Genomic DNA, 52,783 nt, shown 5'->3' with positions numbered 1-52,783 from the left:
CGGGGTCGGAATGGGCGACGAGATCATCACCGGCATCGATGATGTAGGCGCGTGCCCGCGGGGAAATCTGGCGCGCGTCCAGCAGGCGGCTGATAGTCTGCAGGTGAATGTTGACGCCGACGACCACCTGGCCATTGTCCCGCATCGGTGCTGCGATCGTCAGCGTCGGCACACCAAGCGTTCCGGCGATATAGGGGCCGACAGAGACCGTTGCGCCATCCTGAACGACGGCCTGATACCAGGGGCGCTGGCGCGGATCGAAGGATGCGTATTCGACATCCCGCTCGCCGATCGGTCTTGCCTCGATATCGAGAAACTGCAACGTCGAGATGATGTTGGCGCTCTGCCTGTCAGCGATCGTCCGGATCGCGAAAGCCGTTCCGTCGGGCGCTGCGAGCGTCTGGGAGATATCGCGCCTTCCGGTGTTGATGACCTGCAGATAGGAGCCGTCAGGATAGCCGGTGTAGATGCTCGTCGCATTGGGGACGTTTCGCAGGACCTCCAGAAAGAATTCCTGCTTCGCCTTGATATCCTGCGGCGGCGGGGAGGCAAGTTGGGGCAGGGTCGAGGCGAGCGCCACCGCCTCCATGCCGCCCTGCAGCGTATTGCGGTATCCCTCGATCAGCCGCAGGCTCATCCCGCGCATCTGCTGCACGCCGGCGCTGACCGCAGCATCGCTTCCGCGGCTGAAGGCTAGCCAGATGATCGGCATCGACGTGAACAGCAGCGATGCGACGACCAGGACGCCGAGATGCAGCCTTAAGGGTTTGGACCAGCGCACGAGACTTTCCTCGAAATGCGGGCGCGTTCGGCACAGGTTTCATCTCAAACTTGTTTGGTTGTGCAGGAATGAGCGTACCCAACTGTCGCAGCTAACCGCTTTTTGAGGGGTTATACAAGCCGGATGCGGCTGTCACACATGCCACGTTCTGGCCGATCGTTGGGGCGCGAATGAAAAGCCCGCGATTGAATGGCCCCCAAGCCTCTCGAAAATCGCCGACACTCTTCTATCTGCGCCATGGCCGGTATTTCTACCGGTTCGCCATTGAGGGCGAGGAGCGATGATTTTCGAATGGAGGCGTTTCATTGATGCCGCAGGCCGCATAGACCGGCGGGCATCGATCGGACAAGCACGCCCATGGGGCCGCGAAAAAGAGCGCCTGATGGGAACGATATTGCGCGGCGAGCCGTGTCACACACTTTTCACGCGACTCTTGCGTCCATCCATGATTATTTCACGCGCTTAACGCGTTTTGGCGGACTGAGCAGGTATAGAGGCTCGCGGACGTATTGCGTGGCGAGCCCTATAACCGGCCTCAAATTCCCTGGAGGTTTCGGCCTCTTTTTCCCGGATTTCTCGCTGGACCAGCCCGCTGCCATCTCGAGATTGCGTTGGCGAGAGCCCGTCGGGCCGTCGCCCGGACTTATCGCTTCGGAGGCTACTCGCCGCGACAGCTACTGCTCCTGCAGCCCACAGATCTCTATCTGCCTTCCCTAGACGAAGGGCGGTTCTCCATGCGGACTGCGCCTCCTTCGTTTTCCCATGATGCCAGAGCTTTCTGGTCGGGGTTCAGCTTGCGCCGCCGGGAAACCGGATAGCCAGGGGAAGGGGTCGTCGCGTCTTTCATGTACCGGATCGACAGCGCCTCTTCATGATCTTCGCCGCTTTCGGAGGCCCGGAGATTGGACGACGCATAGTCCGCGCGCTTGAGCCCACCCAGCAGGCGCCAGCGCTGCCGGCTCGCTGCAGCAGTTCCGTCTGGAAAGGTAATTTTTACCATGGCCAACCGTTCTCGCATGTTGCGATTGAGTGTTTGAAGGTGGAAGACTTTCGCCCTCCCTGTCACTGCCAGTCAAACCGCTCCCGCCGTTTGCCGAAGATCAGAATGCACGGCCGGCTGGGCTCGTGTCGGCCGGGCTCAGGTGGGTCGGGTCGTATTGGCTGGGACTTCACGTCGAGGAGGTCTTCGATCCGCTTCAAACGGTAGAGAACCTGCCGCTGGCGATCGTAAAGCCTGCCAAGCAACGCATGTTCGAGATCCAGCGGCGCCCCGATCATGCGCAGCCTTCTAAGAACGATTTCCTGGGTGGTGATATGCCGCGCCGCCTTTGCGGCGTGGAGCTGCGCGAACTTCAGATCTTTTTTCTTGTATCGCACCGATTGCATCTGTCCCGCCAATCGTTCCGTTATCCGCGCCGGGCCAGGACGCTATTCTCTAAGGCTCTCAGCTCTTGTCGCGGAGGTTTCGACGGCACGGCCGCTATGACCACGAGTCCGCAATTCCTGCGGATGCCGGCTGCAAATCAAATTCATCGTTTGCAAAATAACCAGTAGCATTCTCACCTGAGGCTTTCAAAATAATAAAATATTTTTTGCCAAGAAAAATGAAAAGTATGATTTTTGTCGTTTTTAAGATTAATAAATCCGGATAAATACAACTTTATTTTGAAATATTACTCGAAGTTTCCAATGTTTTTATTTGAAAATATTTCGATAGTAATTTAGAAGATGCTATCTGTCTGCGTGAACGTAGGATGAATTTTCAGGCATTTATGAAGTAGAACCTTCTAAATAACTGATAGATGAGCAGGGACACGGAACGAAGGCAGATCAAAGCCGGCTCACCATCGATCGTGACATTCCTGTCGTCTCTTCGCCGGTGATACGTGCGGCCGCGGGGCCGTGGCAATGCGGGGTGGGGCGCTGCTCACCGCAACGAAAGACAGCGAACAGGATATGACCACGGCATGGAACAATAAGGCTGCCGGATGGTTATATGAGGTTAGGCGACGGACATTCCCGTTGGTCGTTCAATTCCCCGGAGCCTGCATCTTCATTCTGGAGCGGCTGCCTCTTAACGCAGAAAGCAGGAGGCGGTTATGTTGAAGGTCAACCCTGGGAATATGCCCACGACAAGGTGGCGCACAGGCATCAGGTCCAGTGCGGGATTCAAGATCTGCCTATGGATACTCATTGCGGCTTGTTTTGCGATGCTCGCCTGGAGCATCATTCTTGCATGACTGCACTGACCCCGGGTTTTTCCGCCCGTCTGCCAAGTCCAATCAGTCTTCAAGGAAAGGCCCTACATGTCACCTCAAGATGAGGAACGTGCTCTCTTCGATCGTGTCTGGGCCACAGGCGCTTTAGCCGCAACAACTGATCGAGGCTCGGCGCTGGCCGACATCGCCAGCAGCAAGCCGACACTCGAACAATATCGCAAGACCTATGGCTCTCGAAAAACCGATCTCATCCGGATCATAAAACTCGGTATCCTCAAGCTCCACGCTTCCGGTGAACTGCAGGAACCGTAACTACTTCCTTTGGATGATGATATCAGGACAAGCGCCTGGCCGCAGGGGGAGCCCATGGCTGCTGCCATGTACCAGTTCGCATCCCCCGCTAAAACGGGATCATCGAGGGGCTTCCACTCAATACTCGGCAAGCCCCCCACATTGGGTTCGGTCCTAGTAATCCTACTACCGCCGCATGGCTACTTTCGTCGCGTCGCGTTTGATTCGCAATTCATCCAAAAGGGTTAGGCAGATCCGGTCAGTCATGTTGACGGGACCCTCACGATAGCCTTCCTGTCAAAGGGCGACAGGTGCAATACCCTGCCGGCCCAAAGCCGACACTCTCCCTCCACCAAATGGCTTAGAAGGCCGTCCCCGCCAGTACCAGGGCCACCGGCCGCGCCTAAGAATTCTTCTGTGGTTGTTCTTGCGCGTTACTCGCGCCAGGCTAACCGGGGTTACGTCATGAAAAGATTCATTCTCGCCGCGGCCTTTGCCGCAGCGCTCACCGCTTGCGCGAAAAGACCTGACGCCATCGTGCAGGCCGACATCCCGATGCAGGCTTATACCAATCTCAGCTGCCCGCAGCTTGCTCAGCTCCACACCACGGAAAAGAAGAAGCTCGACGACCTGTCGAAACAGCAGATCTCGGCGACCAATGGGGATGCTTTCGGGGTGTTTCTCGTGGGTGTGCCGATCGGCAGCGTGGCGGGCGGGGACAAGGAAGGCGAGGTTGCAGTGTCGAAGGGCAAGGTTTCGGCGATGGAGAGCGCGGCGCTTTCGAAGGGTGTAAGTTGTAGGTGAGGGGTAAGGAGTGGGAAGTCGGCGGCAAGGGCAGCGGGTGGCCACCTCTCCATCGTCATCTCTGTGTCTTGGTGCTAGCGCCAGGGACGTCACAGAGATCCAGTCACTGCGTGTCTGCGCGGTGAATGACACATCTGAGGTGAGGGGTGTTCGCTAGCCCAAAAGTCGCCGCCAGATGCCGGACAGGACCCGAGGCCTTTATGATGTGGAGTACCCATCAGATGATGAGCGGGTGGTGGGCACTAGGCAGGGGCCGTTCTGGTACCCCCAATCATTCCTGAACTTCTTCTGGCTCTGGCAGCTTAAAGTTCGCTGCGTCGTAATCGTAGGTTTCCACGATTATATCGGACGAAAACTCCCACCGCTGGTATTTTCGGATTATCTTGAGGATTCTTCCATCAGCATTTGAAATCCATATGTCGGAGCGAGCCTCATTCGGGAAACGATGCCATAGTGCCCTATAATGCTTCGCCGATATTGAGTTCAGCATGACCTTTCTGACGAAGCGGCACTCAGTGTACTTCGGCCCTCGTCCCATGTCATCGATCGGATAGACTTCCGGGTTGAATGAGGTCCACTTACCGCCGCGAATCTGTCGTTCATAACCGTATGGCTTATCGACAACCGTTTCCATGAACGGTTTCTCATCCTCTCGTCGGTACATAAGCACATGAAAGGCAGCCGAGCCGTGTGTTTTGAGATAGGCGCCGTTCACATCCCTGCAGGAAGGGTCCTGCACCACCGCGGAACTACTTGAGTCACCTGAGGCCAGCATGACCTCTGCTGAAGCGAACAACGCGAACGCAGCAAGGAAAAGCACTTTCAAAGACATGTTTCTAATCCCCCGATCATATCAATTTGCGTGCTGCAATCTTGAAGTCAATCACCGTTTGATGATGGGGTGGCGGTGGGGTTATTGCTCCATTGCAACAGCCTGGATACACCTCGACAATTCACCGGTTGCCGAGGGAGCATCCATGATTCTTTTCAAATGCGTTCTAGCGACACTGATAACGCTTGGTCATGCGATGGGACCGCGGGATGAAGATCCGCTGGTCAGTTGCAAAAGGCTTCAACTCTCGTTCTGCAGCGATGAGGCTGAGAAACCGCAGCCGCCATCGACCGCGAATTGAGGTCGATCGATAATCGGGTGGTGGAGAGTTGCGGACAGAGGCCCTTGACGATTAGAGGTCCGTCCGGGTTAGGCTCACGTCAGGCGCGTATACCCCGAGATGCGTTCCCCAGCCGCGTACGACGATGCCAATGCCCGGTCTCAAACTTGATCTGATGCTCTGAGGAACGTTGCACACTCGGCCGATAAGAAAAGGCATGTCTTCCAAGTGGACGGGAGCGCGGCAGATCCCTCCACCGTAAGCGGTTGCATTCTGTACAGTAAAAGGAAGCGCAACTTCATGGCCTGCGAATAGTGGGAGCAGCATCGGCCAAATTAACAGGATATTGCCTCCCACAAAGTAACCGACAAACGGACTGGTTATGATGGTGACGAGGCGCTTCAGTTTGCTCACCCCAAGCTGTTTGCCGCCTTTCCAAAAAAACCAAACAAAAAGCGCCGCAGACAGGGAGCCCGCGATAGTTCGCAGAAGATTTGTCTCTGCCACCCACTCGGCAGATGGAACGAAATTGAAAACGCCCACCACAACCGATGACGAAAAGCCGAGCAGAAACCAGGAACAAACAAAAATAAAGAAGGACAGAGGGACCAGCAATTTCCGTGGCTTGATAGAACCGTTCACAAGTGCCTCGCAGAATTGATCGGCCGATTATCTTAAGCAATTCATAGCCGGTCACCGGTTTACGAAGCAAACTATGATGGTGCGATGGGGCGACGACGCCGTTGATCTTGTCCTCCACACGTGTACGCTGTAGGTTCAACGTTTAACAATCGGCGTGATACGGCTGGCTTTCTCTATGATCAATCCTGAACTGGCAGCTTTGATATTCTTCTTAAGCAACCTATTCGCACCTCTGTTGGCAATTCGTGCTGGGCGGGCTTGGCCACGCGTCAGGATCGCGTTTCATCTTCTGGCTATCGCTTGGGTGATTTTGTCGGTTTACATGTATGATAAAGCTACCTTTGTGGCGCACCCGGAGCGGCCAGACGACTCCTATGAACCTGACGAGATGGAGCAGTTTATGTTTATCATTCCTATCTTCTTCCAGCAGGTGATCATTGTTCTTGCCTATGTAATTCGGTGGGTAAGGTTCGGGTGGAGAACCACCTGACCGTTCCACAAGATGATGGGGCGGTGGTGACTCGTTAGGCGTGGAAGTGTACGATGCTCCCCTCAAGATAGGACCAAGTGACTTGCCGGCACCAGATCAAAAACGTGAGAACTTCCTGGCAAAAGGTGACAAGCAGTCCCTTGACGACTTCATGATCCGGCGATTTCCCTCCATCCTCCTTGTCCGCACTGTGCACGAGGGTTGGAGGCTTGTCATGAATGACTTCAAAGCGTGGCGCGCCTCGACCAAAAATAAGGGGTAGCCCCTCAATCGATGTTGGGGCGGTGGGCATTTCCTGCCGATTTCACAACTCATAGATTGTCTTTTGTGGTACTGCTTCGCCGCCAACCTAAAGGAGGTCGCATGACCAGAGATGAATATGTTGAAGCGGTAAAGCAGGCTCACCTTTCATTCGGTGTACAGCTCGGTTCCGACGTCGAGAGCGCTCATGCCATGAGCGACGAAGCGCTTAAGCAGGCAATCAAGGGCCAGAAGCTGACTAACATTGAGCAGTTCGCCGATTACCAACGCTCTTGGGCTGACAAGTGGGCTGCGGATCACACGCCCGCAGACCGGGCGGGGCAGGAAAACGTTTGGCTCGGCCTCGCGCGGGACTTCGCTCAGCTTCGATTGCAGATGCAACTAGAGAAGCTGCACAGGGAATACACCGGCTCTTAATGGTAGAGTGGGTCGTGGACGTCGCTCTTGAGGTGGCGGCCCGATGTTTTTAACCTTACCGGTTGACCTTTTTCGGACTTTTTACAACCTCTGCCGCGTCGCACCATAATCACAGCTACATTTTCGGCGCTGGCGAAGAGCAAGGATTTCGGCAAGTGTGTTAGAGGCTAATTGAATTCGTGATTGATTGCGCTCTCGGCAATGACCCAGATAACAAAGGCCTATTGATGCGGTGGTATTTATTAATTTTAGTAAAATTGTTGATGAAGAAAGAGCAGAAATATGGACTTCCTTCTATAGTTTTCGGGCTATTACTGTCCGTTTTGGCTTGGATTCCATTTATATTTGTTGAAGCAACATTATATTCGGAGCTTTCGATAGGGGAAGCGCTGGCAACCTTCTGTACTTTATTGTTGTTTTCTCCCGCGGTTATTTTGTTTTATGTTTCATTTGCTTTGTTGGCTGACGAGGTTTTTGGGTATTTAACGGGACGAGCCGCGTTTGGAATGCAATCTGGTTCTCTCAAGGGCAAAATACGGCAGATAGTGGGATCTGAAGATGATGGGGCGGTGGGGTTTTAGGTGCTATTTCAATCTCGTTGTCACTGGGGCACCGATGGGCACGCTGAAGTCCGCGGATGTTACCTTAGGTGTATAGGTTTCATGGGTCCGATTGCCGCCAGACCAGAATGAATCCACACCCTCCTGCGAGCTATAGAACGCGGCGGGCTCAAACGGATGCTTCATCATCAAATCTACAAACTTTCCATCGCGACCAAGCGTTTTAAAGAATAATTCAGACAACTCTTTGTGCTCAGCTTCTCCAACTTCTTCTACGCGCGCGAGCGCATTTTCGGAAAGTTCATCCAAATCAAAGACCAGGCGTGCGATGTAGTTGCTACGCTGCCAAACCTCCATGATATTGGCGACATTATTGACCCCTCGCATCACAACGAGTTCGGTAATCCAGGCCTCGCCGTACGCACCTTCGCCGATACCGTAGTGCGCCATGCTTTTGTGCCGCAACTTCACAACGTCCTGGTGCTTCTTGATTTGCTCAGCTGAGAAGTTTTTAGCTGCTCCGATTTTAAAGCGGCCGTTTCCGTCCTCTACTGTCGCTCGATAATATAGAATAACCGCATGCAACATCAGTGGCTGGCCTAGCCCCATGCGATCACTTGCCGATGCGTCATTGAGTTTAGCGAGTTCAGCTAGTGATGAACGCACGCCCAAGAGGTCCATCCTGCACGAACGAGCGGCCAAAAACCTACCAATGCGCTTTTGAATATCCTTGTACTCGGGATGCTTTTTGAGTTCTTCCTGCAAAGCCGACAGGTTAAATGCTTCACGCGTCATGAGTAGCGGTTCCCTCGGAAGTTGAAACCGCCACATTACGCGACGGCTTCACTCAATCAAGCCGCTTCCGCCTCTCGCGCCGCCATCCATAGCCTCGTCCTTGCCGCCATGTCGTTCGCAGCAGTAGGCGCAGGGTGCGTGCCGTCAGTCGTCCGTGACGGCGCTTTCCACCTGTAATAGTCAGGCGTGTCCTTGACCGTCCCAAGGCGCCAATCAGGATCGAAGTTGATGAGCGTCTGCGGCGAGTTGGCAGTGCCGATCAGAGCCTCCAGCGACTCCATGAGCGATTCAACGTCGCCGTTCGATTCCCATTGTGGGCCGTAGCTGCCCTGATCCGAACCGTCAGCGTTCGCCCATGCAGTAGTCGTGCGCGGGCCGAGCCGCGTTCTGCCAAGCCTGATAGGCTGACCACCTGCCACAGGGGCGTTGGTCAAAATCTGCAGCCACAGTGCAGTGATGGCGTTCCGTTGGAACGTGACTGTGCCGGAATTTGCCTGCCCAACCGTCGGGAAGTTGTTCGTTCCGTACTCTTCGATAAACGTATTGCAGAGCTTGAGGTACTGGTTAAGCGTCGCCGCACCAGACGACCAAACGCCCGGCAAACCGCCATTGAGGCCGAAGTTGATACCACCACGAGCGCCCGAGACGCGAATAACGTCGAATAGGGCTTTCGAGAAGAAGCCTGCAACAACGTCCTGGATCGCCGAGCCGACACGGTCGCCGACGTTTTCCATGATGCTATCGCCGACACCGCCGTAGGTAAGCGGATCGCCAGAAACGAACTTTCCGCACAGCTTGAATGACATGAAGCGGTCGTTGGTCGGCGCAGTGCCGGTGAACGTGAAGTCGCCCGAACCGTTCATGTTGGTTATCGTGGTGACAGCCGGGTCGTAGATCTTGGAGTACATGCCGAACTGAGCATACGGCGGGCTGAAGTTGTGCTTGCACCACTTCAGGGCGTTCGCCGCAACATGGCAGTGATATCGGATGAAGTACGCCGTATCACGGATGAACCGCGACAGCCCGAACGCGGCGGGGAGAACAGTGTCGAACTTGACGAACGCTTCACCGCTCACCATCGTATAGCTCGTGAGCCCTCCGATCGTGAGCTGCACAGACTGGTTCGTCAGCGCATTGACGAGATAGACTTCGTCTATCGTCACGTCATTGCCGGGGAGCTGCAAGGCCGCAGAGCCCATCGCGAAGTTCTCTGTGACAACATTCAGTTCGTCAGCGTCGCCTGAACCGATCCACACAGGGTAGTTGCCGATAGTGTGCGTGCGGCCCGATGCAGCAGCGAGCACGGCACCGGCCATTTCGTTAGTCGGACTGATGGCGCGCAGGATGCCTGTACGAGGTGCGCCACCCCCACCGCCCTGTTATGGGGCGATGAGAGCTTCAATCCCAAGCCGACTTCCGCTTCGCTAGCCGCAAATTACCCATCTACAACCGCGCCACCCGCCTCAAATGTTCCGCAGTCGTCGTCTGAAACCCAAAAAACTCCAGATAAGCCGGTATCTGCTCAAACAGCATATCCGTCCCCACCTGATATCGGCATCCTCGCTCCCGCGCCGCCGCCAGAAACGGCGTGATCTCCTCCTTCATCACCACTTCGCCGACGAAGGTATCAGCCGAAAGCCGCGTCACATCCAGCGGCAACGGGTCGTCCTTGCGCATGCCGAGCGGCGTGGCGTTGATGACGATGTCGAATCCATCGGGGTCGTTGCCGCCGGTCGTGACCTGCATTTGCGGATAGTAGGTGTTGAGGCGGGCCTTCAGGCCGTCCAGCGCCGCCGTGTTGTCGTCGTGGAGGGCGAGGTGGGTGAGGCCGGCGCTGGCGAGTGAGGCTGCGATGGCCGAGCCGACGCCGCCGGCGCCGATCATCAGGGCGCTGGCGCCTGCGATTGCCTGGCCCTTGCGCTTGAGGCCGCGCACGAAACCTTCGCCGTCGAACATGTCGCCGATCAGTCTGCCGTCCTTGCCGAGCTTGATGGCGTTGCAGGAGCCGGCCACGCGGGCGTTGGTGGAGATTTCGTCGAGCAGATCCAAGGTCGGGATCTTGTGCGGCATGGTGATGAGGGCGCCGTGGATGTTGGACAGGCGGAAGAGCAGTTTCAGGAAGGCGGGGTAATCTTCCGGCCGGCAGCCCATGGGAACGACGACGGCGTCTATGCCCTGTTCCTCGAAATAGGGATTGTAGATCAGCGGCGCCTTGAAGCTTTCCGTCGGGTAGCCGAGATGGGCGATCAGCCGTGTGGTGCCGCTAATCATGGGGTTTTGCCTTTTAGGAATATAGTCCTTTCCGTGCTCGCCGAGGCCTTGATCGCCTCGATGACCTCAAGTGTCGCGAGCCCTTCACGGCCGCTGACGAGGGGCGTGGCCGCACCTTCGATGACATCGCAGAAATGCTGGAGCTGCAGGGTGAGCGGATCGGCCGGTGTGACGGGCAGGCGTTCCTCGGTCAGCTTCTCGCGCCAGTCGGGGCGGCCCTCGTTGGTCCAGAGGGTGAGGTCGGGGATCGTCAGCGCGCCCTCAGTGCCGCCGATCTGGTAGCAGAACTGGTCCTCCCTGGGAAAGCCGGGGTTTTCGCCCGATGTCCGCTCCCAGCTCCAGGGCGAGGGCACGGCATCGGAGGCGCTGAGGGTGGCAAGCGCGCCGCTTTCGAAACGCAGGAGCACGACGGCGGTATCTTCGACAGCATGGCCGCGGGCGGCATTGGATTCCATCGCATGCACGCTTTCGATTTCGCCGAAGAGATGGCGGAAGAGATCGACATCATGGATGAGGTTGATGAAGATCGGCCCGGCGCCCGGTTCGCGGCGCCAGGTCACCTCGAAATACTCATCGGGCTTGGCGACCCAGAAACTGCCGTTGATAGAGCGGATGCGGCCGAGCCGGCCGCTTTCCATCAGGCGTTTTGCTTCGCGGATAATGGGGTTGTGGCGGCGGTGGTGGCCGACGAGGATGGGCACGCCTGATGCTTCGGCACGGCGCACGAGGCCTGCCGCGGCCTCGGCATCATCGGCAACGGGCTTTTCGATGAGGACGGGGATGCCGGCGGCGACCACATCCAGCGCGTTTGCCACATGCAGCTGGTTGGGTGTGGCGACGATCACGCCATCGGGCCGAGTGTTTGCCAGCGCCTCGGCGAGGCTGGCAAACCAGGGCAGGCCATTGGCGCGGGCCTCGTCGCGAGCGGCGAGCGAGGGGTCGATGATGGCGGCAAGCCGGGTACGCGGCTCGGCCAATACGCCTTCGATGTGGCGCTTGCCGATCAGCCCGGCGCCCATGACGGCTATGTCGAGGGGGCGTGTGCGCGAAAGATCCGACATGAGATTTTCCTTCAGATCCTAATTGCGCAGGATTTCGCCGAGGAATTTGCGGGTCCGCTCATGGCGGGGATTGGTGAAGAATTCGGCCGGTGCCGCCTCCTCGACGATTGCGCCGCTTGCCATGAAGATCACCCGGTTGGCGACCTGGCGGGCAAAGCCCATTTCATGGGTCACGCAGATCATCGTCATGCCTTCCTCGGCAAGGCTGATCATCGTATCCAGCACTTCCTTGACCATCTCGGGGTCGAGCGCCGAGGTCGGTTCGTCGAAGAGCATCACCTTGGGGCGCATGCAGAGCGCACGCGCGATCGCCACGCGCTGCTGCTGGCCGCCCGAGAGCTGCACCGGATATTTATCGGCCTGTTCGGAGATTTTTACACGCGCAAGCAGAGTGCGGGCGCGGTCTTCGGCCTCGGCTTTCGTCACGCCAAGGGCGCGCATCGGCGCCAGCATGCAGTTCTGCAGCACGGTCAGGTGCGGGAAGAGGTTGAACTGCTGGAAGACCATGCCGACCTCGCGCCTGATCGCGTCGATCGCCTTGGCCTGATTGCCGAGCAATATGCCGCCGACGCGGATCTCGCCCTTCTCGTAGGTCTCCAGGTGGTTGATGCAGCGGATCAGCGTCGATTTTCCGCTGCCGGAGGGGCCGCAGAGCACGATGCGCTCGCCCCGGTGCACATCGATATTGATGTCGTGCAGGGCCTGGAAGGCGCCGTACCATTTCTCCACGTGGCTCATGGTGATCATGGTTTCGCCAGTCATTGTCTGGGGTGCGGGTGCGGGAACTGATGTCATGGTCTTTGGTCCGTTTCGCTAGGGCGCGGCATCAGCGCGCATGGGCCGCGTTGAAGCGCCGCTCCAGGCGGGCGCCGAGAATGGTCAGCGGGCAGCACATCAGGAAATAGAGGATGCCGACGATGCCGAAGACGGTGAGCGGCTGGAAGATCTGGTTGGAGATGATGTTGCCGGCGCGCGTCAGCTCCGTGAAGCCGACGATGGAGGCGAGCGAGGTGCCCTTGATGAGCTGCACCAGGAAGCCGATCGTCGCCGGCAGGGAGATGCGCAGCGCCTGCGGCAGGATGATATCCTTCATGCGCGAGACATATTTGAGGCTGAGGGCCTTTGCCGCCTCCGTCTGGCCGCGTGGCACGGCCTCGATTGCGCCGCGCCAGATCTCGCCGAGATAGGCGCTGGCATGGAGCGTGAGGCCGATCGCCACCGCCACCCAGGCATCGAGCTTGAAGCCGATGAGGGCGAGCCCGTAATAGGTGACGAAGAGCTGCATCAAGAGCGGCGTGCCCTGGAAGACGGCGATATAGGCCGAGGTTGCCCGCTCCAGCCACGGCATGCCGCAGGTGCGGGCCAAGGCCACGCCAAGGCCGGCAATGCAGCCGCAGACGAAGCCGACGGCCGACAGAAGTACGGTCCATTTCAGGCCGATCAGAAGGAAGATGAATTCTTCGCTGCCCATGGTGCCCTCACTTGACCGGATAGGTGAAATAACGGGCCGAGAAGAGCGCGAAGAGGCGCATCATCAGCCAGGAAATGATGAGGTAGAACACCGTGACGGTGAAATAGACCTCGAAGCTGCGGAAACTGTCGGATTCGATGCGCTGGGCGACCGAGGTCAGCTCATAGGCAGAGATTGCCGAGGCGATGCTGGTCGAGAGCGTGAGCAGCACGAACTGGCTGGTCAGCGAGGGGTAGATCGCCCGCAGCGCCGGCTTCAAGATGATCAGCCGGAAGACCTGTACCTTGTGCAGGCCGAGCGCCAGGCCCGCTTCCATCTGCCCCTTGGGAATGGATTGCACGCCGCCCCTGATGATCTCGATTGCATAGGCGCCGCCATTGATGCCGAGCGCGATGATCGCCGTCGGTGTCGGGTCGAGGCGGATGCCGATCAGCGGCAGGGCGAAGAAGAGAAAGAAGATCTGCACCAGGAAGGGCGTGTTGCGGATGAGCTCGACAAAGCCGATCACCAGCCAGCGCAGCGCCTTGATATGGGAATCCCTCAGCGCCACACCGCCGATGCCGATGACGATGGCGAGCGCCATGCCGCAAAGCGCCAGAAGAAAGGTGCCGAGACAGCCGAGCAGCAGGCTCGGCAGGCCATCGATGACGGGCGCGAAATCCAGCTGATAGTTCATGCCTTGGCTGCTCCCACCATGCCGGACATTGCCTCGATGGCGAGCTCATAACCGCGGGCGCCGAAGCCGATCATGATGGCGGTGGCAACGCGCGAGACGAGGGATTTGTGATAGATCTCCTCGCGAGCATGGACATTGGAAATATGCAGCTCGATCTTCGGCGCATCGAAGGTTTTCAAGGCATCGAGCAGGGCAATCGAGGTGAAACTGTAGCCGGCGGGATTGATGATGATGCCGCAGGCGCCCTTGCGGGCCTGATGCACGCTTTCCACCAGCTCGCCCTCGAAATTGGTCTGGCGGAAATCGACGGAAAAACCGAGGCTTTCGGCCTTTGCGAGACACATCTGCCTGATATCGGCAAGGGTGGTCGAGCCGTAGATGGCGGGCTCGCGCTCGCCGAGCAGGTTCAGGTTCGGTCCGTTGAGCACAAAGATGGTTCTGGTCATGTCGCGCACCTCAAACGGGGCAGGGCCTTATGCCGTGGTTGGGGCATGGCTGTTGCGTTGACGGGCATTGGCATGCCCGCCCTTATTGCTGTCATGAAAGAGAGCGGATCGCTCAGTTTGCGGCGAAGGGGATGCCCTCAAGCTTTTCCGGGAATTCCGGAACCGGCACCTTCATCCACTTGTCGTAGATCTTCTTCAGCTCGCCATTGGCCTTGATCTTGTCGATGAACGTATTGATCGAGGCGTTGATTTCCTTTTCGCCCAGACGCGTGCAGGCGCCATTATAGAGCTTCTGGAATTCAAGCTTGTTTTCGAACTCGCCGGGGCGGGCCTTTTCGACGCGATCCATGTAGAAGATGTTACCGCCGAGCGCCTGCACCTGGCCGGAAGCCAGCGCCTGCACGCTTGCCGCGTCACCATCGAAACGACGGATCGTGGCGGTGGAGGGCGCATTCTTCGTCACCTGCGTATCCTGCGCGGCACCCTTGGCGACACCGATCGTCAGGTTCGCCATATCCTCATTGGTTTTGATCGAGGCGGATTTGGCGCCGATCAGCACGATGGCATTGGCGACATAGGGCTTGGAAAACTGCACGGCCTTGGCGCGGTCCGGCAGCATGGCCATCGTCGCAAAGAGCACGTCGACACGGCCGGTGGTCAGCGCCGGAATGCGGTTGTTCACTTCCAGCGGCACGAATTCGACTTCGACGCCGAGCTCTTTGGCATAGAGCGTGGCGATATCGGCATCCAGGCCATCCTGCTTGCCGGCGCTGGTCACGAAGCCCCATGGCGGATTGTCGCCCTGGATGCCGACGATCAGCTTGCCGCGGGCCTTGATTTCTTCCGGGGTGACGGCGGCGGCCGGGTTTGCAAGCCCGATGGCGGCCACGAGAGCGGCGGCACCCAGCATGGCGCCACGCCGCGTCAGCAACGACTTCAGCATTGGAATTCTCCTCCTTTTTGGCGGCCGTCAAAAACGGCCTCACAGTCATCCTCTCCCGACTGTTCGCATCATGTTTGCCAGAGAGGCGATCATAAATCAACATAGTTTTTGAAAATCATATGAGACTTTTGATTTGATCAATTGAATTGCATTCCTAACGACGTTTGCCATAATGCCATGAGGAGGGTCGCTGGTTTCAGCCATCGCGCCCGATAACGAGGAGGATTTGCGAGCCATGAAGACCTCGATTGCGACGGTGACGCTCTCAGGCGAATTGCCGGAAAAACTCGAAGCGATTGCGCGCGCCGGCTTTGACGGCGTGGAGATTTTCGAAAACGACTTCCTGGCCTTTGACGGCAGCCCCGCCGATGTCGGCCGGATGGCGCGGGATCTCGGCCTTATCATCACGCTCTTCCAGCCCTTCCGTGATTTCGAGGGCATGCCGGAGGGTTTGCGTAGCCGCACCTTCGACCGGGCCGAACGCAAGTTCGACATCATGCAGGAACTCGGCACGGACATGGTGCTCGTCTGCTCCAATGTCTCGCAGGCAGCTCTTGGCGGCATAGACCGGGCAGCGGCCGATTTCCACGAACTGGGGGAACGAGCGGCCAAGCGCGGGCTGAAGGTGGGTTACGAGGCACTCGCCTGGGGCCGCTATGTCAACGACCACCGCGATGCCTGGGAGATCGTGCGGCGCGCCGATCACGAAAATGTCGGGCTGATCCTCGACAGTTTCCACTCGCTGTCGCGCAAGATCGACATCACCTCCATCCGCTCGATCCCGAAGGAAAAGATCTTCATCGTGCAGCTTGCCGATGCGCCGCTGATCGATATGGACCTGCTCTACTGGTCCAGGCATTTCCGCAACATGCCGGGCGAGGGCGATCTGCCGGTGACGGAATTCACCGAGGCCGTGGCCTCCACCGGCTATGACGGCTTCTTCTCGCTGGAGATCTTCAACGACCAGTTCCGCGGCGGCTCGACACGGGCGATCGCCGCCGATGGCCACCGCTCGCTGATCTATCTGGCCGACCAGATCCGCCGCAAGGTGGAGACGCCAGTCGGCATCGACATGCCCCCGCGCGCGGCCGTCAAAGGCGTCGGCTTCATCGAATTCGCCACCGATGACGAGGAAGCGGTGGAGCTCGTCGGCATTCTGGAAGCGCTCGGCTTCCGGAAGGCCGCCATGCATCGCTCCAAGAAGGTGACGCTCTTCCAGCAGGGCAATATCCGCATCCTCATCAATGTCGATCCCGAAGGTTTTGCTAATGCCGCCTATGCCGTGCACGGCACGTTTGCCTATGCGGTGGCGCTCATCGTCGAGGATGCGGCCGAAGCCTATGCCCGCGCACTGGCGCTCGATGCCGAACCCTTCACCCAGGCCGTCATTGAAGGCGAGCTGCAGCTGCCGGCGATCCGCGGTGTCGGCGGCGGGCTGATCTATCTCATCGACGAGAAAAGCCCGCTCGGCCGCTTCTCCGAGATCGATTTCGAGCCGGTGGCGGAAGAGGGCGAAACAAGCGACGCCGGCCTCCTGCAGGTCGATCACATCGCCCAGACCGTCGCCTATGACGAGATGCTGACCTGGCTGCTCTTCTACACCTCGATCTTCGAGACCCGTAAAACCCCCATGGTCGATATCATCGATCCCGCTGGCGTGGTGCGCAGCCAGGTGATCGAAAACGAGGCGGGGACACTCCGCATCACCATGAACGGTGCCGAAAACCGCCGCACGCTCGCCGGCCATTTCATCGCCGAGAAATTCGGCTCCGGCATCCAGCATCTCGCGTTTTCGACCAATGATATCTTTGCTACCGCCGAGCGCTTACGCGCCAAAGGCTTCAAGCCGCTGCCGATCTCGCCGAATTATTACGACGATGTGGAGGCCCGCTTCGGCCTGGAGCCGGAGCTGACCGAAAGATTGAAAGCCGAAAACATCCTCTATGACCGGGATGGGGAGGGCGAATATTTCCAGCTCTATAGCGGGACTTACGGGGAAGGCTTCTTCTTCGAGGTGGTGGAACGGCGCGCCTATCGCGGATACGGGGCGCCGAATGCGATCTTCCGGATTGCGGCGCTGAAGAAGCAGATGCGGCCGGAGGGGGTTCCAAGGGATGCGAGGTGAGGGCGTGCCCGTCCTCAGCTGATCCGCCCGCTCTTCAGCACATGCGCTACGCCGCTCTGCACATGCCTGCGGATCACGGCCCTTGCACCTTCGACATCGCGCTTCAGCGCCAGCTCGAACAGCAGCTTGTGATCATCCACCACAGCCTGCCCGCGAAAGCTCTGCGCCAGCATGTGATAGCGCAGAAACCGGTCGAAGACCGAGGACAGCGTCGCCATCAGCGTTGCCGAATTGCAGGCCGAAACAATCGCCTGATGGAATTCCCAGTCATAGCGCACCCAATCGACGGTGCGCGAGGCATCCCCCGCCAGCAGCTTCTTTTCGGCTGCCGCCAGCTTGTGGTGGGCGGCGACGATGCGGCCTTCCCATTCCAGGTTTCCGGCGGCAAAGGAAAGGCCGATTGCATGGGTTTCGAGCACGGTCCGGAGATCGGCAAGCTCTTCCAGCTCCTTGACTGAGGCCGGGCTCACTTCGAAGCCGCGCTGGCCCTCGGCGAGAACGAGGTTTTCCATGGCAAGGCGGCTCAGGATCTCGCGCAGCGACGAGACGCTGATCGAATAATGCTCCTTGGCCTGCTCGAGCTTGATCTTGGCGCCGGGGGCGAGTGCCCCGGATATGATATCCTGCCGGATCTGCCGGAAGACGACATCGCTGATCGTCTCGGAGGTTTCGCTTGCCAGCTTCGGCATGGGTTTTTCGTTGCGCATCAGGCGGTCATCCCCTGGCCTGCGCGGGCAGGGCCGACAGCAGCCCTCTGCCGAGCGCATGTTCGACGCCCGCCTGAATATGGCGCTGCAGGATCTCCTTGGCGGTCTTGCTGTCGCGCTTGAGGGCGGTCTCCAGAAGCTGCCGGTGCTCCTCTTCCGCCACGCTGCCGCGATAGGAAAGCGCCACCATCTGATAGCGCAGATATTTGTCGAAGACGGCTGAATGCGTCTCCATCAAAAGCCGCGAGCCGCAGGCGGCAATCAGCGCCTGGTGAAACTCCCAGTCATAGCGCTTCCAGTCCTCGGCTTGGGCTGTATCGCCCGTCGCCATGACTTTTTCCATGCGCGCCAGCTTGTAATGGGCGGAGACCAGCTGCGCCTCCCATTCCACATCCCCCTGTTCGAAGGATTGTTCCAGCGCGTGTTCCTCGAGCAGCAATCTCAGCGCCGCGATTTCCCGGAGATCGGCGACGGAAACACCGGCAACCTCAAACCCCCGCTGACCCTCGGCAACGACGAGGCCTTCCGAGGTCAGCCGGTTGAGGATCTCGCGCAGCGTGCTGACGCTCGTGCCATAGGCGCCTTTGAGATTTTCCAGTTTCAGCTTCTGCCCCGGCGAAAGCCGCCCGAAGATGATATCCGCCCGAATCTGCCTGTAGCCACTCTCGGCGACGGACTCCTCGATATCTTCCTGCCGCATGCTTGTCTCCGAGATTTCGCGTTTTCTCCTATATAGCGGGAGAAGTCGGGTGCGTTCAATGGAAAACGGATTTTGGGTCAAGCAGCGGGTGAGGCGAAATGCTGCAGGGCGGCAATCTGCCTGGGTTCGGCGCCTTTTAGAGCGGCATTCACGTAAGGCAAGGTTTATGAGGTAATGTGTCCCGAAACATTACAAAGGCTTGACTATTGCCTCAACCGGGGTTCCATTGTGCGACGCAGCATAGGAGCAACGATGGAACTTTCGTCAAAACTCGTGAAATCCGTTGCCTACGACCCGTCGACTGGGGTCCTCGACATCGAGATTCGCCTCAAGGGCCACCGCAGATATTTCAACGTGCCGCTGGTCGTGTATGAAAACCTGGTCACGGCCACGTCTCCCGGCTGGTATTACACGCGCCATATCCGCGATGCGTTTCCGCGCTCGGCCGAAGGTGCGGAAGGACGCGCGAAACAGATGCTTCGTGCGGTCGTCGGCAAGCGCGGTCAACTGTCCCGATAGTGCTTGTAAGGCATTGAGATGATGTAAGCCGGATCGTCTGGTCCGGCTTCTCAGGCCCGCAGACCGGGGCTTGCGTGCTGCCGCGAATCCGGCGAGCATCTGGTATGCCGACCCTCAAACAACTCTCCATCGCCCTTGGCCTCCTGACCAGCGACCATGCCCCCGTTCCCAACGAGGATGGGTGGCAGAACTACGTCTGGCGCGTGCACGCCGCGCAGGAATGCCTCTCCGTCGAGAATGGATATTGCAAACTCGTCGAGGACAAATGGGATTGGAAGCGGCCGCAATATTACAGCTTCGCCTTCCGCACCGACCCGAAGACGAACTCCGTCACCTCGCGAATCACATTGCGGAACGAAGATCCTGATGATGACGACCAGGTCTGTGTCGTCGCAGACTTCCTCAATGCGGCCGGCGAGGAGGTGGGCATTTTCTTCGTCAACTGGCGCGCGCTTCCCGGACGCTCCTATACGCGCGAGGCGCCGATCTGGCTGACCACCGATGTCCGCGATATCGTAACCGTGGCCGTCGGCACGAAGCAATGCGACGTGAAGGCGATGGCGGATGCAGAGAATTTTTACAGGATCCGGCTCGAGCTGAAGCAGCGCTGACGATGCAGGGCAGGTGTGCCGGATGGGGGATGGTGTGACCTATAATTTCAGATTCGCTTTATTCGCCGCAATTCTTGCGATCGCTTCTGCAGGCCTTGCTTCTGTTGACTGGGCGACCGCGGCGGAGCTGCCTTCCTTCTGGAAGAAATCCATGACGAACGATCCGGCGGCGAACTATTACGTCGCCCAGGCGATGAAGCCGCTCGACAACCCGGATGCCCAGACATTGCGGGTCGTGAAGCTCGCCAGTTCGCTCGCCACTCTCTGCAGCGGCGCATCGCTCAACAAGAAGGCGCTCTACGCCTATATGACCGAGACCCGCTTTGCCGAGATCAAGGGCAAGGCCTATAACGAGGCGGCCTTCCTTGCCGACAGCACCTTCCGCTATTTCGATTATCGCGCGCTTGCCCATCTCTGCGCGGGAAGCGCCTATCTCTTCGGCCCGAACGGGCATCTTGCCCCGGGATTGCTCAAGGCCGGAAAGGGCAAGCCGAAGATGAGCTACGATCCCGACAATCCCTTCATTACCCTGCCGCCGCTGGCGCGCAGATCCTGATAGCTGGCTCGAGCTGAAGCAGCGCTGACAGCGGTGGGCGAGGGGTGGCCACAATTTTGGCAATTCTATTGAAAGTCGCCGCCTGGTTGCGGGGGCGGGAGCGTATAGCCGGGATTGCCGATCCTGCCGCCTTTTCTGACACCGATCGTTCCTGTCGAACGCGGGTCCGCCGGCTCATGGTGGAATGATGCGGCGATCATGAAAATCCCGAGCGCAAGCGCAATGAGCGGCGGCGCAACGAAGATGATCAATAGGTAATGCTGTGGCTTCATCGCGTATCGTAGCAGGTGAGCTCTTCACCTGAGCAGCGCTTTCTTCGCTCGGTTGCAATCCGCAAGCTCCAGTGGACTTTCCTGCTGCCCACTCTCACTTGCCCGCTGCCGATGCTGCAAACTCAGCAGGAGACGAACCTGGATCTTTCTTCCATCTCCTACCCCGGCTTTCCATCAAAAGATATAACGACTGTCACATACCGGTTGCAAACCGGTGGCGGGTGGCATTGCGGCTAAATAATTGTTCGCAACTAACTATTATGGGCAATTTGTCAACATCAGCGTCATCAGTAACTATGTAGCCAGCCTGGCTATCGCCTAAAGCGAGCAATAGTCCTTACATCGGGAACAATTCTATTCGGATGTCACAATGACCTGGACTTCCTTTGAGTGTCACAAGGTGCGGAAGGTGAAGTACAATGAGGGCGACCGCACCCTTGAGATCCAATACGCCGATGGTGGCAGCGCCCAGGCAAGCGGCATCACGATATCCCGGTACGTACAACTGATGTCCACGCGACCCGAAGACCGGGACATCTTTTTCCAGAATATCATCGAGCCATATATCGTCGCGCGCAGGAAGCCACCCCCGTCTACAGTCACGATCCTGAAGTTCGTCGCCGCGGCGCTGTTGCTGGCCGCTTTTTTGTGGCTTCTTTTCTAGTTTATCGACCACATCATAATCGTGGCGAAATCGGCACGCTAAACTGTGCCGCGCAAGACCGCGCCGCGGTTTTGCGATCACGACATGCGGAAAACAGAAACTCAAAGCGCGGTCAGCGAATCCCCGATATCGCGACACGCTTTGCAGCGAGGCTCGAAATGACGGATTTTGTGACGCGGTTGCTCCCTTACGCGATCGCCGGACTATTGCTCTGGGCCGCGCCCCAGGCGAATGCCGCTCCAGCTTGCGATCCCGTCCAGGCTCTGGTCGCGCAAACCCCTGTCATCGAGCAGTCTCCCGTCCGGGTTATGAAGGCGCGGCAGCAGCAGAAAATCTCCGGCGCGCTCGATGTGGCGATCTTCGGGGATTCTCTGGCGGAGAACTGGGGTCCCGATCTCAAGCGGGATTTCGGGGCCGCGACCGTCGGAAACTTCGGCATCTTCGGCGACCATATCCAGGAGCTCCTTTGGCGCCTCAAGGAAATGCCGCCGGCAATCCAGCCCAAAAACATCGTCCTCATCATCGGAACCAACAACCTGTGGGATGGCTCCTTTGCCCCCTGCGGTGTTTCGCAGGGTGTCGTGGCGGTCGTCGATGAGCTCAGAAGCCGCTGGAGCGACAGCCCGATCTATGTCGTGCCCATCCTTCCGCGCGGATCGGGTTTCACCTTTCGCGCCAAAGATCGCCTGGAAGTGAATGCAGGCATCGAACGGGATCTGGCTGGGAGAACCGGCGTGACGCTCGTCAAGATCGACGAGGATGAGCTGACATGCGGCTTTGCCAAGCAGGGATGCTCGAATTTTACAGTTGATAAACTACATCTTTCGCCGGACGGGTACAGTATCTTGAGGTCTTCGCTTGCGGAGGCTGGGCTGCGGTAAGCAGGGCGGCAGGACTTGTCGCGGGCTTGAGCTGGAACAGCGGTGGTGATGATCGGAATTTGCGTCTTCCGGGCGCAACATTGCTGTATTTCTGCGCTGCAGGAAGCTGGGCGCCCTCAATTTTGATGGGCGAGAGGGCGCTCTATAGTATCGATATATTTGTATGATCTAAAATATTGCTGCGATGCAACAGTATTGGGTATTTGTTAACCAATGCTTTGACTTCTGGTTGTGGCTGTGGAAGAAATCCCGCGTGCGCAGATTTTTTGTGGGGTTTTATGGGAACGCTTGTTTTTACTAAGACTGGAAACGTATCCTTCGGTCAGTTTATCGGTGATACGACATTTACGGGCGGATCGGCCGATACTTCCCTGTCGATAGGTTCTTTTAAGACGTCTCTCGGCCTTACTCTCGGGTCGGGAGATTTTCTGACCTATCTCTCGGCCGACGCGCTCATGAACAATGCTTTCTTTGGCGGCATAGCGTCGGATGCGCCGCTGAATGCCTACGGCTTGATTGCCGCCCAACTCCATATTTACGGGGGCAATGGCGATAATCATATCGAAGTGACGTATGCAGATGACGCGATGATTTTCGCGGGTGCCGGCAATGATTACGTCAAGATAAGCGGTGGCATGTCTGCCTTCATCAATCCCGGCGCTGACGCTGATACGATGATTGGTGGGAGTGAGAGGGACACCTATTTCGTAGACGATGTCGGCGATCAGGTCATCGAGCTTGGGGGTGTTTGGGGGCCGCCGGATACCGTTACCACAACGCTATTGACCTATACTCTCGGGGCCGGCATCGAAGACCTCAATCTTGTTGAGGGCAATGCGGCAGGCTATGGCAACGAACTCAACAATCGGATGTTCGGTAGCGACGGCGACAACATCCTCAATGGCTTCGCCGGCAACAATGAGCTCTACGGTGGGGACGGTAACGACAGGTTCCTCGTTACCAGCGATCATTCGCGGAACTTCGTCGGCGGCGGCAACGGCGATGACACGCTGGTCTACAAGCAGGGCCTGGGAGGCGATCCTTGGGCGTTCGACCACGGACAGTCGGCATATTTCGAAGGCGGAGCCGGCACTGACAACGCTGCACTCGACTTCTCGCTTGCGCAGTCCGTGACCGCAACGGTGAACGGCAACGCGGTCGTCTACGATATCCTCGGCGCTGACGGCTACCACTCCACCGTCACGCTGATCTCGGTGGAGCGCGTGAACATCATCGGTTCGGCCGCTGCCGACACGTTCTACGGCACGTCGGGTAATGACTGGATCGATGCCGGCGCCGGTGCGGACAAGATCTACGGCTCGGCTGGCGACGACGGTTATGTCTTCGACAATATCGGCGACCGGGTCGTCAACGAAGCAGCAGGCGGCGGCACCGATACGATCTGGGCCTCGGTCAGCGTCAATCTCAACGACAACGCCTTCGTCGAAAACCTCCGGTTGTCCGGCACTGCAATCAACGGCATCGGCAACGGCCTTGCCAATATGATCACCGGCAATGCCGGCAGCAATCTGATCGCCGGTGGCGCCGGCAATGACAGCCTCTATGGCAAGGGCGGCGCCGATACGTTCCGTTTCAACGAAATGGGTGCGGCCAACAAGGACTCGATCTGGGACTTCGATGCCGATGACAAGATCTCGCTCGGCTCTGTCTTCACCGGTCTCGACAAGGACAATAACGGCATCGTCGATGACGACGCCTTCCTGGTGCTTGTGAAGAACGGCCCGAAGGTCAGCGGCGATCATGCGATCCTGACCTACAATGCCGCGACCGGTGTGCTCTCCTACGATCACGACGGCGCCGGTAAGGATGCCGCCCAGGACATCGCCTTTGTCGGCGTCAACAAGGCGTTCTTCGACCATAGCGACATCCTGATCAACAGCTCCCTGCTGGTCTGAGGAGCGCAATTAGCGCATTGGAGACGGCCGGTTTTGACCGGCCGTTTCTGTGTGACTGGCCGGCAGTCGCCCGCCGTCGCGGCCGGCAGAAATGCTCCACGTCACTCCTCTGCAATAACGTTAAAAGTTCTTACCTGCTGCTTTGAGTTGTGGTTGCGACCGTAAAATAAACCGCAGAATTTTTGTGAGGTTTTAATGGGAATGATTATTCTTACTCAGACTGAAGAGGAATACTTCAGTCAGTTTGTCGACGGAACGACATTTGCGGACGGTTCTGCCTATACGTCGCTGGCCATAGGTTCTTTCGATACCGCGCTGGGACTTACTCTCGGACCAGGCCCTTGGCCGTTCTTTTTCGACATCGACCGCCTATTGAACAAGGCTTTTTTTGACGGTCAATCCTCGGATGCGCCGCTGAATACCTATGGTGTGATTGCCGACTACCTGAGCATTTACGGGGGCAACGGCAATGATCACATTGAGGTGATGAGTGCAGGGTCCGCTAATATCCTGACGGGTGCCGGCAACGATTACATCAAGGTCAGCGGTGGCGGGGTAGCCTTCATCAATCCCGGCGCCGGCGCTGATACGATGATTGGGGGATCCGAGCAGGACACCTATTTCGTTGACGATGCTGGCGATCAGGTCATCGAGCTTGGCGATAAAATTGATTCTGGCGTTGGCGATACCGTTAGCACAACGCTTTTGACCTACACTCTCGGGGCCAATATCGAAAATCTCAATCTTTTTGAGGGTGATGCTTCAGGCTACGGCAACGAACTCAACAATCGGATAATGGGCAGTGAGGGCAACAACACGCTCGATGGCGGCGCGGGCACCAACTATCTCGACGGTTGGGGAGGCAACGACAAATTCCTTGTGACAAGCGAGCTGTCGCGCAACTTCATAACCGGCGGCACGGGCGACGATACGCTGGTGTACAAGCAGGGCTTGGGAGTGGGACCGTTGCCCTTTCCATCCGTCCCTGGCCAATCGGCCGACTTTAATGGTCAGGACGGCATCGACAACGCCGCTCTTGACTTCTCTCTCGCCCGGCAGGTAACCGCAAGACTGAACGGCGATGCGATCATCTACGATATCACCGGCGCCGACGGCTACCACTCGAAGGTCTCGCTGGTCTCGGTGGAGCGCGTGAACATCATCGGTTCTGCCGCTGCCGACACGTTCTACGGCACATCGGGCAAGGACTGGATCGACGGCGGCGCCGGTGCCGACAGGATCTATGGTTCGGCAGGCGACGACGGCTATGTCTTCGACAATGCCGGCGACCGGGTCGTCAACGAAGCAGTTGGGGGCGGCACGGATACGATCTGGGCTTCGGTCAGTGTCAACCTCAAGGACAATGCCTTCGTCGAAAACCTCCGGCTGTCCGGCGGTGCCATCAATGGCATCGGCAACGGCCTTGCCAACATGATCACCGGCAATGCCTCGGCCAATATCATCGCCGGCGGCGCCGGCAATGACAGCCTCTATGGCAAGGGCGGCGCCGATACGTTCCATTTCAATGAAATGGGCGCGGCCAACAAGGATTCGATCTGGGATTTCGATGCCGACGACAAGATCTCGCTCGGCTCCGTCTTCACCGGTCTCGACAAGGACAATAACGGCATCGTCGATGACGACGCCTTCCTCGTGCTCGTCAAGAACGGCCCGAAGGTCAGCGGCGATCATGCGGTTCTCACCTACAATGCTGCGACCGGCGTGCTCTCCTACGATCACGACGGCGCCGGCAAGGATGCCGCCCAGGACATCGCCTTCGTCGGCGTCAACAAGGCCTTCTTCGACCATAGCGATATCCTGATCAACAGCTCTCTGCTGGTCTGAGAAGCGCAATTAGCGCATCTGAAACGGCCGGCTTCTGCCGGCCGTTTTTTGTCATTCAGCCAGGCGTCCAACGGCAATTGCCAAACCGCAGCGTGCAGCGGCATGGCTTTTGCAAGGTTACCGATATGTTAGTTCGTCGGGAACCAAGCGTAATGAAATGGGACACTTCTGCATCATTCGATCCGATCATCCTTGTCTTCAAGGACGAGAACAGACGTTTGATTGTCCGCACGGTCGGGGAAGCTGCCAACGCGCTGATGAGGGAATGGCCATCCGATGATGGCGAGGAGTTCCTGTCTGCCGTGAAAGCGTGCCTGGACGTGATGACCGGTAAAGCCGAAGCCGACGAGCTCAGAGCGGCCATCATCCGGGCCGCGGACGAAGCCGGTGTTACAGCGCTTGCCGTTCTTCATTGACCCCGAAGGAGCGCCCGACGATTGACGAGCAGCGGCGATGAGGGTAGTGGACCCGCCACCATGCTCAGCGCTGATGAGGTGGTATGGGGGAGGCCCGGTCAGCACGAGGGGCCGGGTCTCTGCCTGCCCGCAGATTTTGGCGAAACACGCTTGAAATTCCATCATCCCAAATTATCTCGAATCCCGATTTCCAATGATGGAGGGATCGAATGATTGAACGTCGCATAAGCGGGCGCGATCAACCGATGACGTCGGAAGACCTCGCCATTTGCCAGCGCGTGCTGGATGTCGTGCAGGCAGAATTTCAGCTTGACAGGGATGACGAGGAGACGGCGCGCATTGCCGCTGTTATCATCGAACTGTTCCGTGAGGGTGTCCACAACTTCGACCAGTTGAAGGTTTTGGTCTCTGCCGCCAGAGGCAAGGTCTGATCGGAACTTTTAGATATCGGGTCAGTTAAGGTCGCATGGACCGCGCGGCGGATGCACGTCCGCTTGACCCTTCAATCGCCTCGGCCGCGCTGTCCCAAGTTTCCTCAAAAAACCTGCCCGCTTCGGCGGGCCTCTTTTTGCGATTTCTCCGTCGCCGCTTTTATTTGTCAGAGGGACGTCGTTTTCAAAATCGGTGCCGATTAAACTCACAAGGGCGTCGAGATCAGAGCAAAGGTATCGTTACGGAGAGAACAGCAACGAGCGATGCGACGAGAACGGATGTCTCGATCATGAATACGACTATCTGCCTTGTGGACATTTCTGGAAAAAGCGATTTCATGATTTTACCTCAATTAAAATATTATTCTATCATCGGCGACAGTATCATCAAATTACGCGAATAGTTTTTTATTTTCGTATTTTCTAAAGTTTTCGCGTCTCGCGGTTCGCCACGTGGAATCTCGCTCGCTTTGTCGGTTTGGATGTGAGCTAGTGCGAGAGGGTGGGGCGCGGCGTGTGGGACTTTAGTCCGATTGAAGACGGCGATCTGCTCCCTAATTTCTGTTCGGCTGATGCCTCCAGAGTCAGCATGAAAAGGGTGTCTCTTTCCTGACCCCGAGCACCCTTTTCAACTCCTTCTCCTGAATTGCCCGCCAACACCCCTTGGCGGGCTTTGTTTTGGGGTGGCGGGTCAGGCCGCCAGTTCGAGGCAGTTCTCGGACTGCCGATCTTGCGGATGATCGGCGCCCCGATCTTGGCAACCCCGGTGCCGCCCGTATTGCTCAAGATCAGCAAGTTATCGAGCCGGATGTTCGTCATCGTCAGCCCGGTCGGAAGCCAGAGTTTCGAGCCGCAAATGAGCGAGCGAGTGCGCCCGACGACGCATATGCCGGAGTGGGCAGGATATAGCTTGCGTCGGCGTCAAGTCGGCGAGGCGTCGAGCATGGTCGCTTCATCGTGAGGCGCCGGGAGGCAGACCTGAATATGTGCCAACCGAAGGAGATATCCGATTGCAAGAGCAATCAGCGGCCGTCCCAATACGATAAACAGGGACGCCGCGCAAAGATCCAAAAACCTGACGCGAAACCAGATCTTCCGTGGTGATTTGATTGCCGCCCCTCACATGTGAGGGTTAGTCCTTCTGCCGGCGTCGTGCTGTTCTCCTCGCCGACAGGAGGACAACCATGAACTGGTTTCACATCGCGGTGCAGATCGACAGCTCACTTTGGCTTGTCATTTTCATCCACGAGGACGGCGTCGTTTCGACGGTGATGGACAGTCACGATTTCATTGACGTAATCCTGGATCAGGCCAAGAGCGCGACGCAGTGACCGCGGGCACATGTCACGCGGTTTTCACGCGACAGCTTGCAACCCCAAGATTAACTTCCTCGCTCAAAACGTGTTGGCAGGCCGTATTGCTGTGGGGTACTGCGTAATGAAACTCGACACCTCGACCGAATTTGATCAAGTCATCCTCATCTTCAAGGACCCCGGCCGGCGGTTGATCGTTCGCACCGTCCATGAGGCTGCCAACGCGTTGTTGAAAGACTGGCCGTCGGATGATGGTGAGGAGTTTTTATCGGCGGTGAAAGCGTGCGTCGACGTGATGATCGGGAAAGCCAGTAGCAAGGAACTGAGAAGCGCTATCCTCCGAGCAGCCAACGAAGCTGGTGTTCCCGCAGTCGCGATGCTTCATTGAAATCTCCGCACGTATCGAGCCACTTGCCAGCACTTTCGCGGATATCTTTTTGCACGTCGCGGCCGCATTCTAACCGCGCGTCGAGCATGGCTGGTTACCCATGGCGTAGGCGCTGGCGATCTACTTGGAAACGGATCGTCGGCGCCGCTCCTATCCATCCTTTGATGAACGGGTGATGGGAAGTTGCGGACGGAGGCGCTTAGAAGCGAGGTCCGTTCAGGTTAGGCTCAAGTCACGCGCGTAGACCCCGAGGCGCGTTCCCCAGCCGCGTACGAGGACGCCAATGCCCGGTGTCAAACTTGATCTGATGCTCTCAGGAACGTTGCACACTCGGCCGATAAGAAAAGGCATGTCGTCCAATTCGACCGGAGTGTGGCAGTTCTTTCCACCGCGATCGGTTGCTCGCTGTACCGTAAACGGAAGCGCAACTTCGTGGCCTGCGATCAGTGGGAGAAGCAATGGCCAAATGAACAGGATAGTGCCTCCCATAAAATAACCGATAAACGGGCTGGTAATGAAACCGACGACGCGCTTCAGTTTGCTCATTCCAGCGCAACCTTTCCAAACGATCCAGACAAAAAGTGCCGCGGACAGGGAGCCCGCGATGGTTCGCAGAAGATTTGTCTCTGCCACCCACTCGGCAGACGGAACGAAATTGAAACCGACCACTACAGCCGACGAAATAAAGCCGAGCAGAAACCAGGAACAAACAAAAATCGCGAAGAACATTGGGACCCGCAATTTCTGTTGCTTAATCGAACCGTCCATAAACGCCTCGCAGAATCGATCGGCTGATTAGGTTGACGAATTCATAGCCCGTCGCTGCTTTACGAAGCAAATGATGAAGGGGTAATGGGCACTCACCGATAGACATTACGGTCAGGATTAACGCGGTTCTGTTTCCCCCGGACACAATGTTTCAGAAGCGCGGAGCACCGTAACTTTCGAGTGCCCTCCAATGCTTTGGAGATGCACCGAAACAGACTCGCCTCCGGTAGGGGCGAATATTGAATCGATACTTGAAACTGTTGTCGGTCCGAGCGGATACGTGACAACGGTCGTCTCCGGTCGACCGTACTTGGCTGTGAACGAGTAGAATACGATCGAGGCGAAGTCATCAACGCCTCCATCTCGCGTTTTCATCACTGAGGCGATTTGGTTGTTATCGCAAACGAAAAGACTAACCTCTGCGCCATCAACATACCATTGACCGGGAAGGTTCGGTGAAAGCACTCGTACCTTCCAACCCCGCTCGCTGTGGATGGTGGGTTGCGAGAATGTGCTTTAACAATCACCGCCTCAAGACTTCACTTAGCAGGGAAGCATAATTTCAATGACGCCTGAAGAAAGAACCATCCTAAAGGCTCTGGCCGATATGTGTTACCAGTACCTTGATGAAGGCCCAGCAGGGCTCATTCACAAGTCAATGAGCGCCGGCGAAGGCGCGGTCGAAGTGCTGGCATCCTATGGTCTGGTAAAACCGGAACCATGGGGCGCGTTCTGGACCGATGAGGGCCTGCGTCTTTTGGACGAAGATTGACTCAACGCAATGATGGGGCGGTAGTGGTGCCAGATGGTCAGTGGATGAACTGCGACCCGATAGTCACTTTCTCTTTGATGAGATCATAGCTCTCGCGTACTGGCCGCGCTGGTTTTCTCGCACGGCCTCAATATTGAGAAATCTCTTTAGTAACGAGCATGCCTGCGAGGCCGGCATACGGTCGAGTTGGACGAGTTCGTCAATATCAGCGTCACTTAGCCCTAAATCGTTGGTCACTACTTCATACATGGTCGCGACGTCCATCCTAGCGATTGGTTCGCTGTTCTTGCCGTCTTCGTAAGCGGATCGCTGGGCCTCCAAATACTGTGAATAGACGTGCTTATCATCGAGAACCGATTCGGCTTTCAAAGACAGTTGTTTGTGAGCAAGTTCGATGCAACCCTGCGGATAGCTTTCGCTGAAGGCGTCAATCAACACATTCATGCTTTTAACCACTGCCACCGCCGCAGCGGAACTCGTCTGCGAGAATGCGATATCTCGAAACCTCCAAAGGACCTCGGCCATTTGCTTTTGCGCGGCCTCTTCGTCTCGGGCCTGCAGCAATCGATCAATGCTGCGCGCTTCGGGCGCATGGTCTTTGAGGGCAGCATGGAGCACCGGGTCGACTGCCTTCATTTCGTCGAGCCACACGTACTGTGCGGACGCGCTTGAGGCGACCAGCCCCACAATTAACATCAGCAAAAATCTTCGCTTCATATCCCCACCCGATGCTTTGAGGATGCCCCAGATGCTGTCTGAGTATCACGATTTCATCTTGGTGAAACCACTCCGCCCCATGATGATGGCGCTGCGAGTTATGCCACCAATTCCCATGCAGTTCGCGGGCTCGAAATCTTGCGAATGATCGGCGCCCCGATCTTGGCAACCCCTGTGCCGCCGGTATTGCACAGATGCCGCAGCACCAGCAGGTTATCGAGCCGGATGTTCGTCATCGTCAGCCCGGGCGGAAGCCAGAGTTTCGAGCCGCAGATGAGGGAACGTCCGCGCCCGCCGATGTAGTTGCCCGTCGTCCAGCCGCCGCCGGTCACGGTCACCGTGTTGCCGATCTGGACCGGGCCGCGGATGGAGCTGTCGAGGTAATCCCAGCCCGCCCAGTCGTTCAGCTCGACCGGGATTTCAATCTCGAGCCAGTCGCCGGCCACGAGGCCGAGGGTTGCGAGGCTGAGATTGGCGGGCAGGCCGTAGGTCACGGTATGAACGGCAAGCGCGTCGTTGGCAGGCGTGATCGTGATGACCTGCTTCTCGTTTCCAGTCGCCACCACTTCCTTGCTGCCGACATAGGTCGACGTGCCGGTTCCGCGAACCAGGCGCATGCCGGTGGCGACATCGCCGGTGACGTTGGTCTTGGTGCCTGTCGTGCCGGGCGTGCCCTTGGGCGGGAAGATGTTGTAGGCGGCAAGCGGATCGAGCGAGCGCCTTTCCCCGACCGAAACCATGCCCTGCAGGATCGGCAGGAGGATGTCTGATCGTTTTGCCATCAGGTCCGGTTTGGGATGAAGTCCATCGACAAACATGGCAGGCGAGATGCCGGAGGCGGGGCCATCGAGCGCAAGCGTGTTGCAGAGCATGACGCCTTCGCGGCCCGCCTGCGCGACGATCCACGCATTGATGCCGTCAAGGATGCCGGGCCATGCCGGATCGTCGGTGCCGGGCTGATCGTCGAGCGTGTTGGTCCAGCTCAGTGTCTGCAGGATCACGTAAATGCCGGCATCGACGATGCGCTGCACTTGGGTGTCGAGGTCTGCAACGATCTGCGCAAGCGTCCTGTTTCGGACGATATCGTTATAGCCGATGTCGATATAGACGATGTCGGGTTTCTGGCTCAGGGCGTAATCGGTGCGGGCCAGCGTGCCGGGGAATTGCGCTTCCAGGCCGGGCACGGGGAAAAGGCAATCGCCTGATTTTCCGCCCATGGCGCCCGAGAAGGCCGCAAAGGAACTCGGCGTGAAGAACGGATGGTTGAGTTCGGCGAACATGTCGAGGTTGAAGCGGCCATCGGCTGCCTTGATCCATGAGAGGACCGTGCGGCCATTCTCATAGAAGCCGGTATGGCCGTTCGTCGCCGTCTGTCCGGCGGTATAGGTCTGTGCGGCGCCGAGGCCGATGAAGCTGTGGCCGAGGCCCATGACCTTGGCGCCTGCCGCCAGGGGCAGGGCAGGAAGCGGCACCGCGACATCTGCGCCCTTCACGGGAACGACCGGCGCGTTGCCGTAAAGGCTGCGCCCGTCTGATATCCTGACGGCGCCGAGCACGGGCAGGTCGTTATAAACAGTCGCGCCATCGCTGATGATATCGATGCCGAGCACAGGCTTGTTATCGGTAAACAGGGTGGAGCCGCCCACATCGCGGATGCCGATGACAGGGCGGTTGTTGAACATGCGCGTGCCGTCGGGAACGATCACGACGCCCTGGACGCGCTGCATATTATAGAGTTTCGCCATTGCTGGGTCTTCCTCGTTAGGTCGGAAAGAAGCGGCCGAAGCCGCCTTTGGTGGCCTTTCAATCGCCAGGCCCTCAGGAGTTTTCAGGGGATTGCCGGATGAACCGGCGGATCCTTTTGTCTTCACGCAATTCCGGACGCAAAACCGCTGCACAGTTTTGCTGGAATTGCTCTAGGCATCCTCCACCCACACCGCAAAATCATGCACCACGCCATCCACCCGCAGCGGCACCATGCTTTCCGGCTCCGTAAAAGCCGTGCCGTCGAAGGTCCAGCCGGGGCCGTAATAAGGCACCGCCCAGTTGCCCGATATGTCCGGGCGGATGTAGCTGAAGGTGCCGCCGGGCTCGAAGGTGGCGGCGTAGAGCGCGTCGGCGGCGGCGCGGTAGGTCTCGGCTGCGGCCTGCTTAGTGGGCGGGAAGAGAACGAGTTTGGACATCAGATATTCCTTCTCGGATCAAGCCAGGCGGCCAGTGCCGCGGCCTGATCGATGGTGAGGGGATTGGTGTAGAGAACGTCCCTGATGCCGCCGAACCAGAAGGAGGAGGGCGTGGTCGTCGCGCCGATCGACACGCCCGTCAGACCGGCGGTGTTCAGCGCGACGGCGCCTGTGGCGCGGGCATCGCCGATGCCGATTTCGGCCGAGGCGGCCATGAAGCGGCCGCGCAGCCGGTGGCGGCCGATGAAATCGGCTGATGTTTCCGGGATGATGGCTTCCGAGCCGCCATTGCCGACGCGGATTTCAGCCCTGTTGGCGCCTGCTGTCGCCATGCGGTTGATAAAGCGACGCTTGGCGCTGGTGATACCCGTGAGGGTGACGACCCGGACGGTGCCGGTGCCGGGGGCGGCCTGCTGGTCGACTAACGCCCAGATTTCGCCTGGCGTCGTGCCCTGCGGCAGGCCATGATTTCCAGCATTCAGCAGTACATCATCCGTGCCGTCGAAGGTGAGGCAGGGCGCGCCGTTGAAGCCCACGGCGGAATAGACTGGCCGGGCGGAGGAGACGGATTGCGATACGGTCTTGCCCGTCACCTTGTCGCGCCAGGCGCTGACCTGCGCGCCGACAAAATCCATGCTCTGGAGATCGTCGGCGGTCCACCAGGCGAGAAGATCGGCGCCGAGGATGGTCAGCGGCGAGACGAGCCTGTTGACGGGGATGACGGGTGCATTGCCATAGAGGCTGCGCTGATCGCTGATCTGCACGGCGCCGAGCACGGGCAGGTCGTTATAGATGCCGCCGCCGGTGAGGACCTCGATGCCGAGGACGCACTGGTTACCGGCGAAAGCGAGGCCGGGGCCGACATCGCGGATGCCGATGACCGGGCGATTGTTGAACAGACGCGTGCCATCGGGCACGATCACGACGCCCTGCACGCGCTGCATATTGTAGAGTTTTGCCATCGGCGCGCTGCCTTGCTGAACAAGAAAACGAGCGGCCGAAGCCGCTACGGCATCGGCCCGAAAATCGGAATCGATTTTCGGAAACCTGATGCGTCGAATAAAAGAGCTGGAGCGTCAGTTGTCCGAATGGACGCACGGCGCTCCAGAGGTGGCCTGTCAATCGACAGGCTGGGAGGAGTTCTGAGATTGCTGGGCATCGGGCAGCAGCCAGTCCGGGGCCGGTTCCGCCTCGACAGCCTTGCCCGACCGGGCAAGCCGCACCCATTTCGGGCGGCGCTTTTCGTCCTTCCAGAGCGCGTCCGGCAGAGCGAAGCGCTCGCCGGGTTCGCGTCTGGCGCCGCCGAAATAGCCGCGCTCGATGGCCACGACATCAACCATGCGAGGGAACCCCCGCGGTGAAGCCGGCGGTGATCTTGCCGGTCGTGGGTGCAGTCCCCGTCACCGTGTAGAGCAGGCGCAGGTAGAGCTCGTCCGTGCCGCGCGGGATATGGCTCGGCGGGATGATCTTGCCGGCCTTGAGATCGGCGAGGTTGAGTGTGGTGGTGATGATCGCCTTCGGCGAGGGGAAGGCCTCGTTGTCGTCGGTCTGGATGGTGACGGCAAGCGAGGTCAGGTTGTTGAAGCTTTCCACCACCTGCATCAGGAAGGGGATCGGTTCGCCCTTGCCGATATCGCGAGTCAGACCCTGCTTGATCGGGCCGAGATTGATGACATTGGTGCTGGGGCCGGTTGCGGTGATAACCTGCGCGTCCGAAAGCAGCGTCTGCCGGTCGAAAATCATGAGAAGTGCCTTTCGTTAAGGGAGGGGCGCCCGCCGCCTGATGACGGCGGGACTTGCTGGAGACGATCAGGCGAGCGCCGGAACGGCCGCTTCGGTGTTGAGGATGGCGTCTGTCTCGCGGATCGGGATGCCGCGATAGAACTTCACTTCCTGGCCCTCGACGAACTGCGTGGTCAGGTGCACCGTGTTCTGCCGGTCGGAGGTCAGCGCCCGGTCGGTGGACTGGACGTCGAGCACTTCGAGCACATCCTTGTTCATGTAGATGGCGATGCGGCTGGCCTTGGCGTTCAGCCGGCGCGACTGCAGGCGGTAGTAGCCCTTGCGCATCAGCGCCCAGAGATCGACGGTGCCGGCCATCATGTCTGACACGTCGATATTGGCGACGCGGGCGTTGTAGCGCCAGTCCTTCACGGCAGCACCCAGATGCCAGGTGTAGAGCGTCTCCTTGGCATAGTAGGGGTCGCCATTGGCATCGAGCACGCGCTGTTCGCCCTTGTCGTCGATCTTCACGCCAGCCTTCGTGCCCTTGGGGTAGAGAAGGTGGGTGGCGTGGTCGCCCCAGGTGACGAACCAGATGGAGGTATTGTCGGCACCCGTGCCGCCGCCATGGACGACCTGGTTGGCGATATTCGGCTGCGCGACATTCGGCAGGTTGGGGTTATAGGCGGAGTAGCGGGCGGAAAGGCCCTTGAACTTCTCCGGCGCCGTTGCCGTATCGTGGTAGAAGAGGCCCGACGCCATTTCCTGGCTCAGGGACTCGATGAAGGGCATGGTGTCGACGAGGCGGGCCTTGGCCTTATCCGGTGCCAGATCGAGCAGGCGCATGTCGATTTCGGAGCGGGCATGCACGAAGCCGGTCGTGTCATCCACCTGCTGCATCGTCGCCTTGGACTGCTTGATGCCCTGGTAGAGCCGGCCCCAGGAGACCGAGGGCAGGCCGGTGCGCACCATATGGCGGTGCACGGCATCCATGTTGCATTCGACGGCCATCGCGTCGTCGAGGATCGGGTTCTGCTGGGAGAGAAGCTCGATGACGGCGCCTTCGGCAGAGCCTTTGAATGCGTCAACGAGGTTGGGGTAGTAGCTGCCAATGGTGGCCATGTCTTATCAGCCCTTCGGTGCGTCTTTGGGAAACATCAGGTGCGCGGTTTCGGCCTTCCGGCCGTTTCCGCCCGCGCCGCCATTCGGTGGGTTGTCCTCCTGGATCATCGATCCGACCTTTGCGAAAATTCTGATCATCTCGGGGTGGTTGCCGCCGCCGCTGGTGTTGAGATATTCGCGCAGCGCCGGGGTGCCGAGGCGCGAAAGCGCGCGCTGGGCCGAGCCCACGGTGCCGCCCCATTTTGCGCCGCCGATCTCGCGGTCCCGGCGGGCCTCGTCGGCCCAGCCCTGAACATGGCCGGCCCAGGCTTCGGAGGCCGCCTTGCCGCGCCGGCCCTGGATCTCGATGAAGCGGTCGGCCAGCTGCTGCGCCTGCCGGTTTGTGAGGCCGAGATTGTGGAAATCGGGGCCGAGCGCGTCGATCAGTTCCTGATCCACCTCGATGCCCTCTGGCATGGTGAGGGAATAGCGGCCATCGTCGGGGACGCGATCGGCTGGATCGTCGCCGCTATCATCGGGCTTGCCGGCGTCGCGGTCTTCGGTTTCGGCGTGGTCATCGCCGCCGGTGTCACCATCCGGTGATGGCGTATCATCGGGAAAGAGAATGGTTTCCGGTGCAGCACTTTCACTGCTGCCGCTGTCACCGCCGCCGCTATTTGGGCCTTCGGCACTCATCGCGATCTGCGGCCTGCCGATCTTAAGCATCGCTGTCATGGTCTTCGCCTTCCTCACTTGCGGCGCGGCTTGCCGCCGCTGCCTTGTCATTTGCCTTGAGATCCGCGATCGCCAGCAGCAGGCGCGGGTAGAGCGTCGGGTCGATGCGGTCGAGCTCGGCGATCAGCCGGCGCCCTGCGCCCTGTTTTCCCAGCGTGTAATGCGTGGCGTTGACGAGTTCGCCGGCGTAAGCCTCCTGGTAGATCGCGCACTGTTCCAGCATCCAGAACAGCACGCGCTTGCCGGATGCGGTGGCGAAGACCTCGCGGAAGGCCGCGGTGATCTCATCCCGCTCGACGTTGTGGGGCAGAGACGGTTGATCCTTAAAATGGTCCATCAGGCGAGACCCAGCTGGCGCAGAAGCGCTGATCCATTCGGGTTGTCATTGGCGTCGGCCAGCACCTGTGCAGCCTTGGCGCCCTGATTGAGGGCAGGCGCCACCTGCGATGCCATCTGGGCGGTCTGCGCCGCCTGCATCTGCTGGGCCCGCTGCGCGCGGATATCCTCCACCTTGTCATCGGCAAGGATCATCGAAGGCGGGGCGCCGATCGCATCGAAATAGAGATCGATCGCCTCATCGACATCGAGCTTGTCCAGCGCTTCCGGTTTGACGGCGGAGACCTGGCCCATGAAGGCGACACCGCGTTCGATGGCACCCGTGGCGACGGCCTGCTGCGCCTGTGCGAGCGTGGAAATATATTCCACCTTCAGCTCTGTGCCCTGAAGCTCCGGCGGAGGCGGGGGCAGCTCGTCGCGGGCGGCCAGAATATCGAAGGTGCGGTCGATGGTCGGGCCGAGCTGGTCGCCGAAGACATTTTCGAGCACGGGGCCGAGCTGCAAGAGCTGCTCTTCCTTGCGCTGGGTCAGCTCGAACTGGTTGCGCGGCTGTACGCCTTCCATATTGGTGATGGCGAAGAAGAGATCTGCAAAGAAGGTCTTCTCGATACGGTTCTGCACTTCCTGGATATCTTCGCGCAGCTCCATCAGGCTGAGGTTCACCTCCATGGCGGGGCGGAAACCCTTGCCGGTCGGGTCATCCACGTAGTTCACCGCACCCGGCAGCAGCGAGGCGGGGCTGTTCTGCATCGAGGTCGGCGCGTTCATCGGCGGGCGCACCTTCTTGTCGATGCCCTCGAGCTTTCGCATCTGCTCCAGCTGCAGCATCCTGATATCGCCGAGCGCCTTCTGGCCGGGAGACAGCGCATAGTGATCGTCCTCGGAAAGCTCCCAGGCGGGTGCGATGATGGGATTGCTGTCGAAACCGCTTTCTTCCAGCAGTTCGCTGCCGATCTCGTCGATCCAGTAGTTGGAGAGGAAGGCCTTGTTGCGCTTGTCGATCAGTCTGGGGTCGCGGTCGTAGCGCGGCTCGATGGCGTGATAGACATCGAAGCACTCGCCATATTTCGACGTGTCATAGAGGCTCTGCAGGCGCTCCGGCACATTGTCGTAACCGAAACGCTCGATGATGCGCTGCACGCTCCAGCGAAACACCCGGTAGAGCGTCGTCGCCTTGCCCTTGTGATCCCTCGCGATCCAGAAGCGGCCATGCACCAGCTGCTGCACGCGGATGACCGTCTCCTCATCCTCGACAAGGATGGCTACCGACTGGCCGAACTGGCCGAGATCGCCATAGCCGATATGGAAGGCGCGGTAGAGATTGGAGGCCGCAAAGACCTCACGCATCTTGTCCTGCACGGCGGCGAGATAGACCTTGACGGAATCCTGCTTCTTCAGATCCGGATCGAAGGTCGTCAGGCGAAACCAGGGGCGGGCAGGCGAGGTCAGCCCCGAATGCATGCCCGATTTCAGCGTCTCATAGGCATGGGTGCCGGTGCTGTCGATGATCTTGTCACGCGAACGCGGGCCTTCCCGGCCGGAATGGAGCCGCAGCCGCGTCGGCTCGATATGCTCAGCCAGCGCCCGCCACTCGGCTTCCCATGGCTGGCGAACCTCCTTCAGCTCATTCAGCCGCCGGCGGTGATAGGCGATCTGCGTCTCGTTATCGCGACGATGATTTTCCATTGATGCTATCCGCCCTTATTGCCCGAGCAGCGTCTTCTTGAGCGCATTACCTGATAGAGCCGGCGACTGCGTATCGGCGAGCGGCGGCGCGCCCGAAGGCGAGGTGAGGATGGTCGACGGCGCGCCCTTCACCTTTTCGGAGGCGCGGCGTGCGGCGGCGGACTGGGCCGCGGCATAATCAGGCGTCTTCTGCTGGGCGTATTCAGGCGGCGCCTGCGGCGGCTCGGCTTTCGGCGGCGAGGAGAACATGCACATGAGGGTCATCCGATCGTGAGGGGTGAGCGGTTGAGCCGGGCGGAGGAGGGTGGTGTCGCCGTTCCTCCAGCCGGTTCGGCATCGATGGGAGGCAGCCTGCGGGTGAATGGTTGTGGGGGTGAAATGGGGCGATGGATATTTGCTGATGGAAGCGTTGTGCCGTGTGGCCCCCTCATCCGACCCTTCGGGCCACCTTCTCCCCGCTGGGGCGAAGGGGGAGCTAGCCTTATCGCCTTCAAATATCTCTACCAGAGAGGGGCGCGGGCGGCCGCCTCACCCCCTTCTCCCCAGCGGGGAGAAGGTGCCCGAAGGGCGGATGAGGGGGCCACACGGCACAACTCTTTCATCAAACCCAAGCGCACATCGCCCGCAGCACTGCTGCTATTTCAGTACTCTCTAACTCATGCTATCAATCCGAGCATCCCGGTCACTGTTCATCCCAACACCCGGACCGTGGGAAGAAGCGCCATGAACAAACAGCAGGTCGCAGCCCTCTTCGCCCATCTCGAACAGGGCGATGGCGCCGGTTTCTTCGCCCAGGTCGCCGACGACGTCGACTGGACAGTCATGGGCACCCATCCGCTCGCCGGCCATTACCATTCCAAACAGGACTTCCTCGCCGGCACCTTCGCCAAGCTGCACAAAGTCCTGCCCGAAGGCACCCAGCTCTCCACGCAAGACATCCTCATCGACGGCGACTGGGCGATCGTCGAACTCCGATCCATGGCGACAGCCCGCGACGGCATGCGCTTCGACAACCGCTATTGCTGGCTCTGCCGCTTCTCGGGCGAGACGATCGTGGAAGTGCGCGCCTATCTCGACAGCTGGCTGGTCGGCGAGCTTTTCCGGCGCAACCCGATCGGTGCGAGGGGTTCGGCTATCGTTTGAGGGGCGAGGGCATTCCATCCGCCCCTATGGAGCCACCTCGATCCGTCCCTTCATATTGGGATGATAGCGGCAAACATAATCAAACACGCCATCGCCCTTGACCACTGTCGACCCCGACTTGCCCGCCGGGATCACCACTTCGAAACTCCCTTTGGATGTTGCGGTGTGATCCATCACATCCTTATTTCGCCAGAGGATCGTATCTCCCGGCTGCGCCTTGACCACCGCTGGCTTGAACTCCAGCTTTTCGATGGTGACCTCGATCGTGGCAGCGCTTGCGGCCGTTCCGCAAAGGGAAAGGCCGGCCGCAAGGCAGAGTCTCGGCAGGATTGCCATGACCGTCATGACACTCATGACCGTCATTTCAGCATGGAGGCAACATGCTCGGCATGCTGCTCATGGCCTTCGAAGAGCTTCAGGCCGGTTTCGAGCAGGGACTTCAGATCCGGGTTTTGGGCTGCCGGGATCAGTCCTGTCTTCAGCGCCTCGTTGACCTGCTTGTGGTAGGCCACTTCATTATCGACATAGGCCTTGTCGAAGGCGGCGCCCTTGAGCTTGGAGAGTTTCTGCCGCTCCTTTTCGGCCGCCGATGTCAGCGATTTGCTGGTATCATTGTCCTCGGGCGTCACCTTGAGCTTCTTGACGAGATCGAGCGCCTGCTTGTTGACGGCCTCGTGGTCGCGGATCATATCCTTGGCGAAGGCGACGACCTCCTTATTCCCAGATTTCTCGACCGCCTGCTTGGCCGCCGCGATGTCGATGACGCCCGCCGTATAGGCGATATGGGCGATCTGTGGATCGGTGGGTGCTGCGCCGGCGGCAAAAGCCGCGGGGGCGGAGAGCGCGAAAGCGGCAAGCGCGGCGATAAGGTGTTTCTGCATCTGGTCCTCCATCCGGCTGATACCGCCGGTCGATGTTTCCTACGCAGAATTGGATGCCGGTATCGGGCAGACGTTCCCGAAAAGATTTTTCCGGATGTCGGGAACCTTTATCCTGCCCCGGCATCCAATGCGAAAAAGGGATGAGCCATGGCGCAGCAAGTGGAAAGAGCGGCAGAAGAGAGAAGCGATCCGGAGCTGGTGGCGATGGCGCTGGCGCGCGATCCTGAGGGTTTCCGCGCCATCATGCGGCGCTATAACCGCCGGCTGTTCCGCATTGCCCGCGGCATCCTGCGCGATGATGCGACGGCGGAGGATGCCCTGCAGGATGCCTATCTCAAGGCCTTCCGCCACCTTGCCGATTTCCAGGGCGCCAGCGCGTTTTCCACCTGGCTCACGCGCATCGTCATGAACGAGGCGCTCGGCAGGCTTCGCAAAGCAAGCCGCACGCCCGAAGTGCCCGTTGATACCGCCCGGATGCAAAGCCGCATCCTCGATTTCCCCACCGGTTCGCCCATCGACAATCCCGAGACCACCATGGCGCAGCGACAGATCCTGAAACTCGTGGAAGAGGCGACCGACAGCCTGCCGGAAGAATTCCGCCTCGTCTTCATTGCCCGGGTGATCGAGGAGATGAGCGTCGAGGAGACCGCCGAACTGCTCTCCCTCAAGCCCGAGACCGTACGCAGCCGCCTGCACCGGGCGCGCGCATTGCTCCGCCGCCAGCTCGATGAGATGATCGGGCCGATCGCGCTCGATGCGTTTCCCTTTGCCGGCTGGAAATGCGACCAGCTGACCGAGCGGGTGATGGGCGAGCTGATGGGGCGGTGAGGGTGCTATTTCGGCTCGGGCTGCTGGATGACATCAGGCGGCTTATCGCTCTGGCCGCTACCGCCGAACATCTGCACGCCCAATATGCCGACGACGGATGTGATCATCAGCGCCAGGATCAACATCATCAATAGTCTCATGGGCCGATCCGTTACCATTGCTGTCGGGAAGTAACTTCCTTTTCCGGATATCGTTCCTGGCGGCCCTCTAAAGTGTCTCGCGATCTTCGGATCCACTTCCACCCTTTGAGCCTTTGTTTGACGCATCCGTTATCGCAAAACCGCAGCGCATCTTGCGCGCTCTTTATTAGAGACGCGCGATCCAGTCGTGACCAGGATGGCAATCTTGTAACCAGTGCCGAGTTTCGCCGGCCTCATGGCTTGCCACGTTGCTCCTTCGCATCCGGAAGGCCCGGACGGTAGGATACCGTGACCTTTTTGGCTCGGATGAAACCATCCAGCCCGTAGCAGGGGCGAAGCTCGACTTCGATCTCGTCAGGCCGTTCCGGCAAGGCCCGCCCTCTATGCGTCGCGTGGCGCAACGTCAGGCCGGCGATTACATTTTGCCCGCTGAAACCATCCAACTGCAGGTCCATGATTTCCTCGAAGCTAAAGGTGACCACGGCATGTCTATCGAGGATGCTTTGGCCATCAGGATCGACATCGTTGCTGATCCAGCCATGGAGTTTCAGCTCGCTGACGCCGCTGCGGTTAAGCGACAGGCTGATGATTTCCGCGTCGTTGAATGCCGGTTCCTGGCCGAACCAGGCCAGCAATTCCCGACCGCCAGGGATCTCCTCGTAGATCATCGCCATTTACGCGCCAGGTTGATGATGGCTCACGATAACAATCTCGACTGGTTTGGCAATTGACCGGGGCAGGGCGCCGACCTCGAACTTTCTGCGATCCGCCGCGTTCCCGGATCAAAGGAGGCAATCAATGTCCCAACGGAAATTCAAGAAACTCACCCACCGCCTTCTCGGCCGGTTCGATGAAGTTCAAATCCTGCTCGACAAGATCGAGGGCAGCGCCATGAAGTTGCAGACGGCCTGTGACGAGGATGTTGAAGGCGAGCGCGTCACGCACCCGGTCGTCTATCTGCCGCAATGGCCGCGGCATGGGGCGGCTCCGGCTGCCCTGTAGCCCGGCTCAAACGCGGGCAGACTCGCCGGCAAACAGGTCCGCATGCGCGGCAAACAGCGCGCTCAGCCTGTCGATCACCGTGCGCACTTCCGGCCGCTGGCGCTCGTCTTCGTGCACGGTGATCCAGATGTCATAGGTCAGGCTGTCGATGACAGGCCCGGCGCGGACCAGGCCGGGTTCGGCGTCGCCCATGAAGCAGGGCAGCAGGCCGCGGCCGGCGCGAAGAGAGCAGAAGAAATAGCTCGAAAAATCGAAACCACCGAAGATCGCGCCGACGACGGGCAAGATGATATCGTCGGTCAGCGATTTGACCATGCCGCCGAAGACGCCGACTATAATGACGTCAACGGCCAGATCCATGACGTTTCTCTTCGCAATGAATGACTGGAACTCGCTGATAACGCTCATTTTATGTTCTTTAGATGGCCTATGCGCCTTCGTCGGGAATGTTGAGGACTTCGCCGCAGGCCTTGCAGTGGACGGCATCGGCATCGTGGCGCTGCAGGCCGCAGCGATGGCAGGCAAAGGTAACCTTGTGCGGCCGCACCACCGCCTGCGCCAGCCGGACGAAGAGCGAGATGCCGACAATCATCGTGACGACCGAGGTGAGCTTGCCGAGCGTGCCGGGCAGGGTGATGTCGCCGAAGCCCGTCGTGGTGACGGTTGCGACGGTGAAATAGAGCGCATCGACGAAACCTTCGCCGCCTTCCAGGTTGTAGAAGAAGGATGTGTAGACGAAGCCGGTGACGAGGAAGAGGAAGACCACGAAATTGATGACCGCCCGGACAACATCGATCCGGTCGGCACAGCCCATCCTGCGTAGCGCCTCCTTCAGCAGCGGGCTGCGGCCGATCGCCCACAGCCGCATGACCCGCAGGAAGGCGAGGTTGAAGAGCGTGAAGGGAAAGAGCAGCGTCGCCAGTATCAGGAAATCGATCCAGGTCATCGGCCGCAGGATCCAGGTGCGCAGCGACGGGGCGGCAATGGCGCGCGCCGCCATCTCGGCGGCGATCCACAATGCAATCGCGTAATCGATGACGAGATAGGTGGGCGCGGCGCGGAAATAGGGGCCGAGCACGAAGAAGGCGAGAATGGCGATATCGATGACGGTAAAGAGGAAGTGCAGGGCAAGCGCCTTGTGGCCTTCGCCCCGCTCTATCCGCTGAAGTGTGAGGCGCAGCCCCTTGCTGCGCGACGTTTCGTCAAAGATGCCCATGCCGGCGAGATAGCTCGCGGATCGCGTGTATCAATGGCTCGCCGGAGCCGATTTATCGCCTCGCGAAAATTCTTCCGGATCGCTCAGTCCGCCCGCTGCTTGCCACGGGCCTTCTTGCTGACCTTGCGCAGCTCGTCCCTGTCGATGAAATGGTCGGTGACGCCGGCCTCCTTGTCGGGGTGGGAGATTTCCACGTCCAGTTCTTCCGGCAGGTCAAGCGCCTGCTTGGTATTCATGATGCCGAGCGGCACGCGGCCGTCTTCCGTCCTGGCGGCGACTTCGACGAGCAGTTTTGTCTTGTGGGGCATGAAACGCTCCTTTCTCTCAAAGCCCAACGCGGGGCGGACTCGCCTGTTCCATCGAAGGTGGGAATTGCGGGCGAAGGTGGGAATTGCGGGCAGGCATCATGGCGCCCCTTTTCGGAACAAACAGCATGCCGTGGCGTTCGATCCTTGCGAACACACTCATATCATGGAGGATTTTCACATGGGTCGCGGTATTCTTCTCTGGCTTCTCGGCATCCCCCTGCCGATCGTCATTCTTCTCGTTCTGTTCATGCGATAGGGGGCTTACATGTCTCTTGCTGAAGGCAGATACCCTCTCGAAGGTGGGCAGACCGGTGTAATGCCGGTCGAATCCTCGGTCTCGGCCATCGCCTGGGGACCGATCATCGGCGGCGCCGTGGCGGCGACGGGCGTCACGCTCATCCTGCTGCTGCTCGGCTCCGGCGTCGGCCTCACCATGGTGTCGCCCTGGGCGGGACAAAGCAGTTCGGCGGCCACCGTCGGCATCACCGCGGCGATCTGGCTGGTCGTCGTGCAGTGGCTTTCCTCAGCCCTCGGCGGCTATCTGACCGGACGGCTCAGGACCAAATGGGCAGCGGTGCATACGGATGAAGTGTTCTTCCGCGATACGGCCCACGGTTTCCTCAGCTGGGCGCTCGCGACCGTCTTCGTCGCCGGCTTTCTGGCCTCGTCGCTGACCTCGCTTGCGGGGGCAGGGGCAAGTGCCGCCGGTCAGGCCGCCATGGCCGCCGGTGTGGCCGGAACCTCAGCCGCCGCTTCGGCCTCGGACACGAATTCGGTCGGTGCACCCACCGCCTATTTCACCGATGCGCTGCTGCGGCCCGAGAATATCGCCAACCGCGCCGATGAGGATAATGGCGCGGCAGCTGCCGAAATCTCCCGCATCCTCCTGCAGGGGGCGGCGAACGGCTCGGTGCCGGATGGCGACAAGACCTATATTGCCGGCATCGTCTCGGCCCGAACGGGGCTTTCCGAAGCAGACGCCCGCGCCAGGGTCGATACGGTGCTGAAGCAGATCGACGATGCCAAGGTTGCAGCGCAGGCTGCAGCCGACAAGGCCCGTAAGGCGGCCGCAACCTCGGCTTTGATCGGCTCGCTGTCGCTGCTGGTCGGCGCCTTCATCGCCGCTGCGGCCGCCGCTTTCGGCGGGCATCAGCGGGACGAGGAGGAGGATCTGATCGCGACCAGCCGCGGACCGCTGGTCTAGCGAGATCATGCGGCGCCCGGTGCGGGCGCCGCATGACACTTCAGGCAGCCTGGGGCGGTCTCGGTGCCACGGGCTAGCTTTGCGCATTCATCGTCGTTCTACTTCCATATTTCCCAGGCGAAACATCTGCGCGAAAAATGCCTTGTCGGGCAGGCGGCGCAGCAGGGCGGCGATCGCGGCACACGCCGCGACGGCGAAAATGAGCCGGCCGGTCAGAACGCCGTGCAAGTCCGCGCCGAGCGAGATCACCACGATCGTGTCCTCGATCACACTATGCGCGAAGCCCATGAATACGCATGACAGAAAGATCTGGCGCGGCGATATCGCCCCCGATTGCGCCTCACGGATCAGCAGGCCGGCGCCGTAGGAAATGCCCAGAAACAGGCCGATAGCCGTGAGATGTTCGGCTTCGCCCCGGATGCCGGCGAGGCGCAGCACTGGCGAAAGCGCCTTCATCATCAGGCCCAGCAGCCCGGTCACCTTGAGAATTTCCAGGCCCCAGGACAGGACGACGAGAATGACCAGCATCCAGACCATGGTCTCGACAAGGCCCCTGATATAGTCGGCCCAGTCGGGCGTTACGCTCATCGGCAGCCAGACAGGATTGACCTGATGGGAGAGCCAGCCTGTCGCGGCCAGAACATGGTGCAGCATGAAGGCATAGAGCAGGCCGCCCGCAATACGCAGCGTGGTCGTCGCGATCATGCCCGGACCCGCCTTCTGGATGATCTTCTGCTCGATCGGCAGACCATGCGCGAACAGGATGAGGGCCGAGAATACCGTGATGTCAGCGACGCTGAGCGAGGATGCGGGAACGAGGGTGAAAACGAGCGGAACCGCACCCCAGATCCCGACCAGCATGCCCGTCAGCCAGGCCACGCCCAGCTCCGGAGGCAAACCGATCAGGTTCATGACGGGCGCAAAGACGGGGGCGACCGCCTTGACCGCTCCCATCCTCGACAAGAGCTCGGTGATAACGGCGATCGGTATCGTGATGCGGACAAGCACCCAGTAAATTCCGAGTGTTTCCCGGGTATTGCGGCGGATGAGCGATAAGAACGACATTTGAGACCCCCTTGATGGTGCCTCAATCTGTTAGCCCCGTTCGCTTCGAATTTGTGGTCAAAGATTGCAGATCTATGCAATTTTATTGCAATGGCGCGTCTGACCGGTATGCTCGCCGGCATGGACCGTATCGACCGAAAACTTCTGAACCTGATGCAGCGCGACGCATCGCGCACGAATATCGATATGGCCGATGAGGTGGGCCTGTCCCCCTCCAGCTGCCTGCGCCGCGTACAGCGGCTGCACAAATCGGGCGTGATCGACCGCATCGTCGCAATCCTCAATCCCGCCAGGGCCGGACGTGGGATCAAGGCGCTGGTGACGGTGGAAATGAAGTTGCATGGCGAGGCGCATATGCGCCGCTTTCTGGATATCGCGGTCGCCGAAGATGCCGTTTCGCAAGCCTATTCCGTCACCGGCGAAACCGATGTCGTTCTGATGCTGCGGCTGCGCGACATGGAAGAATTCGACTCTCTGTGCGACAGGCTTTTCCGCGACGAAAACAATGTCGCCCGCTTTTTCACCATGATCGTTATCCGCACGGCGAAAGAGGAGACTGCCATCAGGCTTTGATCGGCTCGCCGTGGCGGCCGGCTGCCGCTCTCAAAATGATGTCACGGCCCTGAACCCGAAAATCGCTGCATTCTGTATCCGCGAATTCGGCTTGTCGGGATCGGCTGCATTGCCGCCGGGTCGGATGACATATTGAAAGAATGGCTGGGCCGTAAACCATGGCGTGACGGCCGCCTGATATGTGGCTTCGATCACGGCTTCGGAGCTTGGAACCGGCTGCGACGTCCCATTTAAGGCATTTTCGGCCTTTACCAGATCCGACATGCCCGAACTCATGCTGGCATAGGCAAAGCTCACGCCGGCTGTGTCATTGTCGCGGCCCGGCAGAAGCCCCTTGTAGGCAAGGCCCAGATCAAAATACCAGTTCATGCTGTTGCGCTCCTGCTGCGGCGCAACCGCGATACGGACGAATCCATTGAGGCCATTGTCCGTACTCCCGGGCTCCTGCCAGAGCGTCTGATCGACAACCGCATAGACCGCAAAATTGCCCGAGAGCTGGCGCGGACTGCCGCTCGACAAGGGGTCGGCGAGCGAGACGCCGTTCGATGCGGTGGACAAACTGTCGAACTGCTCGGAATTGTACCAGGCGCCGATCTTGTAGGTACCCGGCAAGCCGGGCTCGCCCTTTCCAGGGGAATAGGCATAAGCCGCCTCGGCAATCGCAAGCACGCCATCGCCAAGAGGAAACCCCAGTCCATTGGCATTGCCATCGGGGTCAGACCCGGTCGGGCTGCCATTGAAGACGGCAGCCTGCAGCGTCCAGGCATCGTCGGGCTTGACGATGATCTGAGCGCCGGGAACGGCGAAGGGATAGGCCGGTCCGCCTCCGGGCAGATCTGCGGCAAAAATGCCGGGCCATCCGAATGTCGAGTTGACGAAGAGGCTCGCCGTATTGCTGATCGCGAAACTCTGGTCCGCCAGGATCTGCCCGAGCTTCACCGTCACCTTATCGTTCATCAGGCTCTGCGAGAGATAGAATTCCCCGAGCCTGAAACCGGGATCGGCTTCCACCGAGGTTACCGTCAGAAGATTGCCGATATCCTTGCCGGACAGGCCCTGGCCCTGGATCGCATAACCGGAAATATGGATGGCGCCGCCGGTCCAGCCGACCAGCCGGTCCATGTCGAAATCGCCCTGCAATTGGAAAAGACCGTCATAGGCCGTTCCTCTTTTCACGCCGCCCGATACGTTGCCGAGCACATCGCTGGTCTGCGACATCGTGAAAGTGACGCCCTGGTCCCGCAGCCAATTGCGATAGCCGTGCCAATCGCCTGTCAGTGTCGTATCGGCATAGGATGGCGGTGCCGTATCATCCGCCCGTGCGCCCGCGCCGTAAACAGCAATCGCAAACACAAGGGCGGCGCCGGGTCGTTTTTTCATTCTCTTCCCTTTTTCGGAGGCTCTGATTTGGGAGGATGCAAAGGGACTCACCTGTAGCGCCTTTGGCGCGAATATGAGCTCGCTATCATTGGAACGATTTGCGCAGCGGGGCAAGTTTTGTGCTCTTATGCAGCAAGTGCCATCAACCACGCGCTCATTTACGAGCCAGATTGCCACTTGATACTGCCGGAACGTTTCGCTCTCCGAGGTCCCAATAAAGCCCTGCCATCAACGCGAGCCCTTCACGCGCGATATTCATGGGCAGATGCTCGTTCGGCGCATGCTGAGAGCACCCCGGATATGAGTGCGGTATCCACACGGTCGGAAGCTGCAGCGTTTCAGAGAAGGCATCATTCGGCAGCGAGCCGCCGAGGTTCGGCAGTATGGCCGGCTTTTTCCCTGTTGTACGGCTGATCGAGTCCACTACCCAGTTAACCCAAGGATGCTCAGGATCGAGCCGCGTGGCACGAAAGACCTCATCGCTTGCCTGCGCTATTTGAACCTGGGAAAAACCGTGATGATCCAGGTGACGGCGCAGAGCCGGCAAGACATTTTCCACGTCAATACCGACGACGAACCGTAACTGACAGCGGGCCCAGGCTCTCGCAGGAATAGCCCCAACAGGCGTTCTCGGGTTTCCGGCCTCGAAGGCGAGGACAGCAAATGAACACCAGGCGAACAGCTTTTCCGCTGGCGTCAGCCCAGGCTCGCCCCAGTTCGGATCAATCTGCGGGCCTTCGGCATCGCTCTCGACCTCACAATCCGCAAGCACTCGACGAACATTGTCCGGGATACTCACCGGAAGCCATTCCGGAACAAGAATCTTGCCAGAGGGCTCAGTGATACTGGCGATCGCATGGGCAAGCTGGATTGCAGGATCGGAGAGAAGACCGCCCCAGTTACCGGAATGATGGCCGCCCTTGCGCGCATCGATCCAGATGTCAAAGCTGATCGCGCCGCGAGATCCCAGAAAGACGGTCGGCCGCGCGGCGGAAAGTCGGGGACCATCCGAGGCGATCAGCACGTCGGCGCGGAATAATTCCTTATGGGCGTCAACCAGTGCATGCAGGCCAGGGGAAATTCTTTCCTCCCCCATCTCAATCAGATACTTGGCATTGAATCCGAGTTTCCCGCGCGTCTCCAATACCGCCCGGAGCGCGCCGATGTTGACGGTATGCTGACCTTTATTGTCGGCGACACCGCGACCGTACCACCTGCCGTCCCGCTCGATGAGTTGCCAGGGAGAAAGCCCGTCGGCCCATTCATTATCGAGCCCCCGTATGACGTCACCGTGGCCATAACCCAGCACCGTCGGCCGAAGGGCGTCCTCGTGGCGCTCGACATAAAGGAAAGGCCAGCCGTTTTGGGAAAGCTTGCGACATTGAAAGCCAAGGGCTTCAAAGGCGGGTGTCATCTCACTATCGAGATACTGATCGAGAACCGCTGCACGATCGGGGTTCTGGCTCTCGGTCGGCATCGCGACACGTCGCGCCAGATCCTTCCGAAAATCGCCGGAAGCGAAGTAAGACTCTGCTCTGGCAATAGCGGCGTCTCGGCTCATGCCTGCAACCTAACACGAGAGGGAATTGGCCGGAATGGTCAAAGAGGCATGCAACAACGATCGCGTTGGGCCATGAGGGCTTTGGTGACATCTGCTGCATGATGCCGAGGTTTTCTCGGGTGCGGAATATTCGATTGCACTCGCCCCGCCACCAGTTCGGAACTCGCCATCCATCATCTCCATGTCGTCGCACACCGCGGTTGTTCGCGGGGTGCGACAATGGTTCGTCATGATGGATGTGATCTTGCCGGTGCCGTATCCGGCACCATGGCGTCACGGCTTGGCGAGATGCCAAACGCCTTCGGCTCCGTCACCGTGGATATCTCCACGCATGGAATCGAAGTGATAGGTGTATAGCGGCGAGCCGTTGTAGGCCCACTGGGTTACCCCGGTCGGTCGCGTGACAACGCTCCAGGGCCCGGATGCCTTGGCACCGGCTGGTGCCACGAAGGGAGGCCAGGCGAGGGCACACAGCAGGGTGCAGGATGACTTGCCGGGCTGGTCCTTGTCGAAGGTGTAGAGCGATTGGCCGTCAGCGTCCGCCAACAGCTTTTGCTGTCCGCTCATAACGACTGTGGCAGGCGACGCGGTCTTTGCCTCTGCAGCCGAGAGTGAGATCAGAGCGAGGCCAAGTGAGATTACCAGGCCTTTCGTGGTACCAGACATTTTGGGGTCCTTTCTGCCGCAACCCTGTGCCACAGGAGGGGTTCCTGCCGGCCACAGGCGGCGTTTGGTTCAGGTGTTGGTGAGATCAGTTTGCGGGTAGCTAACCCTTGGCAGCAGGTGCCGGCGGCACCGGCAGAATGATTTCTGAAGCAACCTTCCAGTCCTTTCCGATATGAAGCCAGTCGATGATCATCAGGAACGGTTTGGGCGTCCCGTCCTGGCCGGCATAGGAGACGGTGATGTTCATCGGCGCGTAGGATTCCGCCACGTCAGGCGTCAAGCCGACGATCTTGAGCTTGGTGTAATCAGGCTCAAGCACGACCGGGCCGGATGTACCGATGTCGTGCAGCTTCCGGTCGATCGCTTCGTTGCCCCAGAAACCTGCCCAGTTTCCCTCGGCGGGAACGGCGCTCTTGGCGACGAGGAGGGCTGAGGGAGATTGCCAGAACATCCCGTGAAGCCCCCCAAAATCGTGCCGGTTGGCGAGCTCCATCAGCCTGGCGAACTCTGATTTGATCCTGTTCGTGGTCTGAGCGTTCAGTGGTTTCTCGTTGGCGGAAGCAGCAACCGAGGGCGCGGCGGAAACGGCCAGGGCAAAGGCCGCGGCCCATAATGTCTTATGCATGTCATTGTTGCCTTTGCGGATTTGACGACGGGTCGTCAAGACGGACATGATCTTATGGGCTTTCTCGAACCGGTACCCACCGTGCGCCCGGCAAGCCGGGTGGACGCGTGATACCCGTGGGCGGATCGTCAGCAAAGGCGAGCGGCCGCTCATCGCCTGGCAGGGCGCACTCCGTTCCATGACCGTCTCTCCGTTGTCCAAGAGTGACTGTTTTCAGCCCCATCAGGATCACCGGGTTAGCCGGGATTTGTAACTATACGAAGGTACAGAAAGCGGTAGATGAAGGGGTGAGTACAAAGTTCGGTGAGCCTGATGTGATCGTGCCGGCCTGCCGTCGTGACGGACCGCTTGGCTCGGCCGCGGCGTGCGCGATCTGCGGGCGGATCTCAGGTAAGGCGGCTCTTGCAAAAGTGAGCCGCTGCACACAGTTGATGGGTTCAATGTCCTCGGGAACGGAGAAGAATGCAGCGTATCAAGACCTGGCTAAACCAGTGTGAGCCGATGACCCTCATCACCTTCGCCTGCATTGCCGGCGGCCTCTTCCTGCTGCAGCGGCTGACGAGCGAGGTGCTGGAAGGCGAAACACTTGGCTTCGACCAGACGATCCTGCTCTGGCTGCGCCAGCCCGGCGATCTCGGCCGGCCGATCGGCCCGCAATGGCTCGTTCATGCGATGGGCGACATTACCAGCCTCGGCGGCGTCACCGTTCTGACGCTGCTGACATTGCTTGCGACCGCCTATCTGCTGCTCGACCGCAAGACTGTCATCGCCGTCTTCCTGTTCCTCTCGGTTCTCTCGGGCTGGCTGGCGAGCACGGGTCTCAAGATCATCATTGCCCGCGCAAGGCCTGACGTTGTTCCGCATCTCGTCGATGTCAACGATCTGAGCTTCCCGAGCGGCCATGCGATGGTCTCTGCCGTCACCTACCTCACGCTCGGGGCGCTTCTCGCCCGCACGCAGCGCTTCCGTGCCACGCGCATCTTCGTCATGGGGGCAGGCATCTTCCTCGCCGTCACCATCGGCCTCAGCCGCATCTATCTCGGCGTCCATTACCCGACGGATGTGCTGGCCGGCTGGGGGGCGGGTTCGCTCTGGGCGCTGCTGTGCTGGCTGGTGTCGAAGCGTTTCATTGTGCGGGCGGATGGAGAGGGGCAGGGCGGGGGGGCGTGAGGGTTCTTATGGAGGCCTGGTAGGCTGCCTTTGAACGAGGCGCCACCCCAACCTCCCTTGCGTGTGGTCCGAAGGTATCTATTGTCGACGAATGCCGGGCGGTTGGGAGTATCTAATGTCGGCAGTGCCATTCTCAAAGATTTCGACGCCGTTCAACGCGCTGTTCGCTACAATCGGTCTCTTGGTCGTTGCTGCACTGACGACGCAGGGCCTTACTGGTCAGGAGAGGCTTGTCTTTGAGCTGCTACTTGCGGCAATTTGGCTTGCTTATGTCCTCCAATTGAGCGGCACATTGCTTTCACGGCGACACCGCTTGTCGGGCGGGATGCCGGCCCTCGTGATCGATTTGCTCGCGGTTCTGGTTCCGGCTGCTGCATTCTTGTTCGTTGGGTCCCGTGATCGAAACCTCTATTGCGC

Annotated in this window: 65 protein-coding genes and 3 pseudogenes (1 of these 68 cut by a window edge); 26 read left to right on the top strand and 42 right to left on the bottom strand. The window is 59.3% G+C overall.

Features of this window, described 5'->3' with window-relative positions:
• From AC1DM5_RS22735 to AC1DM5_RS22725, 3 genes are all read right to left on the bottom strand, one after another.
• Positions 1–781, bottom strand: partial view of an adenylate/guanylate cyclase domain-containing protein gene (locus AC1DM5_RS22735; protein WP_477823114.1) — the 5' portion only. 1,157 nt of this gene lie to the left of the window's left edge; only the first 781 of its 1,938 coding nucleotides appear in the window; the start codon lies at positions 779–781; its stop codon lies off the left edge, out of view.
• Between the two features lie 700 nt (positions 782–1,481).
• Positions 1,482–1,781 carry a hypothetical protein gene (locus AC1DM5_RS22730; protein ID WP_477823123.1) on the bottom strand — a complete coding sequence of 100 codons (300 nt, stop codon included), beginning with the start codon at positions 1,779–1,781 and terminating at the stop codon, positions 1,482–1,484.
• A gap of 62 nt (positions 1,782–1,843) precedes the next feature.
• Positions 1,844–2,179, bottom strand: coding sequence for a hypothetical protein (locus AC1DM5_RS22725; RefSeq protein WP_477823115.1), 336 nt, complete (start codon positions 2,177–2,179; stop codon positions 1,844–1,846).
• A 908-nt stretch (positions 2,180–3,087) separates the two neighbouring features.
• Between AC1DM5_RS22725 and AC1DM5_RS22720 the strand changes: the two genes are divergently transcribed.
• Together AC1DM5_RS22720 and AC1DM5_RS22715 are read left to right on the top strand one after the other, a co-directional pair.
• Entirely contained in the window at positions 3,088–3,312 is a 225-nt protein-coding gene (locus AC1DM5_RS22720) for a hypothetical protein (protein ID WP_037107475.1), read from the top strand.
• Positions 3,313–3,756: 444 nt separating this feature from the next.
• Positions 3,757–4,095 carry a hypothetical protein gene (locus AC1DM5_RS22715; RefSeq protein WP_477975674.1) on the top strand — a complete coding sequence of 113 codons (339 nt, stop codon included), beginning with the start codon at positions 3,757–3,759 and terminating at the stop codon, positions 4,093–4,095.
• A 271-nt stretch (positions 4,096–4,366) separates the two neighbouring features.
• Here the strand turns inward: AC1DM5_RS22715 and AC1DM5_RS22710 are convergent, their stop codons facing one another.
• Both AC1DM5_RS22710 and AC1DM5_RS22705 read right to left on the bottom strand, forming a co-directional pair.
• Positions 4,367–4,927, bottom strand: coding sequence for a hypothetical protein (locus AC1DM5_RS22710; RefSeq protein WP_477823117.1), 561 nt, complete (start codon positions 4,925–4,927; stop codon positions 4,367–4,369).
• A 352-nt stretch (positions 4,928–5,279) separates the two neighbouring features.
• The gene (locus AC1DM5_RS22705; protein WP_477823118.1) at positions 5,280–5,849 is read right to left on the bottom strand and encodes a hypothetical protein; all 570 of its coding nucleotides are present in this window, start codon (positions 5,847–5,849) and stop codon (positions 5,280–5,282) included.
• 175 nt (positions 5,850–6,024) lie between these two features.
• Between AC1DM5_RS22705 and AC1DM5_RS22700 the strand changes: the two genes are divergently transcribed.
• The 3 genes from AC1DM5_RS22700 (at position 6,025) to AC1DM5_RS22690 (ending at position 7,598) form a co-directional block, all read left to right on the top strand.
• Positions 6,025–6,339: a hypothetical protein gene (locus AC1DM5_RS22700; protein WP_477823119.1), complete on the top strand. Its 315-nt coding sequence runs from the start codon at positions 6,025–6,027 to the stop codon at positions 6,337–6,339.
• A gap of 363 nt (positions 6,340–6,702) precedes the next feature.
• Positions 6,703–7,017 carry a hypothetical protein gene (locus AC1DM5_RS22695; protein ID WP_477823120.1) on the top strand — a complete coding sequence of 105 codons (315 nt, stop codon included), beginning with the start codon at positions 6,703–6,705 and terminating at the stop codon, positions 7,015–7,017.
• Positions 7,018–7,280: 263 nt separating this feature from the next.
• A complete protein-coding gene (locus AC1DM5_RS22690) occupies positions 7,281–7,598 on the top strand; it encodes a hypothetical protein (protein ID WP_477823124.1) in 318 nt (105 codons plus the stop codon).
• A 3-nt stretch (positions 7,599–7,601) separates the two neighbouring features.
• On the opposite strand, the gene AC1DM5_RS22685 is transcribed toward AC1DM5_RS22690, so the two are convergent.
• The 9 genes from AC1DM5_RS22685 to AC1DM5_RS22645 all read right to left on the bottom strand — a co-directional run bounded on the left by AC1DM5_RS22685 (position 7,602) and on the right by AC1DM5_RS22645 (position 15,240).
• On the bottom strand, positions 7,602–8,372 hold the full coding sequence (locus AC1DM5_RS22685; protein WP_477823125.1) for a hypothetical protein: 771 nt from the start codon (positions 8,370–8,372) through the stop codon (positions 7,602–7,604).
• 56 nt (positions 8,373–8,428) lie between these two features.
• Positions 8,429–9,688 carry a hypothetical protein gene (locus AC1DM5_RS22680; RefSeq protein WP_477823126.1) on the bottom strand — a complete coding sequence of 420 codons (1,260 nt, stop codon included), beginning with the start codon at positions 9,686–9,688 and terminating at the stop codon, positions 8,429–8,431.
• A 127-nt stretch (positions 9,689–9,815) separates the two neighbouring features.
• Positions 9,816–10,643, bottom strand: coding sequence for a shikimate dehydrogenase family protein (locus tag AC1DM5_RS22675; protein ID WP_477823127.1), 828 nt, complete (start codon positions 10,641–10,643; stop codon positions 9,816–9,818).
• Positions 10,640–11,704, bottom strand: coding sequence for a Gfo/Idh/MocA family protein (locus AC1DM5_RS22670; protein WP_477823128.1), 1,065 nt, complete (start codon positions 11,702–11,704; stop codon positions 10,640–10,642). The genes AC1DM5_RS22675 and AC1DM5_RS22670 overlap by 4 nt, the downstream gene beginning before the upstream one ends.
• 18 nt (positions 11,705–11,722) lie before the next feature.
• Entirely contained in the window at positions 11,723–12,499 is a 777-nt protein-coding gene (locus tag AC1DM5_RS22665; protein WP_477823129.1) for an amino acid ABC transporter ATP-binding protein, read from the bottom strand.
• Between the two features lie 31 nt (positions 12,500–12,530).
• Positions 12,531–13,175, bottom strand: coding sequence for an amino acid ABC transporter permease (locus AC1DM5_RS22660; RefSeq protein ID WP_477975672.1), 645 nt, complete (start codon positions 13,173–13,175; stop codon positions 12,531–12,533).
• Between the two features lie 7 nt (positions 13,176–13,182).
• Complete coding sequence (locus tag AC1DM5_RS22655) at positions 13,183–13,851, bottom strand: amino acid ABC transporter permease (RefSeq protein WP_477975670.1); 669 nt, start codon at positions 13,849–13,851, stop codon at positions 13,183–13,185.
• Complete coding sequence (locus AC1DM5_RS22650) at positions 13,848–14,297, bottom strand: type II 3-dehydroquinate dehydratase (RefSeq protein WP_477823132.1); 450 nt, start codon at positions 14,295–14,297, stop codon at positions 13,848–13,850. Before AC1DM5_RS22650 ends, AC1DM5_RS22655 begins: the two co-directional genes overlap by 4 nt.
• A gap of 112 nt (positions 14,298–14,409) precedes the next feature.
• The gene (locus AC1DM5_RS22645; RefSeq protein ID WP_113185880.1) at positions 14,410–15,240 is read right to left on the bottom strand and encodes a transporter substrate-binding domain-containing protein; all 831 of its coding nucleotides are present in this window, start codon (positions 15,238–15,240) and stop codon (positions 14,410–14,412) included.
• Between the two features lie 235 nt (positions 15,241–15,475).
• Between AC1DM5_RS22645 and AC1DM5_RS22640 the strand changes: the two genes are divergently transcribed.
• Positions 15,476–17,365 (top strand): bifunctional sugar phosphate isomerase/epimerase/4-hydroxyphenylpyruvate dioxygenase family protein, encoded by a 1,890-nt coding sequence (locus AC1DM5_RS22640; RefSeq protein WP_477823133.1) that lies wholly within the window; start codon positions 15,476–15,478, stop codon positions 17,363–17,365.
• Positions 17,366–17,379: 14 nt separating this feature from the next.
• Here AC1DM5_RS22640 and AC1DM5_RS22635 read toward each other — a convergent pair whose 3' ends face one another.
• Together AC1DM5_RS22635 and AC1DM5_RS22630 are read right to left on the bottom strand one after the other, a co-directional pair.
• On the bottom strand, positions 17,380–18,072 hold the full coding sequence (locus tag AC1DM5_RS22635) for a GntR family transcriptional regulator (RefSeq protein WP_477823134.1): 693 nt from the start codon (positions 18,070–18,072) through the stop codon (positions 17,380–17,382).
• Positions 18,073–18,079: 7 nt separating this feature from the next.
• Positions 18,080–18,772: a GntR family transcriptional regulator gene (locus AC1DM5_RS22630; protein WP_477823135.1), complete on the bottom strand. Its 693-nt coding sequence runs from the start codon at positions 18,770–18,772 to the stop codon at positions 18,080–18,082.
• Positions 18,773–19,024: 252 nt separating this feature from the next.
• Here AC1DM5_RS22630 and AC1DM5_RS22625 point away from each other — a divergent pair, with 252 nt between their 5' ends.
• The 3 genes from AC1DM5_RS22625 to AC1DM5_RS22615 all read left to right on the top strand — a co-directional run bounded on the left by AC1DM5_RS22625 (position 19,025) and on the right by AC1DM5_RS22615 (position 20,458).
• Positions 19,025–19,291, top strand: a complete 267-nt coding sequence (locus AC1DM5_RS22625; protein WP_477823136.1) for a KTSC domain-containing protein — start codon at positions 19,025–19,027, stop codon at positions 19,289–19,291.
• A gap of 104 nt (positions 19,292–19,395) precedes the next feature.
• The gene (locus AC1DM5_RS22620; protein WP_477823137.1) at positions 19,396–19,902 is read left to right on the top strand and encodes a hypothetical protein; all 507 of its coding nucleotides are present in this window, start codon (positions 19,396–19,398) and stop codon (positions 19,900–19,902) included.
• Between the two features lie 151 nt (positions 19,903–20,053).
• Positions 20,054–20,458, top strand: a complete 405-nt coding sequence (locus tag AC1DM5_RS22615; RefSeq protein ID WP_477823138.1) for a hypothetical protein — start codon at positions 20,054–20,056, stop codon at positions 20,456–20,458.
• 65 nt (positions 20,459–20,523) lie between these two features.
• Here the strand turns inward: AC1DM5_RS22615 and AC1DM5_RS22610 are convergent, their stop codons facing one another.
• Positions 20,524–20,730, bottom strand: a complete 207-nt coding sequence (locus tag AC1DM5_RS22610) for a hypothetical protein (protein ID WP_477823139.1) — start codon at positions 20,728–20,730, stop codon at positions 20,524–20,526.
• A 370-nt stretch (positions 20,731–21,100) separates the two neighbouring features.
• Here AC1DM5_RS22610 and AC1DM5_RS22605 point away from each other — a divergent pair, with 370 nt between their 5' ends.
• The 9 genes from AC1DM5_RS22605 to AC1DM5_RS22565 all read left to right on the top strand — a co-directional run bounded on the left by AC1DM5_RS22605 (position 21,101) and on the right by AC1DM5_RS22565 (position 28,584).
• The gene (locus AC1DM5_RS22605; RefSeq protein ID WP_477823140.1) at positions 21,101–21,394 is read left to right on the top strand and encodes a hypothetical protein; all 294 of its coding nucleotides are present in this window, start codon (positions 21,101–21,103) and stop codon (positions 21,392–21,394) included.
• A gap of 158 nt (positions 21,395–21,552) precedes the next feature.
• Positions 21,553–22,275 (top strand): SGNH/GDSL hydrolase family protein, encoded by a 723-nt coding sequence (locus AC1DM5_RS22600; protein ID WP_477823141.1) that lies wholly within the window; start codon positions 21,553–21,555, stop codon positions 22,273–22,275.
• A gap of 455 nt (positions 22,276–22,730) precedes the next feature.
• The gene (locus AC1DM5_RS22595; protein WP_477823142.1) at positions 22,731–24,191 is read left to right on the top strand and encodes a calcium-binding protein; all 1,461 of its coding nucleotides are present in this window, start codon (positions 22,731–22,733) and stop codon (positions 24,189–24,191) included.
• Between the two features lie 201 nt (positions 24,192–24,392).
• Positions 24,393–26,036 (top strand): calcium-binding protein, encoded by a 1,644-nt coding sequence (locus AC1DM5_RS22590; protein WP_477823143.1) that lies wholly within the window; start codon positions 24,393–24,395, stop codon positions 26,034–26,036.
• Positions 26,037–26,188: 152 nt separating this feature from the next.
• Positions 26,189–26,452, top strand: coding sequence for a DUF982 domain-containing protein (locus AC1DM5_RS22585; protein ID WP_477823144.1), 264 nt, complete (start codon positions 26,189–26,191; stop codon positions 26,450–26,452).
• Between the two features lie 209 nt (positions 26,453–26,661).
• Positions 26,662–26,883: a hypothetical protein gene (locus AC1DM5_RS22580; protein ID WP_477823145.1), complete on the top strand. Its 222-nt coding sequence runs from the start codon at positions 26,662–26,664 to the stop codon at positions 26,881–26,883.
• A gap of 35 nt (positions 26,884–26,918) precedes the next feature.
• Entirely contained in the window at positions 26,919–27,287 is a 369-nt protein-coding gene (locus AC1DM5_RS22575) for a hypothetical protein (protein ID WP_477823146.1), read from the top strand.
• A 780-nt stretch (positions 27,288–28,067) separates the two neighbouring features.
• Positions 28,068–28,214, top strand: coding sequence for a hypothetical protein (locus AC1DM5_RS22570; protein ID WP_477823147.1), 147 nt, complete (start codon positions 28,068–28,070; stop codon positions 28,212–28,214).
• Between the two features lie 106 nt (positions 28,215–28,320).
• Positions 28,321–28,584, top strand: a complete 264-nt coding sequence (locus AC1DM5_RS22565) for a DUF982 domain-containing protein (protein ID WP_477823148.1) — start codon at positions 28,321–28,323, stop codon at positions 28,582–28,584.
• A 216-nt stretch (positions 28,585–28,800) separates the two neighbouring features.
• Here AC1DM5_RS22565 and AC1DM5_RS22560 read toward each other — a convergent pair whose 3' ends face one another.
• Positions 28,801–29,352, bottom strand: a complete 552-nt coding sequence (locus AC1DM5_RS22560; RefSeq protein ID WP_477975668.1) for a hypothetical protein — start codon at positions 29,350–29,352, stop codon at positions 28,801–28,803.
• A gap of 565 nt (positions 29,353–29,917) precedes the next feature.
• Between AC1DM5_RS22560 and AC1DM5_RS22555 the strand changes: the two genes are divergently transcribed.
• The gene (locus tag AC1DM5_RS22555) at positions 29,918–30,124 is read left to right on the top strand and encodes a hypothetical protein (protein WP_477823150.1); all 207 of its coding nucleotides are present in this window, start codon (positions 29,918–29,920) and stop codon (positions 30,122–30,124) included.
• Between the two features lie 63 nt (positions 30,125–30,187).
• Here AC1DM5_RS22555 and AC1DM5_RS22550 read toward each other — a convergent pair whose 3' ends face one another.
• The 11 genes from AC1DM5_RS22550 to AC1DM5_RS22500 all read right to left on the bottom strand — a co-directional run bounded on the left by AC1DM5_RS22550 (position 30,188) and on the right by AC1DM5_RS22500 (position 38,859).
• Positions 30,188–30,841 (bottom strand): hypothetical protein, encoded by a 654-nt coding sequence (locus tag AC1DM5_RS22550; RefSeq protein ID WP_477823151.1) that lies wholly within the window; start codon positions 30,839–30,841, stop codon positions 30,188–30,190.
• 98 nt (positions 30,842–30,939) lie between these two features.
• On the bottom strand, positions 30,940–32,586 hold the full coding sequence (locus AC1DM5_RS22545; protein ID WP_477823152.1) for an SGNH/GDSL hydrolase family protein: 1,647 nt from the start codon (positions 32,584–32,586) through the stop codon (positions 30,940–30,942).
• Between the two features lie 171 nt (positions 32,587–32,757).
• Complete coding sequence (locus AC1DM5_RS22540) at positions 32,758–33,024, bottom strand: hypothetical protein (RefSeq protein WP_477823153.1); 267 nt, start codon at positions 33,022–33,024, stop codon at positions 32,758–32,760.
• The gene (locus AC1DM5_RS22535; protein WP_477975666.1) at positions 33,024–33,986 is read right to left on the bottom strand and encodes a hypothetical protein; all 963 of its coding nucleotides are present in this window, start codon (positions 33,984–33,986) and stop codon (positions 33,024–33,026) included. The genes AC1DM5_RS22540 and AC1DM5_RS22535 overlap by 1 nt, the downstream gene beginning before the upstream one ends.
• A 156-nt stretch (positions 33,987–34,142) precedes the next feature.
• On the bottom strand, positions 34,143–34,364 hold the full coding sequence (locus AC1DM5_RS22530) for a hypothetical protein (protein ID WP_477823155.1): 222 nt from the start codon (positions 34,362–34,364) through the stop codon (positions 34,143–34,145).
• Positions 34,357–34,767, bottom strand: coding sequence for a Bbp16 family capsid cement protein (locus AC1DM5_RS22525; RefSeq protein ID WP_477823156.1), 411 nt, complete (start codon positions 34,765–34,767; stop codon positions 34,357–34,359). The genes AC1DM5_RS22530 and AC1DM5_RS22525 overlap by 8 nt, the downstream gene beginning before the upstream one ends.
• A gap of 66 nt (positions 34,768–34,833) precedes the next feature.
• Positions 34,834–35,868, bottom strand: a complete 1,035-nt coding sequence (locus tag AC1DM5_RS22520) for a major capsid protein (protein ID WP_477823157.1) — start codon at positions 35,866–35,868, stop codon at positions 34,834–34,836.
• Between the two features lie 6 nt (positions 35,869–35,874).
• The gene (locus AC1DM5_RS22515) at positions 35,875–36,582 is read right to left on the bottom strand and encodes a hypothetical protein (protein WP_477823158.1); all 708 of its coding nucleotides are present in this window, start codon (positions 36,580–36,582) and stop codon (positions 35,875–35,877) included.
• Positions 36,566–36,919, bottom strand: a complete 354-nt coding sequence (locus AC1DM5_RS22510) for a hypothetical protein (RefSeq protein WP_113324666.1) — start codon at positions 36,917–36,919, stop codon at positions 36,566–36,568. The genes AC1DM5_RS22515 and AC1DM5_RS22510 overlap by 17 nt, the downstream gene beginning before the upstream one ends.
• Positions 36,919–38,604, bottom strand: coding sequence for a portal protein (locus AC1DM5_RS22505; protein ID WP_477823159.1), 1,686 nt, complete (start codon positions 38,602–38,604; stop codon positions 36,919–36,921). The genes AC1DM5_RS22510 and AC1DM5_RS22505 overlap by 1 nt, the downstream gene beginning before the upstream one ends.
• A gap of 15 nt (positions 38,605–38,619) precedes the next feature.
• Positions 38,620–38,859, bottom strand: a complete 240-nt coding sequence (locus tag AC1DM5_RS22500; RefSeq protein WP_439015548.1) for a hypothetical protein — start codon at positions 38,857–38,859, stop codon at positions 38,620–38,622.
• A gap of 468 nt (positions 38,860–39,327) precedes the next feature.
• Here AC1DM5_RS22500 and AC1DM5_RS22495 point away from each other — a divergent pair, with 468 nt between their 5' ends.
• Positions 39,328–39,747 carry a nuclear transport factor 2 family protein gene (locus AC1DM5_RS22495; protein WP_477823160.1) on the top strand — a complete coding sequence of 140 codons (420 nt, stop codon included), beginning with the start codon at positions 39,328–39,330 and terminating at the stop codon, positions 39,745–39,747.
• Positions 39,748–39,771: 24 nt separating this feature from the next.
• Here AC1DM5_RS22495 and AC1DM5_RS22490 read toward each other — a convergent pair whose 3' ends face one another.
• Both AC1DM5_RS22490 and AC1DM5_RS22485 read right to left on the bottom strand, forming a co-directional pair.
• Entirely contained in the window at positions 39,772–40,092 is a 321-nt protein-coding gene (locus AC1DM5_RS22490) for a cupredoxin domain-containing protein (RefSeq protein WP_477823175.1), read from the bottom strand.
• 14 nt (positions 40,093–40,106) lie between these two features.
• Positions 40,107–40,628 (bottom strand): DUF4142 domain-containing protein, encoded by a 522-nt coding sequence (locus AC1DM5_RS22485; RefSeq protein WP_477823161.1) that lies wholly within the window; start codon positions 40,626–40,628, stop codon positions 40,107–40,109.
• Between the two features lie 147 nt (positions 40,629–40,775).
• Between AC1DM5_RS22485 and AC1DM5_RS22480 the strand changes: the two genes are divergently transcribed.
• Complete coding sequence (locus AC1DM5_RS22480; RefSeq protein ID WP_477823162.1) at positions 40,776–41,456, top strand: RNA polymerase sigma factor; 681 nt, start codon at positions 40,776–40,778, stop codon at positions 41,454–41,456.
• A gap of 5 nt (positions 41,457–41,461) precedes the next feature.
• On the opposite strand, the gene AC1DM5_RS22475 is transcribed toward AC1DM5_RS22480, so the two are convergent.
• The gene (locus AC1DM5_RS22475; RefSeq protein ID WP_477823163.1) at positions 41,462–41,596 is read right to left on the bottom strand and encodes a hypothetical protein; all 135 of its coding nucleotides are present in this window, start codon (positions 41,594–41,596) and stop codon (positions 41,462–41,464) included.
• 233 nt (positions 41,597–41,829) lie between these two features.
• Entirely contained in the window at positions 41,830–42,270 is a 441-nt protein-coding gene (locus tag AC1DM5_RS22470; RefSeq protein ID WP_477975664.1) for an Imm50 family immunity protein, read from the bottom strand.
• A gap of 124 nt (positions 42,271–42,394) precedes the next feature.
• Between AC1DM5_RS22470 and AC1DM5_RS22465 the strand changes: the two genes are divergently transcribed.
• Positions 42,395–42,598: a hypothetical protein gene (locus AC1DM5_RS22465; protein WP_477823165.1), complete on the top strand. Its 204-nt coding sequence runs from the start codon at positions 42,395–42,397 to the stop codon at positions 42,596–42,598.
• Positions 42,599–42,604: 6 nt separating this feature from the next.
• Here the strand turns inward: AC1DM5_RS22465 and AC1DM5_RS22460 are convergent.
• The 4 genes and pseudogenes from AC1DM5_RS22460 to AC1DM5_RS22445 all read right to left on the bottom strand — a co-directional run.
• Positions 42,605–42,817 (bottom strand): annotated as a pseudogene (locus AC1DM5_RS22460) (LysR family transcriptional regulator); the annotation flags it as partial.
• A 15-nt stretch (positions 42,818–42,832) separates the two neighbouring features.
• Positions 42,833–43,006, bottom strand: a pseudogene (locus tag AC1DM5_RS22455) (MscL family protein); the annotation flags it as partial.
• A 19-nt stretch (positions 43,007–43,025) separates the two neighbouring features.
• The gene (locus AC1DM5_RS22450; RefSeq protein ID WP_477823166.1) at positions 43,026–43,814 is read right to left on the bottom strand and encodes a potassium channel family protein; all 789 of its coding nucleotides are present in this window, start codon (positions 43,812–43,814) and stop codon (positions 43,026–43,028) included.
• An 83-nt stretch (positions 43,815–43,897) separates the two neighbouring features.
• A complete protein-coding gene (locus AC1DM5_RS22445; RefSeq protein ID WP_477823167.1) occupies positions 43,898–44,122 on the bottom strand; it encodes a hypothetical protein in 225 nt (74 codons plus the stop codon).
• A 265-nt stretch (positions 44,123–44,387) separates the two neighbouring features.
• Here AC1DM5_RS22445 and AC1DM5_RS22440 point away from each other — a divergent pair, with 265 nt between their 5' ends.
• Complete coding sequence (locus tag AC1DM5_RS22440) at positions 44,388–45,326, top strand: hypothetical protein (RefSeq protein ID WP_477823168.1); 939 nt, start codon at positions 44,388–44,390, stop codon at positions 45,324–45,326.
• A gap of 87 nt (positions 45,327–45,413) precedes the next feature.
• On the opposite strand, the gene AC1DM5_RS22435 is transcribed toward AC1DM5_RS22440, so the two are convergent.
• Positions 45,414–46,391 carry a nucleoside recognition domain-containing protein gene (locus tag AC1DM5_RS22435; protein WP_477823169.1) on the bottom strand — a complete coding sequence of 326 codons (978 nt, stop codon included), beginning with the start codon at positions 46,389–46,391 and terminating at the stop codon, positions 45,414–45,416.
• A gap of 120 nt (positions 46,392–46,511) precedes the next feature.
• Here AC1DM5_RS22435 and AC1DM5_RS22430 point away from each other — a divergent pair, with 120 nt between their 5' ends.
• Positions 46,512–46,964, top strand: coding sequence for an Lrp/AsnC family transcriptional regulator (locus tag AC1DM5_RS22430; protein ID WP_477823176.1), 453 nt, complete (start codon positions 46,512–46,514; stop codon positions 46,962–46,964).
• 30 nt (positions 46,965–46,994) lie between these two features.
• On the opposite strand, the gene AC1DM5_RS22425 is transcribed toward AC1DM5_RS22430, so the two are convergent.
• The 4 genes from AC1DM5_RS22425 to AC1DM5_RS22410 form a co-directional block, all read right to left on the bottom strand.
• Entirely contained in the window at positions 46,995–48,344 is a 1,350-nt protein-coding gene (locus tag AC1DM5_RS22425; RefSeq protein ID WP_477823170.1) for a carbohydrate porin, read from the bottom strand.
• A 154-nt stretch (positions 48,345–48,498) separates the two neighbouring features.
• Entirely contained in the window at positions 48,499–49,905 is a 1,407-nt protein-coding gene (locus AC1DM5_RS22420; RefSeq protein WP_477823171.1) for a M20 family metallopeptidase, read from the bottom strand.
• A gap of 273 nt (positions 49,906–50,178) precedes the next feature.
• Positions 50,179–50,571, bottom strand: coding sequence for a COG4315 family predicted lipoprotein (locus AC1DM5_RS22415; protein WP_477823172.1), 393 nt, complete (start codon positions 50,569–50,571; stop codon positions 50,179–50,181).
• Positions 50,572–50,671: 100 nt separating this feature from the next.
• Positions 50,672–51,196, bottom strand: coding sequence for a hypothetical protein (locus AC1DM5_RS22410; protein ID WP_477823173.1), 525 nt, complete (start codon positions 51,194–51,196; stop codon positions 50,672–50,674).
• 462 nt (positions 51,197–51,658) lie between these two features.
• On the opposite strand from AC1DM5_RS22410, the gene AC1DM5_RS22405 reads away from it, so the two are divergent.
• Positions 51,659–52,366, top strand: a complete 708-nt coding sequence (locus tag AC1DM5_RS22405; protein WP_477823174.1) for a phosphatase PAP2 family protein — start codon at positions 51,659–51,661, stop codon at positions 52,364–52,366.
• A gap of 115 nt (positions 52,367–52,481) precedes the next feature.
• Positions 52,482–52,783, top strand: a pseudogene (locus AC1DM5_RS22400) (hypothetical protein); the annotation flags it as partial.

It is taken from the genome of Rhizobium sp. 01T437 (assembly GCF_056398505.1).
This window is presented reverse-complemented; position numbering and strand designations above follow the sequence as displayed.

Bases quoted from the DNA above. Each gene is read 5' to 3' on its own strand.
- AC1DM5_RS22730 (WP_477823123.1), bottom strand. From the start codon at position 1,781: ATGGTAAAAATTACCTTTCCAGACGGAACTGCTGCAGCGAGCCGGCAG.
- AC1DM5_RS22720 (WP_037107475.1), top strand. From the start codon at position 3,088: ATGTCACCTCAAGATGAGGAACGTGCTCTCTTCGATCGTGTCTGGGCC.
- AC1DM5_RS22715 (WP_477975674.1), top strand. From the start codon at position 3,757: ATGAAAAGATTCATTCTCGCCGCGGCCTTTGCCGCAGCGCTCACCGCT.
- AC1DM5_RS22710 (WP_477823117.1), bottom strand. From the start codon at position 4,927: ATGTCTTTGAAAGTGCTTTTCCTTGCTGCGTTCGCGTTGTTCGCTTCA.
- AC1DM5_RS22700 (WP_477823119.1), top strand. From the start codon at position 6,025: ATGATCAATCCTGAACTGGCAGCTTTGATATTCTTCTTAAGCAACCTA.
- AC1DM5_RS22695 (WP_477823120.1), top strand. From the start codon at position 6,703: ATGACCAGAGATGAATATGTTGAAGCGGTAAAGCAGGCTCACCTTTCA.
- AC1DM5_RS22690 (WP_477823124.1), top strand. From the start codon at position 7,281: ATGAAGAAAGAGCAGAAATATGGACTTCCTTCTATAGTTTTCGGGCTA.
- AC1DM5_RS22685 (WP_477823125.1), bottom strand. From the start codon at position 8,372: ATGACGCGTGAAGCATTTAACCTGTCGGCTTTGCAGGAAGAACTCAAA.
- AC1DM5_RS22680 (WP_477823126.1), bottom strand. From the start codon at position 9,688: ATGGCCGGTGCCGTGCTCGCTGCTGCATCGGGCCGCACGCACACTATC.
- AC1DM5_RS22675 (WP_477823127.1), bottom strand. From the start codon at position 10,643: ATGATTAGCGGCACCACACGGCTGATCGCCCATCTCGGCTACCCGACG.
- AC1DM5_RS22670 (WP_477823128.1), bottom strand. From the start codon at position 11,704: ATGTCGGATCTTTCGCGCACACGCCCCCTCGACATAGCCGTCATGGGC.
- AC1DM5_RS22665 (WP_477823129.1), bottom strand. From the start codon at position 12,499: ATGACATCAGTTCCCGCACCCGCACCCCAGACAATGACTGGCGAAACC.
- AC1DM5_RS22660 (WP_477975672.1), bottom strand. From the start codon at position 13,175: ATGGGCAGCGAAGAATTCATCTTCCTTCTGATCGGCCTGAAATGGACC.
- AC1DM5_RS22655 (WP_477975670.1), bottom strand. From the start codon at position 13,851: ATGAACTATCAGCTGGATTTCGCGCCCGTCATCGATGGCCTGCCGAGC.
- AC1DM5_RS22650 (WP_477823132.1), bottom strand. From the start codon at position 14,297: ATGACCAGAACCATCTTTGTGCTCAACGGACCGAACCTGAACCTGCTC.
- AC1DM5_RS22645 (WP_113185880.1), bottom strand. From the start codon at position 15,240: ATGCTGAAGTCGTTGCTGACGCGGCGTGGCGCCATGCTGGGTGCCGCC.
- AC1DM5_RS22640 (WP_477823133.1), top strand. From the start codon at position 15,476: ATGAAGACCTCGATTGCGACGGTGACGCTCTCAGGCGAATTGCCGGAA.
- AC1DM5_RS22635 (WP_477823134.1), bottom strand. From the start codon at position 18,072: ATGCGCAACGAAAAACCCATGCCGAAGCTGGCAAGCGAAACCTCCGAG.
- AC1DM5_RS22630 (WP_477823135.1), bottom strand. From the start codon at position 18,772: ATGCGGCAGGAAGATATCGAGGAGTCCGTCGCCGAGAGTGGCTACAGG.
- AC1DM5_RS22625 (WP_477823136.1), top strand. From the start codon at position 19,025: ATGGAACTTTCGTCAAAACTCGTGAAATCCGTTGCCTACGACCCGTCG.
- AC1DM5_RS22620 (WP_477823137.1), top strand. From the start codon at position 19,396: ATGCCGACCCTCAAACAACTCTCCATCGCCCTTGGCCTCCTGACCAGC.
- AC1DM5_RS22615 (WP_477823138.1), top strand. From the start codon at position 20,054: ATGACGAACGATCCGGCGGCGAACTATTACGTCGCCCAGGCGATGAAG.
- AC1DM5_RS22610 (WP_477823139.1), bottom strand. From the start codon at position 20,730: ATGAAGCCACAGCATTACCTATTGATCATCTTCGTTGCGCCGCCGCTC.
- AC1DM5_RS22605 (WP_477823140.1), top strand. From the start codon at position 21,101: ATGACCTGGACTTCCTTTGAGTGTCACAAGGTGCGGAAGGTGAAGTAC.
- AC1DM5_RS22600 (WP_477823141.1), top strand. From the start codon at position 21,553: ATGACGGATTTTGTGACGCGGTTGCTCCCTTACGCGATCGCCGGACTA.
- AC1DM5_RS22595 (WP_477823142.1), top strand. From the start codon at position 22,731: ATGAACAATGCTTTCTTTGGCGGCATAGCGTCGGATGCGCCGCTGAAT.
- AC1DM5_RS22590 (WP_477823143.1), top strand. From the start codon at position 24,393: ATGATTATTCTTACTCAGACTGAAGAGGAATACTTCAGTCAGTTTGTC.
- AC1DM5_RS22585 (WP_477823144.1), top strand. From the start codon at position 26,189: ATGAAATGGGACACTTCTGCATCATTCGATCCGATCATCCTTGTCTTC.
- AC1DM5_RS22580 (WP_477823145.1), top strand. From the start codon at position 26,662: ATGATTGAACGTCGCATAAGCGGGCGCGATCAACCGATGACGTCGGAA.
- AC1DM5_RS22575 (WP_477823146.1), top strand. From the start codon at position 26,919: ATGGACCGCGCGGCGGATGCACGTCCGCTTGACCCTTCAATCGCCTCG.
- AC1DM5_RS22570 (WP_477823147.1), top strand. From the start codon at position 28,068: ATGAACTGGTTTCACATCGCGGTGCAGATCGACAGCTCACTTTGGCTT.
- AC1DM5_RS22565 (WP_477823148.1), top strand. From the start codon at position 28,321: ATGAAACTCGACACCTCGACCGAATTTGATCAAGTCATCCTCATCTTC.
- AC1DM5_RS22560 (WP_477975668.1), bottom strand. From the start codon at position 29,352: ATGGACGGTTCGATTAAGCAACAGAAATTGCGGGTCCCAATGTTCTTC.
- AC1DM5_RS22555 (WP_477823150.1), top strand. From the start codon at position 29,918: ATGACGCCTGAAGAAAGAACCATCCTAAAGGCTCTGGCCGATATGTGT.
- AC1DM5_RS22550 (WP_477823151.1), bottom strand. From the start codon at position 30,841: ATGAAGCGAAGATTTTTGCTGATGTTAATTGTGGGGCTGGTCGCCTCA.
- AC1DM5_RS22545 (WP_477823152.1), bottom strand. From the start codon at position 32,586: ATGGCGAAACTCTATAATATGCAGCGCGTCCAGGGCGTCGTGATCGTT.
- AC1DM5_RS22540 (WP_477823153.1), bottom strand. From the start codon at position 33,024: ATGTCCAAACTCGTTCTCTTCCCGCCCACTAAGCAGGCCGCAGCCGAG.
- AC1DM5_RS22535 (WP_477975666.1), bottom strand. From the start codon at position 33,986: ATGGCAAAACTCTACAATATGCAGCGCGTGCAGGGCGTCGTGATCGTG.
- AC1DM5_RS22530 (WP_477823155.1), bottom strand. From the start codon at position 34,364: ATGGTTGATGTCGTGGCCATCGAGCGCGGCTATTTCGGCGGCGCCAGA.
- AC1DM5_RS22525 (WP_477823156.1), bottom strand. From the start codon at position 34,767: ATGATTTTCGACCGGCAGACGCTGCTTTCGGACGCGCAGGTTATCACC.
- AC1DM5_RS22520 (WP_477823157.1), bottom strand. From the start codon at position 35,868: ATGGCCACCATTGGCAGCTACTACCCCAACCTCGTTGACGCATTCAAA.
- AC1DM5_RS22515 (WP_477823158.1), bottom strand. From the start codon at position 36,582: ATGACAGCGATGCTTAAGATCGGCAGGCCGCAGATCGCGATGAGTGCC.
- AC1DM5_RS22510 (WP_113324666.1), bottom strand. From the start codon at position 36,919: ATGGACCATTTTAAGGATCAACCGTCTCTGCCCCACAACGTCGAGCGG.
- AC1DM5_RS22505 (WP_477823159.1), bottom strand. From the start codon at position 38,604: ATGGAAAATCATCGTCGCGATAACGAGACGCAGATCGCCTATCACCGC.
- AC1DM5_RS22500 (WP_439015548.1), bottom strand. From the start codon at position 38,859: ATGTGCATGTTCTCCTCGCCGCCGAAAGCCGAGCCGCCGCAGGCGCCG.
- AC1DM5_RS22495 (WP_477823160.1), top strand. From the start codon at position 39,328: ATGAACAAACAGCAGGTCGCAGCCCTCTTCGCCCATCTCGAACAGGGC.
- AC1DM5_RS22490 (WP_477823175.1), bottom strand. From the start codon at position 40,092: ATGACGGTCATGGCAATCCTGCCGAGACTCTGCCTTGCGGCCGGCCTT.
- AC1DM5_RS22485 (WP_477823161.1), bottom strand. From the start codon at position 40,628: ATGCAGAAACACCTTATCGCCGCGCTTGCCGCTTTCGCGCTCTCCGCC.
- AC1DM5_RS22480 (WP_477823162.1), top strand. From the start codon at position 40,776: ATGGCGCAGCAAGTGGAAAGAGCGGCAGAAGAGAGAAGCGATCCGGAG.
- AC1DM5_RS22475 (WP_477823163.1), bottom strand. From the start codon at position 41,596: ATGAGACTATTGATGATGTTGATCCTGGCGCTGATGATCACATCCGTC.
- AC1DM5_RS22470 (WP_477975664.1), bottom strand. From the start codon at position 42,270: ATGGCGATGATCTACGAGGAGATCCCTGGCGGTCGGGAATTGCTGGCC.
- AC1DM5_RS22465 (WP_477823165.1), top strand. From the start codon at position 42,395: ATGTCCCAACGGAAATTCAAGAAACTCACCCACCGCCTTCTCGGCCGG.
- AC1DM5_RS22450 (WP_477823166.1), bottom strand. From the start codon at position 43,814: ATGGGCATCTTTGACGAAACGTCGCGCAGCAAGGGGCTGCGCCTCACA.
- AC1DM5_RS22445 (WP_477823167.1), bottom strand. From the start codon at position 44,122: ATGCCCCACAAGACAAAACTGCTCGTCGAAGTCGCCGCCAGGACGGAA.
- AC1DM5_RS22440 (WP_477823168.1), top strand. From the start codon at position 44,388: ATGTCTCTTGCTGAAGGCAGATACCCTCTCGAAGGTGGGCAGACCGGT.
- AC1DM5_RS22435 (WP_477823169.1), bottom strand. From the start codon at position 46,391: ATGTCGTTCTTATCGCTCATCCGCCGCAATACCCGGGAAACACTCGGA.
- AC1DM5_RS22430 (WP_477823176.1), top strand. From the start codon at position 46,512: ATGGACCGTATCGACCGAAAACTTCTGAACCTGATGCAGCGCGACGCA.
- AC1DM5_RS22425 (WP_477823170.1), bottom strand. From the start codon at position 48,344: ATGAAAAAACGACCCGGCGCCGCCCTTGTGTTTGCGATTGCTGTTTAC.
- AC1DM5_RS22420 (WP_477823171.1), bottom strand. From the start codon at position 49,905: ATGAGCCGAGACGCCGCTATTGCCAGAGCAGAGTCTTACTTCGCTTCC.
- AC1DM5_RS22415 (WP_477823172.1), bottom strand. From the start codon at position 50,571: ATGTCTGGTACCACGAAAGGCCTGGTAATCTCACTTGGCCTCGCTCTG.
- AC1DM5_RS22410 (WP_477823173.1), bottom strand. From the start codon at position 51,196: ATGCATAAGACATTATGGGCCGCGGCCTTTGCCCTGGCCGTTTCCGCC.
- AC1DM5_RS22405 (WP_477823174.1), top strand. From the start codon at position 51,659: ATGCAGCGTATCAAGACCTGGCTAAACCAGTGTGAGCCGATGACCCTC.